The sequence below is a fragment of the Maricaulis sp. genome (assembly GCF_017643475.1).
GTDB lineage: Bacteria > Pseudomonadota > Alphaproteobacteria > Caulobacterales > Maricaulaceae > Maricaulis.
In genome coordinates this window covers 57,672-115,342 of sequence record NZ_JAEPNI010000005.1, presented here as the reverse complement: position 1 = coordinate 115,342, position 57,671 = coordinate 57,672, and the positions used below count along the sequence as shown (strand labels likewise).

Genomic DNA, 57,671 nt, shown 5'->3' with positions numbered 1-57,671 from the left:
GAAGGCCTCGGCGGCACGGCCCAGGTTGGCCAGCAGCCTGTCCAGAGTGCCGTCACGCTGATCCATACCGGAGGCGTGTTCCAGTCGCCCCGCGGCGTGTGACAAGGCGTCGGCGCCGACATTGCTGGCACCACCCTTGATGGCGTGGGCCTCATGTCTCAGCCTGCCCAGGTCTTGGGACTGCAGATGTTCGGTGATGGTTGCCTGCCGGTTGGCAAGCTCATCCAGGAAGATGCCGAGGACAAAGGCATACCCATCCAGGTCGTCTTCCCAGCGTTCGGTGATGCAGCCAGGATCGAGTACAGCGTGCGCGGCGATGTCGGCGGCAGGCAGCCATTTGCGTAATTCGCGTACAAGCTCGTTCAATCGGATGGGTTTGGTCAGGAATCCATTCATGCCGGCCGCCTGGGTCTGTTCCCGGTTTTCGGGCAGTGCGTGCGCTGTCAGGGCGATGATGGGAATATTGTTGCCGGACTGGCGGATCAGTCGAGACGCTTCCAGGCCGTCCATGACAGGCATTCCGACGTCCATGATAATCAGATCGAACACCTGGTCCTCAATGGCTTGAACCGCTGCCGCTCCGTCGGGAACGATTACAGGCTCGATTCCAATTCTGGCCAGCATATTGGCAACGACGACGGCGTTGGTATTGCTGTCTTCCGCCAACAGGACACGCCCCTGCAGATGTTCCGATTGGCGTTGTCTGTCAGGAGTTGACGGAGTTTCCGGGGCTGCGTCTATCGCCGGAATTCGCACACAAAAAGTGCTGCCTTCGCCCACCTTGCTGGTTGCGTCGATGTCCCCCCCCATCAGCTCCACAAGCTCCCGCGTGATGGCGAGCCCGAGGCCTACACCATCCGTCACCGAGCTGGCGCCACCGCCCTGTTGAAAGCGTGAGAACAGTTCCGGCAGACGGTCCTGGTCAAAACCTACGCCAGTATCGATGACCGAGAAGGAGAGTTGCGGTCCGTCCGGTGATGATGTCAGCCCTGCCTTGACTGTGACCGAGCCGGACGACGTGAACTTGATCGCATTGCCAACCAGATTGAACAGGACCTGGCGAACCCGGCCTGCGTCTCCGACCAGTCGCAGGGTCTCCGGAAGGTTATCGACGGCAAGGCTGATGCCCTTGTCCGCTGTTGAGTTGGAAAATATCTCGCGGACCTGGTCGAGGATGTCGTTGGGGGCGTAGGCTTCGTCGCTCAACTCGATGCGCCCGGATTCGATGTGGCTGATGTCGAGAACGTCGTCGATCAGGGTCAGCAGGCTTTCTGCGGAGCGCTCTGCCAATTTCACCATGCGTGCGGCCTCGGGGCTTAGCTCGGAGCGCTGGATCAGACCGAGCGGGCCGATGACACCATTCAGCGGCGTGCGCATTTCATGACTCATATTGGCCAGAAACTCGGTCTTGGCGGCATTCGCTTGTTCGGCCTCGGTTTTTGCCGCTCTTAGTTCGGCTTCGGTCCGCGCCCTTTCTGATACGTCTCGCACGACCGCATGCACCAGAACCTCTCCGTCTGCCTCAAATGTTCGTGCATTCACTTCGGTTGGAATTTCGACGCCTGACTTGTGCAGGAAGCGGATGTCCAGGCGGGTGTCTCCCGCTTCCCGGACCTTCGCGATTGCGGTCTTGGCCACTGCGTGGTCGTCGACCGGGTGGAGCGTTGGAAGACGCATGCCGATCAATTCATCCCGCTTCCAGCCGACCAGTTGTTCCGCACTCTCGTTTACATCGATGATCTTTCCATCCAGCGAATGGATGAAGATCGCGTCGCCGGAGCTCTCGAACAGGTCGCGATAGCGCTGGCGGGAATTCTTGAGTTCTGCTTCGGCGGCCAGGCGCTCTGTGATGTCACGCAGGTAGGCTGTAAAATACGTCTGATCGGTAAGGTGGACCGGCGTGATCGCCAGCTCGACCATTAGTTCGCGTCCATCCTTGTGCAGGGCGGGAACTTCGATGCGCTTTCCCAAGACGGCATGGGCTCCTGATTGCAGGTATTTCTCCATGCCTGAGAAATGTGCATTGCGCAGCTTCTCGGGCACCAGGATTTCGGCCATGCATTGCCCCAGCACGGCGCCGCGCTTGTGACCAAAGGTTCGTTCAGCTGCTTCGTTGAACTCCACGATCAACCCGGCGGAGTCGATAATGATGATGCAGTCGAGGGCCGCCTGGAAGAGCGCAGCTCGCAAAGCGGCATCCGCGTCCTCGGCGTGTTGGTCATGAGAGCCCACGGCTAACCTCCCGAGTGCCCCTGTTGTCGATGAGGTTGTTTTGGCGTGTGTCATCCCGGATCTCCTTCTCGCAGTGCTGGGCGCTGCAAGGGGAGGGCCGGGTCTTGTGGGGCGAGATGTGACCTTTGATCAAAGGTTTAGTGGGATCTCGCCCGACACGATTTGTTGCATATTGCAGTGTCATTGCAATATGCAACACCACATTTTTTCATTTTGCAACCACCATTATGGGGTGTTTGCGTCAGTAAGCGCCCCGTGCGGACACAACAGCGAGAGGCGTCCGGGCAAGAATGACAAGATCCGTGATCAGTGTCCGCGTCTTGAGATAGCGCACATCCATCTCGACCATTTTCTGGAACGGAATGTCAGCGCGACCGCTCACTTGCCAGATGCCGGTGATACCGGGCTTGCCACAAAGGCGCTCGCGATCCAATGCGGAATACCTCTCCACTTCGCGCTGTAGTGCCGGGCGAGGGCCGACAAGCGACATGTCCCCGCGCCAGACGTTGAAAAGCTGGGGTAACTCATCGATCGAATACTTTCGGATCCAGCGACCGATGCCGGTTACGCGGGGGTCGTGCTTGAGTTTGAAGGTGACGCCATCGTTACGATCATTAGCCTGTAGAAGCTGATCCAGCCGGGCCTCTGCGTCGGTGTACATGGATCTGAATTTGAACATCTCGAAAGTCGTTCCGTCTTCGCCGACCCGTTGTTGGCGGAACAATACCGGGCCACGGCTTTCCAGTCGGATCGAGAGCGCTGTGAGCAGAAGGACTGGCGAGAGTGCGGTGATGGCCAGGGCGCTGGCGCAGAGGTCGAGTGCGCGCTTGAGGGCCAGGCTGAGTGTTTTTCGGCGAGCCGCTGAGCGTCGTTTCCAGCCATGAGCCAGCGCTCGTGCGACAAAGGCGATGTTTCCGAGAAGGTATCGTTTCCACATCCGGCGTGGTTCCTGGATCAGCCGGTAGGCCCATTCGAGGCGGGTTTTGCGTACCCATGCCGGTGCGCGGGGCGTTGCGCCGGAGACGAAATCGAACAGGCCGCCGACACCTGCCAATAATGGAGCATTGATGCGGGCGCCTACCCTGGCCAGCCAGGTATCCTGAACAGGAACACCCATCGCGACCAGCACCACGTCCGGGCGTGCCACATTGATCTGGTCGATAATGGCGGTTTCGTCCTGTGGGCCGAAATACCCATGTTGGGTGCCTGCGATGCGCAAGCCTGGACAGGTTTTCACCGCCGCCTGCGCCGTAGCTTCCGCGATCCCTGGCCGCCCGCCGAGGAAGAATACCGATTTGTCGGCATCGCGCAGAGCGTCACAGAGTTTAGGAAACAAGTCCGTGCCATTGAGATCATGTTTGATCGGATCTCCACCGAGGCGGCTGGCCATCTCAATGCCGATGCCGTCCGGCAGAACCAAGGTGCACGACTCCAGGGCTTGGCGATACTGCCAGTCCGTTGATGCGACATTGGCGCAATGCGCATTCAGGAAGGCAATACGAGTCTTGGCCCTGTGGTTGAGGCGTTCAATCAGGAGATCGATGGTCTCTGACTGCGACAAGGTAAGAAGCTGGAGCCCCAGGACATCGGTTGTCGGGCCGACCTCCTCTCTTGTCGGTTGGCAAAAGGTCGTCGTCTGGGGCTTGAATGCAGCGATCGAAGCCAGGCTTTCATCCGATGCGGTCAGCGGCAAATCAACCATGTTATTACTCCTTAAACTTCACTCGGAGTGCTTCAAGCTGAGAACCAGTTTTGCAGAATAGTATCTAAGTGTATGTTTTAATGATTTTAATTCGAATATAGAAGTGAAGGTGGCGCGCAGTTGATTTTCAAAATGCAATGGTCAGAGGCGTGATTTGCCAGATCTGTCTCGCATATCGCGAATTCCGATCGTGCTGCCTGAAAGAAGGGAATTCATAAGCTTCTGAAATTATTCATATAAATAGATTTCCAGGTGTCTGGCGCCGGAATTGAAACCTCAGGATCAACGAAAGGACACTTTCATGATCCAGTTGGTGGTAGACAGACTCCGCTCGCACACCTTGCTCAGGAATGTTGGTTGGCTGGCGTCCGCTGAAATGGTCTCCCGCGTCACCCGGATCCTCGCAGCGATCTGTCTGGCGCGCATGCTCACACCGATTGAGTTTGGCACGGCTGCTGTGGCGATCACCGTGTTCGAGCTCGTACGGGTGTTCAACCAGAACGGTATCGGCGCAGCAGTTGTTGCCGCAGATGAAGACGATTTGCCGGCGCTGATGCGCACGGCTCATCTGGCTGGATGGGCGACATGCCTTGTTCTGACAGGCGTGCAGGTGCTCGTGGCCGGTATCGTCGCGCGCTCGACCGGGTCGGGCGAGGTCGCCTTGATGATCGTCTGTTTGGCCGGGGTCTATCTGGTCATGCCGGCGGGTGTTCCGCACGGGTGGATGCTGCAGCGTCAGCAGCGCATGTCGCGCCTCGCGACCGTCAATGCGGTCCAGGTCTCGACGGACAATATACTGACCGCGGGCCTTGCGCTTACCGGTTTCGGGCCGTGGGCGATTGTCCTGCCGAAACTCCTGACCGCTCCACTGTGGTTGATTGGAGTGATGTGGGGGCGGCCCTGGCGTCCGGACCGAAGCGCTGGTTTCTCATCTCCGCGCAAGCTGGTGGTTTTCGCAGCCCCGGTCCTGGGATCCGAATTGCTCAATGCAGCACGACTTCACGTTGACAAGCTGATTATCGGTGCGGTCTGCGGGCTTGAGTTGCTGGGGGTCTACTACTTCGCCTTCAACGCCGGATTAGGCCTCTCATCGGCCTTGTCGACAGCCTTCAATGGCGCGTTTTATCCCAATCTTTGCGCGGCCATTCGAGCCACCGGGTCGGCAGTCGCGGCATTCCGCGAGGGCCTGCGGACTGTTGCGGCGCCTCTGGCAGGTGTTTTCCTGCTGCAGGCCGCTGCGGTGCCCTTCTATGTCCCCTTGGTCTTTGGCGAGGAATGGTCTTTCGCCATCCCCCTGATCGCTGTTCTCTGCCTGAGCGGGCCTGCCAAGCTCCTGACCGATGCCTGTGCGCTGCTGCTGCGCGCATCCGGCCTGCCCCGGTTTGAGTTTCTCGCCGTGTTCGCCTCAACAGCCGTCTGCCTGGGGGCAATTCTGATGGGCGCCCAGATCGGTCTGTTCGCCGCCGCCATCGCGCTCGCGCTCGCAGCGACCCTGATCGCGCTGGCTCTTTATCCCACCGTCCTGACACTCAACGCCCGCAGCCCTCATTCACGTCTCGAAAGGAGCCAAATCCATGATTAGTCATCCGACAATCTCAGTGGTCATGCCCGTCTTCAACGCACGGGCGACGATCACCAAGGCCGTGCTCTCGGTTCAAGCACAGACATTCCGCAATTGGGAACTGATCCTGGTAGATGATGGCTCCTCTGATGACACGCTCGAAATCGCTTTGGGCCTGGAGGCGCTGGATGAGCGTATCAGGGTAACCGCGCAGGAGAACGCGGGTCCCGCTGCTGCTCGCAATGTGGGGATCAAGTTGTCGCGGGGTCGGTTGATCGCCTTCCTTGACGCAGACGACCACTGGCACAGGGATCGGTTGGGGGCGTGTCTGGCGCACTTCAGCCGCAACCCGCATGTCGGTGTGGTCTACACGCGTGTTGCGTTGCTGGACGGGGATGGTCAGGCCGCGCGGCGACCGACGCCACATTTTGATGTTCTCACGCCGGCACAATTATTGTCCGAGAACCCGGTCTGCACGACATCGAATATCGTTGTGCGAACGAGCGTGATCGAGCAGGTGGGCGACTTCGACCCGCGCATGGCGCATATCGAGGACCAGGATTTCCTGTTCCGGGTGGCCAGCAAAACCTCGTTCACGCTGGAAGGTATTGATCGGGTGTTGCTGGACTATCGTGTGTCGGACCAGTCGCGTTCCGCCGATCTCGCGCTGACCGCCAAGAGCTGGCGCCTTTTCATGGCCCGGGCCAGGGCCATTGCGCCGCAACTGGTGGACCCGATCTGGCGTGGGCTGGTCGCGGACTTCCATCGCAACCAGGCGAGACGGGCTTTGAGAAGCGGATTGCCGGCAACAGCGTTGGCGCTGATTGCCCGAGCCTGTTCTGCGGACCCTCTGATCTTTTGCCGAATGCCGTGGCGCGTTGGCCTGACCCTGCTGGCAGCGCTGGCCATGTTTCTGCCCATCCCCCGTATCAAGGAGTATGTACGATGACCTCCCCAATCGTTTCTGTTGCCATGCCTGTTTACAATGTCGAGAGATATGTCGAGGCGGCGGTCGAGAGTGTCTTGGCCCAGACCTATGAGAATCTTGAACTTCTCATCATTGATGATGGCGGTTCGGACAATTCAATCGAGCTTTGCCGGGCGTTCATTGACCCGCGGGTTCGTATCATCAGCCAGGAGAATCGGGGGCTCGCAGGGGCACGCAATAGCGGAATTCGCTATGCCCGTGGGGAGATCATCGCCTTCCTGGATTCGGATGACTTGTGGCACCCCCAGAAGCTGGAGCGGCATCTGGAGCATTTGCGCGAGAGGCCGGACGTGGGCGTTAGTTTTTCCGGGGCCAAGCTGATCGATGAGCGGGGCGTGCCCCTGGGCATGGAACAGCGCCCTCGGCTGACCAATATCTCGGCGCGCGACATTTTCCAGCGAAACCCGGTGAGTAATGGGTCCACGCCCGTTATCAGACGCGCGGTCTTTGATAGCATTGCGCAACCCTCTTCCCGGTTTGCAGGAGAAACGGAATGGTTCGATGAACGTCTGAAACAGTCTGAGGATATCGATTGCTGGTTGCGCATCGCCTTGCAGACTGATTGGCAGTTTGAGGGCATCCCGGGAGCTCTCACCGGTTATCGTGTCAATGCGGGCGGGCTTTCGGCCAATATCGAGGCGCAATTCGACAGCTGGCTGTACGTTCGCAACAAGGTGCGAGGGATTTCGCCGCATTTCGCACGTCGCTGGGAGGCGGCCGCTGAAGCGTTCCAGCTTCGTTATCTCGCGCGTCGAGCCGTACGGATGCGCGATCGGGGTCTAGCATTGAAATTGACAACCAGGGCTCTGATGAAGGCACCGGTCGCACTGCTTCGCGAACCGGTGAAAACGGCAACAACACTTCTGGCGGCGATCGCCCTCAGGATTATGCCGGAAGCTGTCTTCGCGCAGCTCGAGGCAATCGCCTTGCCGGGTGCAGCGCCTGCAAATTAGGCGCCAGCCGCCAGTGTCAGATCACAGATTGGTAGATTTTCAGATGGGCGTCCGCGATGGACGCCCAGTTATATTGGCGCTCAACCTTACGGGCGCCATTCTTGCCCAATTCGGCAGCCCAGCTCGGGCGGCCTAGCAACTCAGCGACCGCGTTGGCGACAGCCAGTGTGGAGGGCTCGATGAGCAGGCCGTCTTTGCCGGACTCGATTACGGATTGCAGGGCAGGAATATCGGCGGCGATCACCGGTTTCTCGAACGACCAGCCCTCCAGATATACGACGCCGAGGCTTTCTTCGGTCGACGGGACGCATACCAGGCTGCACGCTGCCAGCGCGGACTTCTTGTCGGCGTCTGTGAGCGGGCCAGTCACTAGGATGCGGGGATCCTGATGTTGGGAAAACAGCGCGCTTGCCTCGGATGTAACCGGGCCGGCGAATACAAATCGCGCGGTCGGGTGTTGTTCCCAGATCCGGGGCGTTGCTTCCAGAACGGTGCCATAGCCCTTGTATTGCGCGGTGCGGCCCAGAAAGAGAATGAAGGGGTCCTCGCCCAGGGCGTGATTTTCTCGGAACAGTTGAGGTTCGGGGACATCTTCGGCGAACAAGGGCGCCATGGGGCAGACATGGACGCGCGATGGCGACGCTCCCTGACCGATCAGCCATTCGCGCTCAAAATCAGTCATGGCGATGAGAGCATCCGCCTTGCGATACAGTGCGCGAAACTGAGGTGATGACCAGGCGGTCCCGGTCGGTTTGGTTGTATGGGCGAGGGGCGTCCAGACAAACGGCTTGCCGAGCGCCTGCAGTGCCTGGGCGCCGGGCGTGAAGCCATTGTAGATTGCATGCGCAACGGTCGCTCCGTCGGCGATGTTTTGAAAACTCGATCGGGCGAGGCGGCGTGCCAGGTGGCCATAAACACCCCTGGCAATGCGTGACCGCTTCGACGCTTCAGCGAGGAGCCGAATACCGCCCTTCCAGGAATTTGCGGGGGCGATGGTGTGAACCAGCATGTCATCGTCGCGCACGCATCGCGGTTCGGCGTAGGCAAAGGCAAGGTCAGTTGGGCGTGCCTCTTCATCGCAGCACCGGGCGACTTCGATCGGAACCTGGAGGGCGAGTTCCTGTGCCAGGCGGCGGGAGTGCAGTTCAGCTCCTCCCATGCCCGGCCAATAACGCGGAACGAACAGCAACGGACGGACTGGGTGGCTCATGTCGTGGGCCTCTCAAATGAATTCGACGTGCGTTTTTCCGAGGCTTCGCGCATTGCAAGCCCCATTACGACCATGCCCGGCCAGAACAGATAAGTGAGGATCTCCAGGTTCTCACCGATCGTAAACAGGGCGAGCAGGAGGGTGATTGCGAACGCAGCGCGTCCAATTCTGCTGGACAGGGCCAAAAGGGCAAACTCCAGCAGACTCCAGAGCAGGGGAAGGGCCAGTGCTGCAACGCCGACGGCCCCCTTCACAAACAGCAATCCGAACCAGGTGTGGTGGCTGCCGATGGGCATGTATTCGACCAGATGCGGTCCGCGCTCGACGACACCGTGTCCCCAGACAGGAGCTTCATTCCACCAGCGATCAATCGCGATCCGACCCAGTGCTTCCCGAACGCGGTTGGAGTTCGCGCGCATGCCACGCAGGCCTGCATAGGCGGCGCTGAGCTGGGTAAGGATGAAGGGCGAGAACAGACCGGCCAGGAATGCGGGAACTGCTGCGCCAAGCCACAGGATGCTTCTGCGCAATTGCGAGACGCCGAAAGCGGTCGGCCAGACGATGACCGCCGTCAACAGCCCTAGGCGGGATTTGGACAGGATGATAATGGCCAGGGCTGCCAGGACGCCCGTGACTTTCCAGAACGTTCGACGGTCTTCTAGGGCGAGGATGAGGTAGAGGTTGCCGATCAATCCAGCCGCCGGGGACCAGGGTGTGAAGAAGCGCCAGCGCGGCAATCCATCCATCGGGTCGATGGAATACAGCTGAACCGCAAAGAATTCGGGCCCTGGCCCGCCAACGAAACGGAAGGGGGAGACAAACAGGACTTCAGGAAGTCCAACCATCGGAGCGACATAGAGGACGGGCGTGAGGAGCAGGGTGATCAGCGAGGTCAAGCCTGCCGCCTTCAGGATGGTTTCGTAGCGAATGTCTAGGCACGCGCCGGCGAGGGTGAACATCGCGAACAGGGCCCAGCCTTTTGCCCATCCGATGGAGGACTTGATGGTCTGCCCTGTCGACAGCTCGAAGCTCCAGTGGCCGACCCAGAGTGCGATCAGCATGACCACCATGCCGGCCGTCCAGATCCATACACCGATTGGAATGTTGGGCGGTGCGGGACGCGGGGTTGTGGGTGTCCTGACATATTTGCGGACCAGGACAATCGCGGTCAGGCAAACACCGAGAACCGGGCCGAGGACATACAGTCCTCCGATCATGTAGACCGGCCAGGTCGCGGCGAGTGCAAGCGCGACTAGATAATCTTCCACAGCGCGCGGATGAGCGGCAGGCGAAGCCACAGCAGCAATACTCCCATGCAATAGAGGAAAAAGCCTCCGACTGCTGCGAGGGCAGCGATTTTCTTGGAGGGGGATGACGGGCGATCCGGGCGCGCTGGCGGTTCCAGCAACTGCGCCAGAGGATAGGATGCGAAGACATCGGCACGGGACGTGTCCAGACGCGCCAGGGCGGAGGCGAAAACCGTTTCGGCCACCTGGTGCTCGCGCAGCAGGGCGTCCAGGCGAGCTGCGACCGGAGCGAGTTGTTCGACACGCTGTTCGTTGCGGATCAGCCGGTCCTGCAGCGAACGGGCTTCCGTGCGCGCACCTTCTGCCTGCGCCGACAGGTCCACGACCTGGCGCAGCAGTTCCGCGCGTTCGTCATCGAGCTGGATTTCGGCCAGACGCAGAAGGCCGTACCCGGCTGCCCCGAGCAGGGCTTCGCCCCGCGCATTCAGGGCATCGAACAGTCCGGCATGACGTTCTGTCTCTGCCCGCATTTCAGGATGATTGCGGCCGTACATGTTTTCAAAGCCGGCCAGCAGAGTCGCGCTTTCGGACAATTGCGCAAGCAGGGCGTCGAAGATGGCATCGCCGCGCAATACCAGTACGCGCGCGGCAACGTCCTCGGGCAGGTCGATCAACTCGCCAAGGCGCGCGGAGCGGCGAGACAGTGCGCGTGCGTTGTTGATGGCGACATCAAGCGTGCGTTCAAGCTCGTCTGTTTCTGTCACCAGCGACTGGTATTGTTCAATCGAGATGAGGCCGCTTTCCGCCTGGAATTCCAGCACGGCCTGGCGCGTTGCAACGACATTGCGTTCATACCCGGCCAGGCTCTCACGATAGGCAAGATCGCGGGCATCCAGCTCCTCCTGGCGCAGTGCGTCGAGATTGCTCTGGAATGCCGTGAGCAGGGCATTGGCGGCGTGGAGCGCGCCTTCCGGATCATTTTCAGTCAGTCGGACATAGATCAGCGGAGTCCGGTCAACCAGCCTGACACGCGTGGTGGCAAAATCCTCAGCTGGCACATTGGCGAGCCGGGCCGCGGCTCCGCGGATCCGGTCGGATTGCAGCAGGCGCTTGTAGTTTTCGGTCGGGCTCAGTGACGTACTCGAGAACGCGGACGAGGTCGCGGTCGTCGCTTGCCCCAGCTCTGTCAGGTTTACGTTGGCGCCCGCGCCGGATCCGGGAAGGATCAGGGTGAAGCCGCTGACATAGGTCTTTGGAGTCGTCAGGTAGTAGAAGCTCGCAGTGCCGCCGAAAAACAGGGCGCCGATCAGGAGAACCATGACATAGCGCAACCACCGGCGGGGTCCGCCAGAGCCGACGACCAACCGCCCTAGGAGGGACGAACGGGCGGTGGCGAAGTCCGCGTCGCGCAGCAGGGTTCGAGGAGTGTCGCGCGGCGGTGGCTCTGGCGGGTTCGGGATCAGCGGTCGTTTCATCGGGACGCTCCGCTGAGAATGGTCAAGTTGATCGCGGGGTTCAGGACGCCACTGAAGGCGCTGATCACGTCGCGAACATTGGTGACATGAGAGTCGTAACAGGCGATGGCGTCCCCGGGCAGAAGAATGGGGTTGAACGCATCGCGATCTGCCCGGCGAACCAGGCCCTCGATCGAGCGGGCGATAACTTCGCTTTCGCCGGTTACCGGATTGCGGGAGATGAGGACGGCCCAGCGGTCTGCGTTGGTCGCCTGCGTGCCGCCGACACAGTTGGCGGTCACCAGGGCCTGCAGGAACCGGGTTCCGTAGGGCAGGCTGGTTGTGTCGCGGTTGATGGCGGACTGGGAGTTCGACGAGGCCGGGGTCGTCAGGTTTGACATGAACACGCGAATGCCCGGTATGGTAACCCGGCTCGGCCGAGCCAGCGCTTCCTGGAAACATCCTCGCGAGGGGACGTGGATCTGGTCACCGGCGGCCAGCAGCGGGTCCATGACCCGTTGGCCGCTGAATGCACCGGACATGTCGTAGATCTGGCGCTGACCATCGCGGACCAGAACAACGTGTCGAACGTCGGCATCCGGGCGCAAGCCCGAGGCCGCGGACAGGGCGGAGATGAGCGTACGACCCGACGAGATGTCGCCCTGGGCGTCAACACGCGTACCCTGTACGGCATCGGCCTGCCGGTCGTTGAGGAACTGGTCTCCAGGCTGGAAAACTGCGCCCGATACATAGACCTGGACGGGGGCCCACTGGGCCACATCCAGATCAATCTGCAGAAAACCGGCGCGATACAAGCCGGCCTCGATAAACATTTCCGCCAGCAAGGCTTCAACAACCTCCACCGAGAACCCGGCTGCGGGGACCGGCGGCAGGTGCGGCACGGACAAATGTCCATCAGCAGCAATGATGTAACTTCCGTTGAACATCTCGCCGGCCGGGACGCTCAGGCGAAGCATGTCACCGGGCGACAGGGGCGGAGTATCCAGAACCGAACTTGCTGCGTAGCTCAGCCCCTCCACGGTGGACATCGGTAGGTCTGCATCCGCGCAGCGTGCCAGGTCTCCATAGCGGCCCTGCCCGCGCAGCGGGACCTCCGCGACGTTGGTCATCGGGCGCCGCGCGGTGGTGTAAGCCTGGGTTGTCAGGTCGACAGTATTGCGCGGTTCCTCGAACGCGGTAGCGCAGGATGCCAGAGTCAGGGCCAGGGGGAGAGCGAGCAGCGCTTTCATCGATCAAGCCCTGCCAGCGGAGCGTTGGGCCAGGGCACTGGCGATGTGGTTGGCGAGTTCGATCGCCGTTTGCGGGCAATTGCAATCGATGGTCTTGACCGTCTCGCTGCCCTCATTGCGCGCTTCGACAAACACGCTGCGCGGGTTCGGGCGCTCGAAAACCACATTCAGATAATCAAACAGTGCCCGGTCGAATGCCCGGATCTGGTTGGGCGAGGATAGTTTGAAGTCTTTGCGCATCTTGGCCTCCTGCCCTTGGAGGTCGCAAGTCGCGGGCCAGCATTATGTGGGCAAATAAATCAATTAAAATAAATACTTAGATTTATCCCTCGTGGGGTGTGATGCGATATGCGTGTTGCAATTCGCAAATAGCGAGAAAGGCTTTTGCAAAATGCAAAAGAAATTGGATGTGCCATAGCCGGATTTCGACATAATTACACAATATCAGAGAGTTGTGGGAACGGTCTGGTGTTTGAAACGTCACAGGTAGATAGCGAGAGGACAGCCCATGCGTCACATCACCATCAGCCTTCCAGTCGTCCCGGTCATGAAGTGCGTGGTGCTTGTCTGGTGCGTTTTGCTGCTAGGAAACGCGGCCGCACTGGTGCTTGTTCACCGGCTCGACATTGGAGATGCGTGGGGCCTGGTCACCCTGTTTCACTTCGACCGCGAGCAGAATTTGCCCACCCTGTACTCGGTCTTGCTGCTTCTTGGCGGGTCGATGCTGGCATTCTTCCACGCCCGTAACGACGGATTGGTCGAGATTGACCGCTCCGGCTGGGTTTTGATAGCGGCGATACTTCTGTTTCTCGCGATTGATGAATTTGCATCAATTCATGAGCGGGTAGACGCGGCATTACACTATTACATCGAGTCTGGGTTTTTGCCGTACGCCGCGTGGCCGCTTCCCTATGCGGCTGCGGCTGCACTGGCTGGATGGAGGCTCCTACCTTGGCTTGTTCGTCAGAACAGGCGCTTGATTTTGGCACTGCTGGTCGCCGGTTCAGTGTATGTCTCCGGAGCAGCCGGCGTTGAACTCATCGCTGGTGAATATATCGCCACGATCGACCCTGATCGGTCCGGTGTGGTCGATCTCAAGCGGGATTTGCTCGCAACCGTGGAGGAATCACTCGAAATGATGGGTCTTATGCTCATGTTCTGGGCACTGGCCTGTTCGGCAAGCGACAATCGTGAGCATTGAGTCCTGTCAGTATTCGCCTGACACCCTCGCCACTCAGACCGGCAGGTCTGGTCTCTTTCCATGAACTGGCGGTTTCTTCCTCGCGTCTTCGGTGCTTGCGAAGTCGTGTCCGACGATTGAGCGGAACGAACACACTCCTGCACCCGCTCTCTGGGTTTCCAGTTTGGGGCCGGTGTTTCTTCGTTGATTTGAAGCTCGTAAAGCGCTCAAAATCCTGTCGGGTTGGATGGGGTAGTGAGTTGGATGGGGTAGTGAGAATGCAGACCAAGCTGCAGGGACGCGCGCGTCAGATTTATCGCCGCGATCACCAAAAAACCGACGGGCGCCAGCTCTGCCTTTACGGCTACACCCCCCACCAGGGCGAGCCCGGTCCCGAGTTCGAGGACGAGGTTTCCGCCCGGTCGGAGATGCGGTTTCATCCGTTGCGGCAGGAATGGACACTGTTCGCGCCACACCGCCAGGCCAGAACTTTCAAACCTTCAAAAGCCGCCAATCCGCTGGCGCCGGCAAGGCCCGGTGCGCCGATCACCGAGATCCCGTTCAGCGAATTTGAGCTCGCCGTATTCGGCAACCGATTTCCCAGCCTGCATCCTCTTGCGCCGCAACCCTCCGAGGCGAGCTGGTTGAGCCGGCCGGCCACGGGGCAGGCCGAGGTGATCGTGTTTTCGCCCGAGGATGAAGGCAGTCTTGCCACGCTTGGTCAGGATCGCCGCATCCTGTTGATCGAGGCCATCATCGACAGATACCGGCAACATTTCGACGCGGGTGCGGCCTATGTGTTGCCGTTCGAAAACCGCGGCGAGGCCGTGGGCGTGACGCTGCATCATCCGCATGGCCAGATCTATGCGTTCCCGGAGGTGCCGGGGCCGCAGGCACGCGCCGAGGCCGGGTTCGCTGGTGGGTATGATCTGGAGGCGGACCGGATGAGCTGGGGTGGGGCCTTCACCGTCGCGGACGCGGGCGGACTGACGGCGCATTGTCCGCCCTGGTCCCGCTTTCCCTATGAGGTCTGGATTTCCACGCGATCACGCGCGCCAGGTCCCTGGCTGTTCTCGGCGGAAGAGGTCGAGGGACTGGCCAGCCTGCTCGGAGATGTTGTGGCGCGTTACGACCGGCTCTTCGGTGAGCCGATGCCCTATATGATGAGTTTCCATGCCGCGCCTGCCGAGACCTGCGGCAGATACCAGTTCTCCGTCCAGTTCTACCCGCTGATGCGCTCGGCGGGGCGCCTGAAATACCTCGCGGGTGTCGAGCAATCGACGGGCGTCTTCACGGTCGACGTCGATCCCGAGGCCGCTGCCGCCGCCCTGAGAGAGGCCGTCTGATGGCGAAGAGCTGGACACCCGGGCGCGTCAATCTGATTGGCGAATGGGTCGATTTCAACGGTGGCTGGGTCCTGCCGGCCGCACTGCCCCTGGGTGTGGCGATTGAGGTCACGCAAATCGGCGGCACGCGCGATATTGTTGGATCCGCCCAGTTCGAGGGGCTGGCCGAAGCCGAGCTGGATGCCCGGGCGAGTGGTCACTGGGCCGATTATGTATTTGGCGCCTTGCAGTGCGCGCGCCGCAAAGGCTGGCTGAGGGGTGGGGCGCGGGCCGAGCTGTCCAGCGACATTCCTGCAGGCGCGGGCGTTTCATCCTCTGCTGCCGTGACCCTCGGCGTATTGCGTGCGCTGGCGCCGGCAGACACGGACGCCACTGAGCTGGCGGTCCTGGCCCGCGAGATCGAGAACCGCTTTATCGGCGTGCCGTGCGGCATCATGGACCAGATGGCCGTCGCCCATACCCGTCCGGGAGAAGCCCTGGCGCTGGATACCCGCACCCTGTCCCTCCAGACGATTGACCTGCCATCCGGGTGGCGGTTCGCAGTCCTGCACTCCGGTGTACAACGCAAACTGGCCGACGGGCGCTACAAGACGCGGCGAACGGCATGTCTGGAGGCCGCGGACCAGCTGGAGCAGGAATGGCTGTGTGATGCCACCGACCTGTCCGTGCTCGACCCGGAGCACCAGGCCATTGCCCGTCACGTCATCAGCGAGAACCGGCGTGCGCTTGAAGCGATCCGGGCCCTCGAGGCGGGAGAGGCCGAGACGTTCGGGCGTCTGATGACCGCTTCGCACATCTCGTTGCGCGATGATTTCGACGTCTCTAACCCCGAAATTGACCGGCTGGTGGCGGATTTTCTGGCGCATGGGGCACCGGGCGCACGCATCACCGGGGCCGGCTTTGGCGGCTGTATCGTGGTGCTCAAGCCGGCAGGCGTCGGGCAGGACTGGTTCCAGCCCGTGCTGGACAACCACCCGGCGGCCCGCCTGGTCTGCGAGATAGGGAGTTGAGCATGAAGATCCTGGTGCTGGGTGGGGCGGGCTATATCGGCTCCCATGTCTGCAAGGCGATTGCCGCCCGGGGCGATACCCCCGTCGTCTTCGACAACCTGTCCGCCGGGCATCGGGATTTCGTGCGCTGGGGACCGCTCGTCGAGGGCGATATCCGTGATGGTGATGCGCTGGACCACACCTTTGCCACCCATCAGCCGGATGCCGTGATGCATTTTGCCGCCTCCATCGAGGTCGGTATTGGCGAGCGCGAACCCCTGGCCTTCTGGGACAACAATCTTGCCGGCTCGCTCAGCGTCTTAGCCGCCATGCAGCGTCATGGTTGCGAGGTGATTGTCTTCTCATCAACCTGCGCCGTCTATGGCCAGCCGGAGATTGTCCCCATAACCGAGGCCGAGAGCCGCAAGCCCGGCAATGTGTACGGCCGTACCAAGCTCGCAGTGGAAACGGCGCTGGACGATCTCAGCCACACCGGGGTCCTGCGGTATGCGGCACTGCGCTATTTCAATGCTGCGGGAGCCAGCCCGAGCGCGGAAATCGGCGAGAAGCACGACCCTGAAACCCATCTCATCCCAAACGCCCTGAAGGCCGCAGCGGGTTTGTTGCCGGAATTTACCTTGTTTGGGGATGACTATGCGACCCCGGACGGTACGTGTGTGCGCGATTTCATCCATGTCGATGATCTGGCGACCGGTCACCTGGCGGCCGTCGACCGCCTCCTCTCCGGCGCGGAGAGCTTTGCCTGTAACCTGGGTACGGGCGAGGGCATTTCCGTCAAGCAGGTGATTGACGCCGTCGAGAAGGTGACGGGTCTTCCCGTTCCGCTGAATCTGCACCCCCGTCGTGAAGGGGATGCGGCCATCCTCTCGTCCAATACACAGCGCGCCCGCGACCTGCTGGCTTTCAATCCGGAACGTTCCGATATCGAAACGATCGTCGCCGATGCCTGGCGTTTCCATCGCAAGGACTGGTCCCTGTGAGCGCGCGCATCCTCGGCGACACGCTGTCCTTGATCATTGATCAGGGCGAGGACGGGCTTGCCCATCTGACCTGGTTCGGTCCGCAGGCGGAGGAGGAGATGGCAGCTGCACCGGGCTTCCAGTGCCTGCCTGCCAGTCCGGATATAGCGGTGGGGCCGGCGCTCCTGCCCGAACACGGGCGGGGTTTTCATGGCATCAGCCAGGTGGAAGGTCATTGCACAGCAACGCACCGCCGGATCCGCCTGGGCCAGCCCGAACTGATTGAACAGGACGGGCAGATCCTTCTGACGGCGGAGGACGCAGCCCTCGGCCTGACGGTCCGAACGCGGCTCCGTTTTGATGGCGATGTCCTGGTTCAGGAAGGCTCGGTCAGCAATACGGGGGCGCACACCCTGTCCCTGCAGCGCGCTGCGAGCCTGCTGCTTCCGGCGCCGGACTGGGCGAGCGAGGTGCGCACACATGCCGGAGCCTGGGGGCGTGAGGGTCATCCGGTCACGCATCGCTGGACGGCGGGGCGGATCGAGCAATCGGGGCGCAGCGGGCGTCCCGGATTTGATGGTGGGCCCACGCTCAGCCTGACCGAGACGAATGCCGGTGTTGCGCACGGGCGCTGGCTGACCGTGCATCTGGCCTGGAGCGGTCCGTTCCGGCTGGCCGCAGAACGGGCGACTGATGGCAGCGGGCAGGTTCTCGCCGAACGCCTGTTCCTGCCCGGAGAGGCGTGTTTGCGCAGCGGCGAGACGCTGGATCTGCCTGCCGCGCTGATGACCCGGTCCGGCGCCGGGTCTAACGGGATCAGTACGCGCCTGCACGCGCGCCAGAGACGACAGGGCCGATCGCTGCGGCGGCCGGTGCATTTCAACACCTGGGAAGCGCGCTATTTCAGTGTCGCAGAAGCCGATTGCATCGGCCTGGTCAAGGGCGCTGCGGCGCTTGGGGCCGAGCGCTTCGTGCTGGATGATGGCTGGTTCAAGGGGCGGCGCAATGACCAGACCAGCCTCGGTGACTGGACTGTCGATGCGGACCTCTTTCCCGACGGGCTGACCCCGCTGATCAAGGCCGTGCATGCCGGGGGCATGGAGTTTGGCCTGTGGCTGGAACCGGAAATGGTCAGCCCGGACAGTGATCTTTATCGCGCGCATCCTGATTGGGTGCTGGGATGGCCGGAGACGGATCTGGCAACCGGGCGCAACCAGCTGGTCCTGGACCTGGCGCTGGAACCGGTTCGCGAGCACCTGTTCACGGTCATCTCGGACCTTCTGGATCGTTATGCCATCTCCTATCTCAAATGGGACTGTAATCGTGATCTCTATCCGGCAACCCGGGACGGCGTCGTGCGCGCCGGGGCCCAGACCGAAGGGCTCTACAGGCTGCTGGACCGCTTGCGCGCGCGCTATCCGGTCGAGATCGAGAGTTGCGCAAGTGGTGGCGGGCGAATTGATGCCGGGATCGCGGCACGAACCGACCGGTTCTGGACCAGCGATGCGACGGATGCGATCGACCGGCTGAACATCCAGCGCGCCGCCGGCCTGGTCATGCCGCACGAACGCCTGGGCACCCATGTGGGACCCAGCCCGAACCCGATGACCGGGCGACAGGTATCCATGGCGTTTCGGGTGCTGGCCGCCCTGTTCGGACATTTCGGTATCGAAGCGGATCCCGAGAAGGTCTCGGAGGATGACAGGCGCGTGCTCATCCGCGGAATCGAGATCTACAAACAGCATCGCGACTGGATGCATGCGGGGGACTTGCTGAACCTGTCCGAACCGGACACGGACCCGGATGTCCAGCTGGTCCGCTCGGATGATGGTCGTCAGGCCCTGCTGCGGGTGATGCGGGTCGGGACGCCGATGCGCCCGTTGCAATCCCGATTACGTCTCGCCGGGCTGGACCCGGCGGCTCGATATAGCCTCAGCGAAATCGCGCTGGACGGCACACCGATCCACTGGCAGCTGGGGGCGTTCTCCGGCGCAGGTTTGATGAATGAGGGGCTCAATCTGGATCCGGGCCGAGCGCTGACCGGGCGTTTGATACACATTGAAAGGACAGGCTGATGCGTCTGGGTGTTTGTTATTATCCCGAACACTGGCCGGAAAGCCGGTGGGCCGAGGATGCGCAACAGATGGCCGGGCTGGGCCTCTCGCTTATCCGCATCGGCGAGTTTGCCTGGTCGCGTTTCGAGCCGGAACCGGGCCAATATGACTGGGCCTGGTTTGACCGCGCGATCGACATGCTGGCCGCGGCCGGTCTGAAGGTCATCCTGGGAACGCCCACGGCAACACCACCCAAATGGCTGGTGGATCGCGATCCGGACATGTTTGCGGTGGATGCGCAGGGCCAGGTTCGCGGTTTCGGCTCGCGTCGCCATTACTGTTTTTCCAGTGAGACCTATCGCGCCGAGTGCCGCCGTATCGTCACGGCCATGGGCGAACGCTATGGCGAGCACCCCGCCGTGGCGATGTGGCAGACGGATAATGAATACGGTTGTCACGACACGATCGAGAGCTATTCCGGAAATGCGCGCCGGGCGTTCCGGCGTTGGCTCGCGCGGCGTTATGGCGACGTTGCCGCTTTGAATGCGGCCTGGGGCACGGTCTTCTGGAGCCAGGAATACAGGTCCTTCGACGAGGTCGATCCACCGGTTGGGACGGTTACGGAGCCCAACCCGTCGCACGTCGTGGACTTCCAGCGCTTCAGTTCCGACCAGGTGCGCAGTTTCAATGACGAACAGGTCGAGATCCTGCGACGGCTGAGCCCTGGACGCGAGATCACCCACAACTTCATGGGCGGGTTTACGGCCTTTGACCACCATGCCGTGGGCTCGGACATCGATGTGGCGACCTGGGACAGCTATCCGCTGGGTTTCCTCGATATCTCGCCCTTCTCCGACGCCGAGAAACAGCGGTATCTGCGCCAGGGTCATCCCGACTTCCAGGCGTTTCACCACGATCTCTATCGCGGCTGTTCGCGCAAATGGGGCGTGATGGAGCAGCAACCGGGGCCTGTGAACTGGGCGCCCAATAATCCGGCACCGCTGGACGGCATGGTCCGCCTGTGGAGCCTCGAGGCGCTGGCTCATGGCGCGGACCTGGTCAGCTGGTTCCGCTGGCGACAATGTCCGTTTGCCCAGGAGCAGATGCATGCCGGGCTGTTGCGTGTCGATGCGGAACCGGCTCCCGCCTTTGCCGAGGCCGCCGAGGTCGCGCGGGATGTGACACTGATTTCCGACGAGACAACACGCCAGGCGCCGGTTGCGCTGGTCTGGTCCTATGACGGGCAGTGGATCCACCAGGCGCAGCCGCAGGGGCAGGGGCTCGACCTGCTACGCCAAGCGTTCGAGACCTATACGGTCCTGCGTCGCCTGGGGCTGGATGTGGATATCGTTTCTCCGCAGAGCGACCTGTCCGGCTACGCGCTCGTTGTGCTGCCGGGACTGCCGCATGTTGAACACGCTCTGCTGGATCAGCTTAAATCCTGTTCCGGGCAGGTCCTGATGCTGTGTCGCAGCGGGTCGAAGACTCAGAGCTTCCAGTTGCCTGCCAATCTGGCCCCGGGGCCATTGCAGGATCTGATGGCGTTGAAAATTACCCGGGTTGAAAGCCTGCGTGCGGGGATCAAAGAGCGTGTTGATCTCGACGGTCAGGCACATGGCGTGCAGCGCTGGCGCGAAGCCGTCGAGACGGCATTGCCGGTCCGGGCGTGTTATGCCGACGGCGCACCGTTCTGGATCCAGGAAAGCCGTTTCTCCTATCTGGCCGGATGGCCGGAGGACGAGCTCCTCGGATGGGTGCTGGCGGATCTTTGCCGGGAGGCGGGTATCACCATCATGCCGGTGCACGAGGATGTGCGCCTGCGATCGCTGGGCGGATTGCGTTTTGCCTTCAACTACGGCCCGGAGCCGGTCAGCCTGCAGGGCACGGCGCCCGAAGGCGCCGAATATGTGCTCGGCGCTAGCGAGCTTGCGCCTGCAGGCGTGGCGGCCTGGCGCATCTAGCGCGGCAGGCCGACAAACTCCTCGCGATTGCCCAGCACGACCCGGTTGAAGATCAGCGCGATACTGATCGAGCAGACCAGGGTGATCAGCATCAGGTGGATGTAGTGCAACGGTGTCCAGGCAAAGGTGAAGATCGCATAGAGTGCGGTCCCCGACAGGACGCCCGTCATCGCGGCACCGGCACCGACATTGCGGAAGACCAGTCCGACGATGAAGGCGGACAGGATAGGCATCGACAAAAGGCCGAACAATTGCTGGACCAGGTTGATGATGCTTTCCGCGCTTTGATAGATCGGGACGAGCGCGATGGAACTGCCGACAAAGACCAGCGTGATGATCATGTTCATCCGGCCGACATTGGGTGTGGAGTCGAAATAGGTCTCGTGGATATCCAGCACGTAGAGTGTGGTTGAGGAATTGAGCACCGAGTTGAAGCTCGTCAGCACCGCTGCCGCGATCATGGCGGCAAACGCGCCGGACAGCCAGGGCGGCAGGACGGCAGCAACGATCTGGCCGTAGGCGGCATCCCCGACATCACCGAACAGCTTGAAGGCGACGATACCGGGGATGACGACGATCGCCGGAACGATGAGCAGGCGGATGCCCGCCGCTGCGATGACGCCTTTCTGGGCTTCCTTCAGGCTCTTGGCTGCCATGGCCCGCTGGGTGATGGTCTGGTTGGTGCTCCAGTAGAAGATCTGGATGAAAATCATGCCCGTCAGCAGGGTGTGCCACGGGATCGGCGAGTCATTGTCACCGATCAGGGTGAGGCGCTCGGCGGGAATGCCGGACAGGTCGAAATCGATTGCCTTGAGGGCCAGCACCACGACCAGCACCGCAACGCCAAGCACACCAACACCGGAAATGGCATCGGAAACGGCGACGGCACGCAGACCGCCGAAAATGGCATAGGCCGAACCGATCAACGCGAGCGGAATGGCAAAGGCCAGGATCGGCCAGTCCACGCCGAACATGGATTTCAGGAACAGCGACCCCGTATAGAGCATGACCGGCAGGAAGACGATGACATTGCCTGCAAGGAACAGCAAGGCGATCAAGGCCCGGATGTTCTTGTCGTTATAGCGCTGTCCCAGCAGCTCGGTCGTCGTCCGGCAATTGTTCTTGTAGTAAATCGGCAGGAAGACAAAGGCGAGAATGACCAGGCCGGCGACGGCGGCAAGCTCCCACCAGGCCAGCAGCAGCATCTGGTTGCCATTCATCCCGACCAGCTGGTCGGTCGACAGGTTCGTCAGCGTGATCGAGCCGGCGACCAGGATCCAGCCGAGGCTGCGGCCGGCGAGAAAGTACTCGCTTTCATCGTCGGCGCCTGTAGTTTTTTTCATGGCGGACACGCGCCACCAGGTCAGCGCACCAATGGCCAAGGTCAGAACCAGGAAAATGCCGATCTGCAACGGATTCAGCGCAAGATTTTCTGTCATCATGATCTCCCCGGAGGACACGGTGGAGAATTTCGCCCGGTGATACAAGGGAGTGGTCGTAAGTGCCGTGCCCGGACGTTTGGTTTCCGCTGGCGCGGGTTGCTTTGTCTCTCTCGTTTGACAGCACCGGATTGGATGATCAGAGCAACTGTGAGGCGATTATGAGCGTTCCGATTACGCCGCCGAGATAGGCGACTGTGCGGACGATCGGGACCCCGAGCATGTACACAATGGCGTAGATGAAGCGGCAGGCGAGAAAGGTCAGCGCCCCTGCGGCCGTGATTTCATTTGAGACGTCGGCGAGGTGGGCGGCGATGACAACCGCACCAAAGAAAACGATATTGTCCACGGTATTGCCGTAGGCGCGCACGACACGTCCACCCCAGCCGGTGAGCGGCGTGAGGTCTTCTCGATTACCCAGCATGGCCTTGAAGCCCCATTGCTGGCGCATGGCCCGGAACAGCGGCACGCTCGACAGGAATAGCGCCAGAGCGCAGACCATCAGCAAAGTCCATAATTCAATTGTCATGTTCGGCCTTTCAACGGTGAATGTGGGCAGAATGATTGGCCAATCGGGACGCACTGGATATAGTCGGATTTGACATAAAATAGTTCATATCCGTCAATCTGGGGCTCGAATGTCGATCAAGATAGGGATTGTCGCGCTCGAAGGGTGTGTCGCACTTTCAGTGCATGGCCCGGCTGACCTTTTCAGCACGGCCAACAAGGTCATTCGGCAACTGGGTCTGGCGGCGGAGCAATATGAGACGCGGATCATTTCCCCGGCCAAAGGCAATGTTGTTTCCTCCAGCGGGCATGAACTGGTGGGAGAAACCCGACCTTTGACCCGCGGCGAGTTCGATGTCCTCCTGCTGCCTGGAATAGGCGCCGACAGTACGGAGGAGCTGGACGCTGCATTGAGCGCGCACAAGGGTATTGAGGGCCAACTGCAAGCATTTGCGCAGTCGGGGGGCACGATTGCCGCTGCGTGCACAGGTACGTTCATCCTGGCACAGGCTGGTCTCCTGGACGGAAGGAGCGCAACGACCACTTGGTGGATGGCAGATCATTTTCGATCAGAGTTTCCACGCGTTCAGCTTGCAGACGATGACCTTCTGGTTGACGAGGGCAAATTGATCACCTCGGCGGCCGGCGCGTCATCTCTCGACTTGGCGCTGCATCTTATCGGGCGCTACTCCGGACCGAATGTCGCCCGGCTTTGCGCCAAATACCTCGTCGTGGATGGCGGCCGGAAATCCCAACGTCTATATGCCGTGCCGACGCACTCCAGGACGCGAGACCCGATGATCGAGAAAGCGGATCGCTGGATCCGGTCGCGCAAGGGGGTTGATGTCAGCGTCGACGAACTGGCGGGGTATCTGGGCGTTGGTACGCGTACGATGCTACGCAAGTTCCGAGCGGTCACAGGCCTCACACCCCAGGCCTATATTCAGGGCGTCTGTATCGACCTGGCGAAGCCGTTATTGGAAGATGCGGATGCCTCCATTGCCCAAATCGCCGCTCTGGTTGGATTTTCCGACGAGAATGCCTTCCGCAAGGCATTTGCGCGCAGAACCGGACTCTCGCCGACCCAGTATCGAAAGCAGTTCAAATGGGGTTGAAACGGCGCTCCGCTCGCAAGTCACATATCCGCTACGAGTACCCCGGTGAGGCGCAAAATCAGGCCTGTCGACCTTCCAGTACCAGAATGTCCACGGCTCCGCCGGGATGGACGGCCGGACCGTTTATGGGACGGCGGATCAGACAGCTGGCCCGAACCAGCGCCGACAACGCCGAAGAGTCCTGGTTGCGCAGCGGTTCCACACTGCCGTCCTGATTTAATTGTCCGCGCAGATAGGTTTCCCGGTGATCGTTCTCCGGCAAGTCGACGGCACAGCGCGCTGGGATGAAAACCGGGCTTTTGTGTTCGCCATTCAGTCGGGCCAGGGCGGGCTGAAGCAGCAGGCGTGAGACGACGAGCGCGGAGACCGGATTGCCCGGGAGGCCAAGAACCGGCAGGCCCCTGATCTCGCCAAACCAGGTCGGCTTGCCCGGCTTCAGGGCGATTTTCTCGAAATCCAGCGCGCCCCCTTCTTCTGCGAAGACGCGCCGCAAATGGTCATGATCGCCCACGGATGCTCCGCCGATGGTGACGAGCAGGTCCAGGCCTTTCGCGTCTTCGAAATGATCATGAACACTCTGCGGGTTGTCGCGGGCGATGCCCAGATAGACAGGCTCGCATCCACTAGCGCTGACAAGGGCGGCGAGGCCCTTTGAGACCGAATTGACGATCTGGTCCGGCCCGGTGGTTTCGCCAGGTTCGACCAGCTCATCGCCGGTGGAAAGGATGCCGATTCTCGGCTGGCGATGGACGTCCAGCGAGACCCGTCCGGCACCGACGGCCAGCGCGATCATGTCGGCATTAACCTTCAGGCCCGCGGGAACCAATGTGTCGCCGTCAAAAAAATCAATCCCGGCCTTGCGGATATTGGCGTGCGGACGTGCGGCTTCGTGCAGGGTGAGCTGATCACCCTCACGCTCGGTTTTCTCCTGGATCACGACCTGGTCAGCCCCGGCCGGAACCGGCGCTCCGGTCGAGATGCGTGCGGCGGTGCCCGGAGCAATCGCGCGGCCGAGCGAATGACCGGCCGCGGACTCCCCTTGCAAGGTGAGTGTATTGGTCTCTCCGGTCATGTCCCGGGAGCGCACGGCATAACCATCCATCGCTGAGGCATCAAAGGGAGGTTGTGTTCGCGCGGCCACTACCGGTTTTGCGAGCACACGCCCGAGGCTTTCAGCATAGGGCAGGGAGATGATGGTGGTTGGCTTCAGCGCATCGAGAATACGTTCGCGAGCCTGGTCGACCGGGATCATTCAGCGACCTCGTCGCGTTTGAAATCCCCGGACTTGCCGCCGGTCTTCTCGACCAGCTGGACCTGGGAAATCGTCATCGACTTGTCCAGCGCCTTGGCCATGTCATAGAGGGTAAGCGCTGCAACGGATGCTGCCGTCAGCGCCTCCATCTCGACACCTGTCTTGCCGTCGGTGCGAACCTGGGCGCGGACCTCAAAAGCCGTTTCGCCCTCCACAGGCTCAATGCTTACACGGGCCTTCGTCAGCGGGAGGGGATGGCAGAGCGGGATCAGGTCGGATGTGCGCTTGGCGGCCATGATGCCGGCCAGTTCAGCTGTTTGCAGCGCGTCACCCTTGGGGCCCTGACCCTCGCGTATGGCCTGGAAGGCGCAGGGCGCCATGCTGATCCGCGCGCGGGCGATGGCCGTGCGCGTGGTCACTGCCTTGTCGCCGACATCGACCATGCGAATACGGCCATCACTGTCCTGGTGTGTCAGGCCGGAATTGGAAGACATGATCAGCGCTCCGTCAGGCGAGGGATGAGTTCGACCAGATTGCAGGGTCTGTGCGCCTCGTCAAACTCGGCCTTGAGCACATGGTTCCAGGCATCCTTGCAGCCGCCCATCGACCCTGGAATGGCAAAGAGATAGGTGCCGCCCGCAATGCCTGCGGTGGCGCGAGACTGGATGGTCGAGACGCCGACCGACTGGAAACTCACCTGGTGGAAGACGGCGCTGAAACCCTCCATCTCCTTGTCGTAGAGTGGTTTGAAGGCTTCCGGCGTGACATCACGACCGGTAAGGCCGGTGCCGCCCGTGGCGATGATGGCGTGGATGGTCTTGTCCGCAATCCAGGCCCGCAGCTGGGCCTGGATGAGTCCGATCTCGTCATGGACGATGGCGTGGTCAATGACGGCGTGGCCTTCCGCCATGATCTGCTCGCGCAGCCAGGGGCCGGTCCTGTCGGTCTTGGTGTCGCGCGTATCCGAGACGGTCATGACGGCGAAGCCGACCTGGTCGGGGATCTGGTTCATGCGGACATTTCCTCTTTCTCGTGGAGCCAGCGGGCAGCGGCCTGGTCGTCCTCGCCACGGGCCTCGACCCAGTGTTCGCCGTTGGCGTCATATTCCTTTTTCCAGAACGGAGCCTGGGTCTTCAGAACATCGATCATGAAACTCACCGCGTCCAACGCTGCGCGTCGATGTGGGGCGGTGGCGCCGACGAAGACGATTTCCTCGCCGATCTCCATGCGGCCAACACGGTGGATGATCGTCGCCTGGCGCAGATCCCATCGTTCTGCAGCGTGTTGGGCAATGCGCAGGAGCGCTTTCTCGGTCACGCCGGGATAGTGTTCCAGTTCAAGCGCGATCAGGCCTTTGCCGCCGCGCACCTGGCCGGAAAAACTGGCAACAGCGCCACAATCGCTCTCGGTGCCGCTCATCGCGTTGAGCAATTGCCCGGCGTCGAACCGCTCGCTCTGGACCTGAACCCGGATGCCCATTTCAACCTCCCGAGAAAGGCGGGCAGAAGGCGACGACATCGCCGGCCTTGAGTGCATGCTTGCGGGATACAATCTCGTCATTGACGATGATGCGGGTGGACGGGTGTTCCAGCACATTTGCCCGGCTGTCGCGTTCGATGAGCCAGGCGATCAATTCCGTCCCTGTTGTGGCCGGTGTGTCGACGGCTTCCTCAGCGGTGCCCATGCGTTCGCGCAGGGCGGCGAAATATCTGACGGTGAGCGACATGATCAGCCTCCTGTATGCGCCATGGTACGCGATATGGTCGCGTCCGGTCGTGCTGTTAAATCAAATGTATGTGCTTCGGACTTGAATGCCATGACCTGATCTGCGGCATCAATGCCGCGAAGTGTCTTGCCGTCACCGGTCGTTCAGCGCTGGTCGGACAAGGCAGCGAAATCTTCGGGTGTGTTCACATTGCGCAACCGGGCTTCGCGTCTTTCATCCAGCGGGAGCCACGACACTCCCATGCCGGCGATCAGTTTGCGAACTGACCAGACATCCTCGCGAACATCGGCATTCGCAGTCGCAGGGAGGAAAAGCGGCAGGGGGTGGTTCGCCCATGCACAGGGCTTGTTCATCGTTGCATTTGCCAGTGGGGCCAGATCCTCGGCCCTGACCAGGGGCATGTCGACCGGTATGGCCAGTAAGCCCCGGGCGTCATCGGGAAGTTGATCAAGCGCATCAAGCAGGGCGTGGGCCGGGCCGGCTTGTTGACGGCTGTCGGCAAAACCGTTGGCGCGATCCGGTCGGCCGCTGACCAGTACCGGATCGCATCCAGCCGCGCGCAGCGTGCTTTCGGCGTGTTCCAGCAGGGGGCGACCCTTCCAGACCAGACCGGCCTTGTCTTCGCCCATGCGGGCGGATTGACCTCCGGCCAGCACGACGCCGACCAGGCGGGACTTAAGGGCGCGGGTCATGCTTCATGTTTCCGTCTCGACCCGGTGCGAGCGCAGGAAGAGCAGTGCCATGGGAGCCAGCCAGGGCACAAAACGCTCGAAGGGGTCCCCCGGAATGCTCGCCAGGAACGCCAGAAAACCGGCCAGCCCCCTGCCGTCCGAGCCGACCTGGCCGAAAGCGTAGAACAGGACGGTTGTGCCAAAGCCCAGGATGATGGCGGTGAAAATGGCAAGACCATCCGGTTCCCGTCCCATGACTCGGATCAGAACGACCGGGCCGAAGGCGGCGCCCAGGGCTGACCAGGCGAACAGGACACGGTCGAAAATGGTTGCATCCAGGGTCAGGGTGAGGATGACGGCCAGCACACCGATCGAGACCATGACGATGCGCCCCACAAGAACTTCCCGCCCTGGCCAGCGCCTGGCCAGGCGCATGTCGTGCGCTGCTGCCGCAGACGCGGAGAGCAGGATGGAATCGACGGTCGACATCACCGCAGACAGGACAGAGGCGATGACGATGCCCGCGAGCGCGGGGGGCAGATAGTCCGTCGCAACGCGATAGAAAAGCGCTTCACCATTGCCGATGGTCTCGAACAGCGCTCGGCCGGACAGGGCGAGCGTGATCATGCCTGCATAGACCAGCACGGCCCAGCTCATGGCGACGATGAAGCCCTGGCGTCGCGCCTTGTCATCCTTCAGCGCCATCAGACGGGACATGAGATGCGGCTGACCGAATGTGCCCAGGCCAACGCTGGCGACCCCGATGATGAAGCCGAACACGACCAGCCCGGCGCGCCCTCCAGCCCAGTCCAGATACTCAGGCGGTGCAGACGCAGCGAGAGTTGACCAGACTTCGGCGGGACCACCGGCAGCTGTCAGCGCCACGATCGGCAGGATCACCGCGATCAGGGCCATGATGAACCCCTGCAGCGTATCGGTGATGGAGACGGCCCAGAAACCGCCCAGCAATCCGTAGAACAACACCACGGCAGCACCGATCAGAACGCTTTCCAGCCGCGGCAGGTCGAATTGCGACTCAAAGGCCACGGCGGCCGCACCGAACTGTGCGGCGATGTAGAAGACAAAACAGAACAGGATCAGCACTGCGGAGAGCACGGCAACTGGCAATTTCCAGCCCGTGCGCACGCGTGTGATCATGAAATCGGTCAGTGTGACATGACCTTCGCGCGCGGTTTCATCGCGCAGGCGGGGTCCGAAATAGAGCCACATCACGACATACCCCGCCCACACGCCAGGAACCATCCACAACGCGGAGAGGCCCACGGCATAGACAAAGCCGGAAAATCCCAGAAGCACCCAGGCCGACGAGGTCGAGGCTGCGTATGACAAGCCGGCGACCCAGGGCCCCAGCCCCTGGCCGGCCAGGAAAAAATCGCCCTCGGTCTTGTTCAGGCGCGAAGCCCAGACCCCGATTCCGATCAGGACAAACTTGTAGACGACCAGCGTGGTCAGAATGACGGCATTTTCGCCCATGGCTCGCTCAATCTTTTCGTCAACATTGGCCGGACGGTCGGTCATCGGCAGAGCGTTGAACATACGGGCTTCTCGCGCGGGCGCCAGCCTTGCGTCGCTCATTGAGGCGAGCGCTGCGGGCTCATCGCGCTGATGAATGGGTATGCCGATTGAATTGACGCGGGTATTCAGTGCCGGGTTGGCCTTTCGCAAACCTGACCGGGACGGACCCGAGCCATGACTGAAGAGATCTATGTGAACCGTAACGGCGTGATCGCCGAGCTGGTGCTGAACCGTCCGGCCAAGCGCAATGCCATTACCAGCGCCATGTGGACCGCCATTCCCGAATTGCTCGCACCGCTGGCCGATGATGTCGGGGTCAAGCTGGTGGTCGTGCGTGGCGAGGGCGGGAGTTTTGCGGCGGGCGCGGATATCGGCGAGTTCGAGGAGGTCTACGCGACCCGCGAGCGCGCCGAACAGTATTCCCGATCGATCGGCCTGGCGCTCGACAGTCTCGCCGCCTTTCCCAAGCCGACGATTGCCCGGATCGAGGGTGCTTGCGTGGGCGGCGGCTGTGGTGTGGCGCTGTCCTGTGATCTGCGTTTCGCGGCGGAAGGCAGTCGTTTTGCCATCACCCCGGCCAAGCTGGGCCTGACCTATACGCTCAATGACACCAAGCGGCTGATCGATGCGGTGGGGGTGTCGAATGCCAAGGATATTCTCTATTCCGGTCGTCTGCTGGACGCCGAGGAAGCTTACCGGATTGGCCTCATCAATCGCCGGGTGGCGGCGAAGGATCTCGATGCAACAATCGCGACCTATGCCGAGGGCCTGGCTGCCACGTCCTCACACTCCGCGCGCATGACCAAGAAAATCGTCTCGCTGATCCGCTCCGGCGTGGATGCCGACACAGATGAGACACGCCAGATCTTCCTGGATGCTTTCCAGGGCGAAGATTTCCAGGAGGGCTATCGCGCCTTCCTCGAGAAGCGCAAGCCAAATTTCCCCGGAGGTGAAGGATGAGCCATCCGGCCCCTCTCGATGGTATTCGTGTGGTTGAACTGGCGCGCATCCTGGCTGGTCCGTGGATTGGTCAGACGCTGGCCGATCTCGGCGCGGAGGTGATCAAGGTCGAAAGCCCTGCGGGCGACGATACGCGTCGCTGGGGGCCGCCCTGGATCGAAGAGGGGGACGGTTCCCGTTCCGCGGCTTATTTCCATGCCTGCAATCGTGGCAAGCGATCTGTGGCGATCGATTTCTCGACGGATGAGGGGCGGGCGGAGCTGCTCGAACTGATCGCGTCCGCCGATGTGCTGATCGAGAATTTCAAGGTCGGAGGACTGGAGAAATACGGGCTCGACTATGCCAGCCTGTCGGCACGGTTTCCCCGCCTGATCTATTGTTCCGTGACAGGGTTTGGTCAGACCGGCCCCTTTGCCCATCGCGCCGGTTATGACGTCATGATTCAGGCCATGAGCGGGATCATGGACCTGACCGGATCTCCCGACGGGCCACCGCAGAAAATGGGTGTGGCCTTTGCCGATATCTTCACCGGTCTTTACGGCGTGATCGGGATTCAGGCGGCGCTCGCCCAGCGTGAAAAGACCGGGCTGGGCCAACATATCGACATGGCCTTGTTCGACAGCATGGTCGGTGTGTTGGGCAACCAGGCGATGAACTATCTGGCGACGGGTGACGCGCCACGCCGGATGGGAAATGCCCATCCCAATATCGTGCCCTACCAGGATTTTCCGGCATCGGACGGTCATCTGATTATCGCCTGCGGGAATGACAGCCAGTTCGAGCGCCTGTGCACCTTGCTGCAGCTGGGAGACGACCTTCTGGGTCGGCATCGCACCAATGCCGAGCGCGTTGCCAACCGCGATGTCCTGGTGTCCAGGATCGCCGAGGCGACGTCGAAGCGAACGCGTGAAGATCTGCTTGCGGGCCTGGAGGCTGCGGGCATTCCGGCGGGGCCGATCAACACGCTTGCCGAAGCGCTGGCGACGGACCAAGCAAAGGCCCGCGGGCTGGTAAACACTGCGGGGGGGGTGCCGGGCCTGCGTTCTCCCATCCGTATGCAGCGCTGGGACACGGGGCAGACTGGCCGTGCGCCGAAAAAGGCTGACTGACCGCCAGCTCATTTGCCGCGTCACCGCCCCAACCGGAATGAACCGGCGGGGCGATTGAGTTTCAGACTGGCTATTGCCTCACGTTCCAGGATGCGTCCTGGGCGAACAGTTCGCTCCCGTCGGACGCATCGATCCACAGCTGGGCATTGCGATGCCGAATAAAATGGCCGGGGAAGTTGGCGGATTCGAAGGAAACCGTGCCATCGCCGGCCAAGCCAGGGCGGATGTAGAATGTTGCGTCGGCCGCGAACAGCTCAGTGCCGTCATTGGCGTTTATCCTGATGCGGTAACCGGCATGCCGCAGATAATGGTTGTCCTCACCGATGAACGCGATGCTGACGGCGTTTTCCGCGCCATTCAGGGCTGGAACGATCTGTAGTCTGGATTGCTCGTCAGCAAGCGGCGTTGAATTCTGGACCATGTCGGCGAGACCGGAAACGCGGCGCATGAACCAGCCAGGAAAGTTGACGGCCTCGAGGACCACCGGATCGACCGGGCTGGCCGGAGGTGTCGCTTCTCCTTGAGGGTTCCCCGAGCGATAGAGCTCGCGCCCATCGGGGGCTGTTATGGACACGCACAAAACAGGCGCGTCGAATTCTTCCTGCCCACCACAATTCCAGCCAGAGATGCTCAAGGCGGTGGCATTGTAATTGTAGATGTCGTCTTGCATCTCCCAGAAACCTAGAGCCTCACTCGCGCCGTCATGGGTATGAAGCGCGCAGATGATGAGGCCCTCTTCCTCGTAACTGGCCGCAAAAAAGTACTCACTCTGGGGTGTGTAGGGAAAGATGTGGAAGGGGCCGTACTTGCCGCAGTAGAAGGGGCGCGCATACCAGCCTCGATCTCCGCTTTCATCACGGGAGATGAGATACACCGCGTCCTCGAACGCGTTGCGAAGCCCGAGAACCTTGGTTGGGCCGGCGTCGTGAGCCCAGAACTCGGAAATCATGTTCGGATCATATTGTTCACAATCGGCCTCGCAATTTCTGCCGACGTCCAGCCCACTGACCGGGAAGGTGCGTCCGTCGGGATAGTGGATCCTCACCTGACCTTCGTCGACAGAGACCCCGCATTGCACGGTTCTGGCATTGATGGGTGCGATTGCCGCGAGGGCCGTTGCAGTGTCGTTACAGGCATCTTGCACCGTCGATGCAGGCTCGGCCCTGGGTTCTGCCTCCGCAGGGTTCAGCCAGCGTTCGACCGGAAGGTCTTCCAGGCTGGCGAACTCACCTTGAGGTTCAACCCAGTCCTGGGTCTGGGTCATGGTTTCGAAATCCAGCCGGCAGAAAAGGTACTGATCTGCGTGAGAATAGCCGATGCCGGCATAGCGGTCGTCGTCGGAGAAGCCGTAGACATGTTGCAGGCCATGTTCGCCGCAATTGATTGCGGATTGGCGCCAGCCTCCACTCATTGAGTTACGCCCGAACATAACGCCTGAAGTGCCGTCCAATGACGCTGTGACGATGATGTTGTCAGCGCGCCGACCCACCCAGAGCGTTCCGGCGTCGCGGGAGCCCGATGGTCGCCAAGGCTGAACCGCGGAGCCGATCACGGTTTCAGAGCCGTCATTCTGCACCAGATAGGTGGATTCACTGTCCATTCTGACACCACACACCGTGTATGGCGTGCCGGTGACCTCGATTTGCGCTGTGGCAGAGCAGTCGAATTGGGCGTTGCTCGTAACGCTCGGCTGGGCGATCAGCGCCAGACCGGCACCGACTAGAAGATCCAACATGATTTTCCCCCGGAAACATGAAACTTATTCCAGTATTGCAGTGAAGGAAATTCACGCAAGACCCTGACGGCAGTGTGTTTCCATGGGTCGCGCGGAAACAGTGGGATCGACGGAAAGGGCCGGTGAATGTGAGCGTTCGCCTGGCTTTTTCCTCGCCGGCCGCACGCTTTGGAAGCGGACCAGCATTCGCTGTGTGCCGCGTCGCCGTAGGCGCAGGCTGCGATTGACCGCCATCACGACAGGTGTGCAGAGTACGGCAGAGGGGCGAATATCATGAAATCACGTCGCGAAGTGCTCTGGGGGCTGGGGTCGGCCACGCTTGTCACAGTGTCGGGCTGCCAACAGACCCGCTTGCCAGATGTCATCGAAATTCATGACCCTGCGGCCCGGGCACTTTTTGATGTCACGCAGGGCCTGCAACAGCTTGCGGAGGGATTTGTCTGGAGTGAAGGGCCCAGCTGGGACCGTGAGCGCCATTGTCTCTACTTCACCGACGTGCCTTCCAATAAGGCGTTCCGGTGGTCCGCCGCCTCAGGTCTGGAAGTTTTTCTGGATCCGTCCGGAGTTGACCCGGAGCAGGCGCTGGGCATGCGCGAGGCAGGGGCGAATGGTTTATGGTTCGGCGACGACGGGTGGCTGTATCTCTGCAATCACGGCGTCCGTGCCGTGCAGCGCATGAGGCCTGATACGCAAGTTCGCGAGACCCTCGTTGAAAGCTTCGGCGGACAGCGTTTCAACAGTCCGAACGATCTGGTGCGTGCCAGTGATGGAAGTCTGTATTTCACGGACCCGCCCTACGGACTTGAGGGGCTGGATGCCTCGCCGTTGAAGGAAATGGACGTCAATGGTGTCTATCGTCTGGCGCCTGATGGGCAATGTGAGCGCCATTTCGACCAATTGAGTTTCCCCAACGGTATTGCTCTTTCACCGGATGAGCGGTGGCTGTACGTCGCGCAATCCGACCCGTCGGCACCTTACATCTTCCGCGCAGAATTGTTGGCGGATGGCACGACCGGCCCGCTGGAACTCTGGTATGACAGCAGCGAGTTTCTGGCGGCCGGCGACCCGGGACTTCCTGATGGCATGTGTGTGAGTACAGACGGCACGATCTTCGCTACCGGGCCGGGCGGTGTTCTTGTTCTTTCTCCTGCAGGTGTCCTTCTGGCACGGATACGCACAGGGCGTGCGACGGCCAATTGTGCCTTTGGCGGCGAGAACGGAGATGTGCTCTTCATGACGGCGCATGATCGTTTGCTGCAACTCCGCACGAATGCGGTCGGAGTGCAGTGTCAGGCGGGTGCCTTGCCTTAGTCGTCAGAACTTCTGACCCCATCTTGCAGCACTCGGAGGCGATCTTTCTTGAAAAATGTCCATCGTTGTCATAATGGCATGGCAGCGGCGAAAGCCACGGTTTCGAGATGGGGAAAGTGATGTCCAATCCGTATAATCGCAAACTTGCTCTGGCGGGCGTTGACCCCGCAGACATTGGTGAAGCCGGCATGGCTGCCCGCATCGAGGCGATGCTGGCCGAGGGGCTGCACGGTCTGGCTTTCAGCCCTTATGTGGATGGCCAGGACAATCTGTGTGATGTGTCGCCGGAACAGATCCGGGCGCGGATGTCGATGCTGGCTCCCCATACCAACTGGGTGCGCACCTTCTCCTGCACGCGCGGCAATGAGGCGGCTCCCGTCGTCGCCAGCGAGCTGGGTCTCAAATCCATGGTCGGTGTGTGGATTGATGATGATGTCGAGCACAATGAACTGGAACTGGCCAAGGGTATCGAGCTGGCACGCCAGGGACATGCGGGCATTCTGGCGATCGGCAACGAGGTTTTGCTTCGTGAAGAGCTGACTGAAGATCAGCTGATTGCCTATATCGAGCGCGCCAAGGCCGAGGTCGATGTTCCTGTTGGATATGTTGACGCCTATTTCCTGTTCGAAAATCACCCGCGCGTCGCCGCGGCTTGCGATGTGGTGCTGGTCAATTGCTATCCGTTCTGGGAGGGCTATCCGATCGAGCACGCCCACATCTACATGCACGAGATGTATCGACGGGCCCAGCGGGTTGCCGAGGGCAAGAAGGTCATTATCGCCGAGACCGGTTGGCCGAATATCGGTACGCGTGACCGCGGTGCCGTCCCGTCCCGCATCAATGCGATGAAATATTTCATCGATGCGGTGGAATGGACACGAGAGGAGAACATCGACCTGTTCTATTTCGCGGGATTTGATGAAGCCTGGAAGGTTGCCAAAGAGGGCGATGTCGGCGCCTACTGGGGGCTGTGGGACAAGGACGGCAAGCCGAAATACTGCAGTATGTGATGTTTGGGATTCTCTCTTCCGACCGGCGCCGGTTTGCGCCGCCGCATGCAAATGCGATCTGCTATTCCGGCTATCGGGAGGGGCAAAGTCCACCGTCCGGCGTTTTCCCGAGCTATGACCAGATCCGCGAGGATCTGCTGATCCTCGTGCAGCACTGGCGCTATCTGCGGGTTTATGACTGCACGCAGCACGCCGAGACGGTGCTCAAGGTCATCCGCGACGAAGGTCTGCCGCTCCAGGTCATGCTCGGCATGGGACTGGGGGCGGAAGTCAGCAACCCCGGCTGCCCGTGGGGCGGAGTCTATGATGACGCGGTGCTGGCGGCCAATCGGCGTGCCAATGACGAGGAACTCGCCCGCATGGCTGCGCTCTCACGCCGCTACCGCAGGGAAGTTATGGCTGTTTCGATCGGCAATGAGGCCAGTGTGGACTGGAATGACCATATGGTCCCCGTCGAGCGGCTGATCGAATTTGCCAAACAGCTGGGCCGCAAAGCCCGGCACCCGGTGACATTCTGCGAGAACTACGTGCCCTGGACGGACAAGCTGCGTCCTCTCGCAGCGCATCTGGACCTGCTCGGCGTGCACACTTATCCGGTCTGGGAATACAAGGATATCGAAGAGGCACTCGCCTACACCCAGGAGAATTACTATGCGGTGAAGGGGCGTTACCCGGACAAGCCGGTGGTGATTACCGAGGCCGGATGGACCACGCGCTCGAACGGTCGCGGAATCGACCCGGGCAATGCCAACGAGGATTTGCAGCGAATCTATTACGAGCAGCTGATGAACTGGACCAATTCCGAGGGCATCCTGACCTTTGTTTTCGAGGCATTTGATGAACCCTGGAAAGGGTCTTCTGATCCGGATGAGCCCGAGAAGCACTGGGGTTTATTCCGGCTGGACAGGCGCCCCAAGCCGGTGATGGCCCAATTGTTCCGCGACCGGCTGTAGGTGCGTCCGGCGGTCAGCTTGCCAAACGGCAACGGTTCTGGTCTGCAGGACTGTGATCGGATCGGGAGAACGGGCCGCATCGGCTCGTGGAGGGTTTCATGTCGAATATCTTCGATGTTGCGAAAAGGGCCGGCGTTTCGGTCAAGACCGTGTCCCGGGTCATGAATGATGCGGAGAAAGTCCGCAAAACGACGCGTGAGCGCGTCGAGCAGGCCATGCAGGAGCTGGACTACAATCCAAGCCATGCGGCGCGGGAATTGCGGTCGGCCCGGTCACGTTCCATCGGCATGTTGTTTGGTGATCCGAGCAGTGGATTCCAGAGCCGGTTTCATCATTCCGCGCTGAAAGCCTGTGACGAGGCTGGCTATTTTCTGGCCGGGGGGTTGTTCGACGAGGAGGCTGCGGACTGGGACCGGCAGCTCAGCGCATTTCTCTCGCGCACGCGCGTCCGCAACATGATTCTGGTCCCGCCCCTCAGCGGCGCTTCGGCCCTGCACGAACGCCTGGTTGAGCGCGGCGTTTCATTTGTCCTCGTGTCTCCGGCCAGGTCATCCAAAACGATCCCGGCGGTGCGCATGGATGACTACGCGGCCGCTCATGAGGTGACGCGGCATTTGCTGGACCTGGGCCACCGTCGCATCGGCCATATTGCAGGGGCTCCGGATCACGTGTCCTCGACACTTCGCGAGGAGGGCTTCGTCGCTGCCCTGCAGGAACACGGGCAGGCAGAGATCCGTTCCGACTGGATTCGATGTGGCATGTTCACCTTCGAACATGCACTGAAGGCGGCAGAAGACCTGCTCGATACCGCTGATCGGCCAACCGCCATATTCGCATCCAATGATGAGATGGCTGCAGCCGTCTACTTCACCGCCAGCCGCCTCGGCTTGCAAGTGCCCCAGGACTTGTCGGTGGTCGGGTTTGATGATGTCGCCATTGCCCGCACGATCTGGCCAACTCTGACGACCATTGCCCAGCCCTATGAAGCGATGAGCAAGGCCGCGGTCAACTACCTGGCCGCTCGCGATGCAGACAGTGATGCCGAGCCGGCCGCGAAGGTCATAACGCTCGACTACGAGTTCATCCTGCGCAAATCGACGGCGGCGCCGCGCTGAATTCCGGCACCTCTCGCCCTCTTCCTTTTTGCAGATGCAAAATGACAAGGTTGGACATTTTTGTTGACAGGCCTTGTCTGCGCAGGGATTACTGGGGGAAATTCGCACCGAAAACGGGCGGCGGAAATTTATGGGGAGGTGTGGCTGTGCGACGTATCGTGCTGGCCCTTGCGGCAAGTATTGTAATACCTTCAATGAGTTGGGCTCAGTGTGGTGGCATTGATCACCAGCGCGCGGGCGCGGGTGATTGGCGACTCGTCTGGTCGGATGAGTTTGACGGGGCGAACCTCGATCCTGATCGCTGGACCCGGGAAGTCGACTGTTGGGGTGGCGGCAATGAAGAGCGTCAGTGTTACACGGCCTCGGAACGCAATGCCCGCCTCGAGAACGGTTGCCTGGTCATTGAGGCGCATCTCGAAGAGACAACCGGGCCCGCCTGGCCTGCCCGCCTGATGGATGATCTGACCGCGGAACAGCGTGACGAGATCAAGACCCAACCCTTCAGTTCTGCCCGTTTGAATACGGCCGGAATGGGGGACTGGCGATATGGCCGTGTCGAGGTTCGCGCCCAACTGCCTGAAGGACAGGGGACCTGGCCGGCCATCTGGATGCTGCCCACGGATGAAGTTTACGGTGGCTGGGCGCTCTCGGGCGAAATCGATATTCTCGAAGCGGTCAATCTTGGTGCGCCGTGCGAGGATTGCGACGGGCCGGTTGAGAACCGCATGTTCGGCACGTTGCATTTCGGCGGAGCCTGGCCCCACAACCGTTATCAGAACCGCCGCACAACCCTGCCGACCGGCTCGGATGGTGAGCAAACATTTCACGTGTTCGCGATCGAGTGGACGGAAGGTCGTGTCGAGTGGTTTCTCAACGGGGAGAGTTACGGCAGCCTGACTCCAGACGAGTGGAGCACGGATTCTCCGCTCGCAGATGGCAATCCGAACGCGCCGTTCGACCAGCGTTTCCACTTGATCCTCAATCTCGCAATCGGCGGGCATCTGGCGGAAAGCCATACCGCCGGTGGTGTGGATTATGACGGGTATCCGCGGCAGTTCCTGGTGGACTGGGTACGTGTCTACGACTGCCCCGAAGACCTCGAAACCGCGCAGGCCTGCGCCCACTAAAGCGTCCCCGGCGGGCGGGAAGATAGGACGAAATCATGACTGAATCTGTTGCAAAAACGCGTCCGGAAGATCGTATTTCCTTCCTGCAGAGACTGGCCTACGGCTCCGGTGCCTTTGCCAATAATCTGCTTGCAGGCTCGATCGGTGCGATGATGGTCGTCCTGAACATCGGTCTGGGCATGGACCCGGTCCTGGTGGGGCTCCTTGGCGGCCTCCCACGTTTCTTTGACGCCTTGACCGACCCGATTGTTGGTTATGTGTCCGACCGCACCCGCTCTCGTTGGGGGCGCCGCCGGCCGTACATCTTCTTTGGTGCCATCGCCACCGCGATCGCCTTCGGCATGCTCTGGCAATTGCCCGAGGGACAGACGGAAATGTTCTATTTCTGGTACTTCCTCATAGGCTCATTCATCTTCTTCCTCGCCTATACGTTCTTTGCCACGCCCTGGGTGGCACTGGGCTACGAGCTGACGCCGGACTATGACCAGCGCAACCTGCTGATGGGCACTCAGAATTTCATTGCCCAGTTGGCGTATTTCATCCCGCCATGGCTGGTGTTCTGGGCTCAGAACGAGAACCTGTTCGACAATATGGTTCAGGGCACTTCGGTGATCGCCTGGGGTATCTCGGCGCTGGTTGTGCTTTTTGGCACCGTGCCTGCGGTCTTCCTGCGCGAACGCATGGCCGACGTGGCCGCGCGCGAGCTTGAGGAATCAAGTGAGGACCGTCGCGGCATCATCGGCAATATCTGGGACTTCATGAAAGGGTTCGGCTCCGCGCTTTCCTTTACCCCATTCCTGAAGCTGTGCGCAGCGACCTTCCTGGTTTTCAACGGCTTCATCATGATCGCCGCCTTCCAGTTCTATGTTGTCGCTTACTACGTGTTCTCGGGCGATATCGAGGCCGGTGCAGCACATAATGGTGCTGTCGATTCCGTCAGGATCGCCTTCTCCTTCGTGGCTGTCGCCGTGGTTGCCTGGATGGCGACGAAGGTCGGCAAGCGCAAGATGTTCGGGATCGCGATCGGTATCGCGGCTCTGGGGTATGGACTGAAATGGTTCCTCTATGACCCGACCGCGCCGTGGTTGCTGTATTTCGCGGCGCCGCTAATGGCCTTTGGCCTTGGTGGTCTGTTCACCCTGATGCCGTCCATGGTCGCTGATGTGGTGGATATGGACGAGTTGCGGACGCACCAGCGTCGTGAGGGCATGTTCGGATCGATTTTCTGGTGGGTGGTCAAGCTCGGCCAGAGTGTCGCCATTGCGCTGGGTGGATATCTGCTTGCCAGCACTGGATTCGACGAGGCGCTGGGCGGAAACCAGGCCGAGTCGACGCTGTTCTGGTTGCGGGTCTGGGATGTGGTCATCCCGGTGGGCTTCTATCTGATCGCGATCTGGTTGGTCACCACGCTGGATATCAGCCGCGAGTCGGCAGCCAAGGTGCGCGCCGAGCTTGAGGCCCGTCGAGGCAAGACCGGTGAAGGCGAAACCGCCGCGGAAACCAATAACTGACAACAGGTACGGGGTGGCGTTCTGCGCCCCTGAGTGAAGTACGGGATAGCCGTCATGAGTAGTGCACGGGATATGAATTCATTGGGTAAGGCACAGGATGTGGAGACGCGGATCGGTTCGCTTCTCGAGGTCATGTCGATCGAGGAAAAGGTGGGTCAGCTGAACCAGGTTCAGTGCACGGGCCCCAACGTGGTCGAGGACCTGGCGCACGGCATTCGGTCGGGTCGCGTTGGTTCGGTGATCAACGTCGTTGACCCCGATGCCATCAACGCCATGCAGCATATCGCCATACACGAGAGCCGACATGGCATTCCCCTGCTTATCGGGCGTGACGTGATCCATGGCTTCAAGACCGTGGCGCCCCTGCCGCTGGGACAGGCCGCCAGCTGGAATCCGGGTCTCGTGCGCGAATGCGCGCGTGTATCCGCTCAGGAAGCGACCGCATATGGCATCAACTGGACGTTCGCACCGATGATCGACATTGCCCGCGATCCACGCTGGGGCCGGGTAGCGGAGAGCCTGGGCGAGGATCCGTTCCTCGCCAGTGCTCTGGGCGCGGCCATGGTTGTGGGTTTCCAGGAAAGTGCCAACGGCGAGGCAGATACCCTGATCGCGTGTGCCAAGCATTTTGCCGGTTATGGCGCATCGGAAGCCGGTCGTGATTACAACACCACCAATCTTCCCCTGAACGAGATGCGCAATGTCTACCTGCCGCCGTTCAAGGCCGCACGTGAGGCCGGTGTCGCTACCTTCATGACGTCGTTCAGCGATATTGACGGCATTCCGGCGACCGCCAGCGATTTCCTGCTGGATGAGGTCCTGCGCCAGGAATGGGGCTTTGATGGTGCCGTGGTCAGTGACTGGGATGCCATCCACCAGCTGTGTGTTCACGGCCTGTGTGAAAACGATGTCGAAGCGACCTATCTCGCAGCCCGTGCCGGTGTTGATATCGACATGATCAGCGGTGTCTACGAGCGACATATTCCGGAGCTGGTGGCGTCCGAACGATTGCCGATGGAGCGTCTCGACACCCTGGTTGGCAATGTGCTGCGCGTGAAAATCCAGGCGGGGCTGATGGACCGTGATGTCACGGTGCTTCCCGAGGAGCCGGCGCGCATGTCAGGTCTTGCGCTTGTGCGCGAGGCCGCCGCCCAGAGCCTGGTTCTTTTGCGTAATGAAAACGCCGTCCTTCCGCTGGAAGCCACGCGCCTTGACCGCCTCGCAGTGATCGGTCCGCTTGCGGATGAGCCGGCTGAGCAGCTGGGAACCTGGGTCTTTGACGGTGATCCGGCCCGCAGCGTCACGCCGTTGGCCGCTCTGCATGCCATGCTCGAGGGCGAGGTCGAGATTGATCATGTGCGCGCGCTGGAAACGACGCGCAGCCGTGATCGATCACAGTTTGACGCGGCCTTCGCAGCCGCACAGTCCGCCGATATGGCGATTTTCTTTATCGGTGAAGAAGCGATCTTGTCCGGTGAGGCCCACAGTCGCGCAGACATTACGCTCCCGGGCGTCCAGGCAGACCTGGTGCGGCACGTGCGTGGCGCGGGCAAGCCGGTGATTGGTGTCATCCTGGCGGGACGTCCGCTGGCGATGGGTGATATTGCCGACCAATTCGACGCACTGATCTATGCCTGGCATCCAGGCAGCATGGGCGGTCCGGCGATCGCGGATACCCTGTTCGGGCGCTGCGTGCCAAGCGGCAAGCTGCCGGTCAGCTTCCCGACCATGTCGGGCCAGGTTCCGATCTATTATGCCCACAAGCAGACCGGGCGTCCGGCGACACCGGAAACGGTCATTCACATTGATGATATTCCCAGTGGGGCCGAGCAGACATCACTGGGCATGACGACTTTTCATCTCGATGCCGGATATTTGCCGTTGTATCCGTTCGGCTTCGGCCTGAGTTACACGACATTTGACTATGCCGACCTGTCGATTGATCGCCATCACGTGCCTCTCGGCGGGCGTGTTGTGGTCGAGGCTTCGATCACCAATACCGGTGATCGGGCCGGGACCGAGATCGTGCAGCTCTATGTCCGGGACCGTTTCGGCAGCCTGACGCGCCCTGTGCGCGAGCTCAAGGGATTTGAGCGTATTCACCTCGAGCCGGGTCAAAGCCATCGTGTCCGCTTCGAATTGCACACGGATGAGCTGGCGTTCTATGGCCGTGACGGTGCTTTCGCGGCGGAACCCGGTGACTTCGACGTCTGGGTCGCGCCCTCCAGTGTCGGCGGTTTGCACACGCATTTCGCTATCACGGCATAGGTTGCAGGGGCGGTCGGGCAAGGCCCGGCCGGCCTATCCGTCTCGCGGTTCTGTTGGGCCGGGCATCGGGATAATCCAGCTGAGGCCGTCATCACTCAAGCGGCCGCCAAGACGTGTCAGGACAACGCGTTCAGTAATGGCCTGTCCCTTCTCTGCCATCGCCGTGAATGTGTCTCGCCCCGAATTCGGGAAGCTCCGCCGTGTCCGATGAATGTCGAACTCTTCCGACAGCGGCATACCAAATGCGGCCTCAACGCCGTCTCTGCCCAGCATGAAGCCGAGCAGTCCGCCCCACGTCGCTGCCGGATTGTCGGAGTCCCATCCGGCAAGTGTGGCGATACGAATGGTCTCGCGGATATCGCCCTCGCCGTAAAAGAGGCTGATCAGGCTGGCGCCGAAATTGATGCCGGAGGCAAAACATCCATTGCAGTACAAGCCGCGTTCCGAGATGTCGTATCCATCCTCGCCACGAACCTGATAGCGCTCATACAGTGCGTCACGGGTGTCTTCCCAGGGCTGGCCGGAGGCATGGGCCGCGGCTACGAAATCGAACATCGCGGCGGGATAGTCATCGTCCCGGAGGGTTTCACGGGCTTGGAACGCCATAGCGCGGACCTGCTCGGCCATGGCTGTGCCTGGCTCTGATCGAGCCGCCAGAGCATGCAGGGTGATGTAGAACAGCGCGGCATCCTCGGCGGCCCCGCGCGCCGTGGTCTGCACGGGCAGGTGCCCAAGTTCCCGGGCGATGTCCGGCCGGCCCGGTGCATACAGCCCGAAGATCTCGGTCGTCAGCTGGGCGTCGATCATGTCGGTATGGGGATTGTACTGCGCGTTTCCGGTCGCCGGCGGGATGACCCCCTCCAGCATCAATTCATGGGCGCGCTGATTGGAGACCCAGAGATAGTTCTGCCAGACCTCACCGTCGCGGCCATAGGGCGTTTCCTCGCGCTCGTCATAGATATGCGTCAGCCAGGCGTCCCGGATCATCTCTCCGGTCAGCGCGGTCGCATCGGAGTGGTAGAGGGCCTCCTGGTAGAGATACTCGATATCGGTGTCGTCGTCGGCGCCCCAGGTCTCGCCGGGGCGACGCAGGACAAAGTCGATGACCGGTGAGATGTCACTCGGCTGGCCTTCGCCCCAGATCGCCGGCTGGTCCGGCTGTCCCCAGTCCGCGCGGGTATAAAAAACGCCGTGCGGGCCGTCGCCGCCGATTTTGTCCATCTCGGTGACCAGGCCGGTCCAGTTGCCGATCGACTGTCCCAGCCAGAAACCGTGCAGCCGGGACACATAGTCCGCGCGAGACAGGACCAGTATCGTCTCGTCCTGGTGTGATGCTGGTGTCGGGGTGCACGCTGAAAGGCCTACGGCCGCGATGCCGGTGACCAGCATCGCGGCGCGTTTCGGGAGCGCCAGCATCCTAGCGATCATCGCCACAGGTCTGCGCGGCGTCCGTGTCGGAGGCGAGCACGATATCGCCGAGACCGATCTCGCCCTCATCGCTGTCTGGGCTCAGTTCGAAGACCGAGGACACCCGGCTGAGATCCATCCCCGCCTCGCTGAAACAGCTCAGGCTGACACGGTACTCCCGCCAGGGGCCTTGGGTGATCTGGATGGGCACTGAATGGGTGCATGCATCGCCGCTATCGCAGGTCATGCCGACATTCACCCATACATCCGTGCTGCCAAACCCGCGCGCACGGAAAGAGAGTTCCATCTCGCCATTGGCCTCGCGGGAGAGGTCAAAGGCCTCTTCGGTCGTGAGGCGAACGCCGACGTCGGGCTGACGCCAGGTCATCTGCAGCGAGTCTTCCTGGGAGATGCGATCCGTGCGTCCCAGCGTCATCGCGTCAGAGGTCAGGCGGCCATCGGCCTGCGCCGTCCACTCGCCCGCCAGACCCGTTTCCACGCGCCAGGGGCTGATCGCCTGTCCACGCAGGAAGAAGGATCCGCTGGGGGTGAGATCTTCTTCTGAAAGCCCTGACACCTCGGAGAGGGTGCCCACGCTGGAGGTGTCGGAGAAACTCAGTCCGTAACCATAGGCGAATTGGGGCGCATAACTCGCGTCGCCACGATTGAGTTCAGCGGCGACTGCGCTCGCAGGCCAGGAGAAGGAGAGGCGTCCGGTGAAGTCGAAACCCGGATCCGTGCGGAACAGCATGTCAGCGATCCCGCCGCCCTCGGTGCCGGGTAGCCAGGCGGCAACGAAGGCATCGGAGGCATTGATCTCAGGATTGGTCCACAGCGGGCGACCCGAAAGGAAGACGCTGACCACCGGTGTGCCGGCTTCGGAAAAGGCGTTCAGGCGGGTGGTGTCGAACCCGTTCGGTACGAAATCGAGATGATCGCGATCACCCTGGAACTCCGCATAGGGTTCCTCGCCATAAACCGCGATGACCACATCGGCCTCGACATCACCGCTGCCCTCGACGTCAAACACGACCGATCCGCCGGCCGCCTCAACCACCTCACGGATGCCGTCCAGGATGGTCTGGCCAGCCGGGAATTCCGAATTGGGGTATCCACCGCCCTGCCAGGACAGGGTCCAGCCACCGGCCGTCTTGGTGATGCTGTCTGCGCCATCGCCGACTACCAGCACTGTGAGACCCGGATCCAGAGGCAACAGATTGTCCTCGTTCTTCAGAAGAACGAGGGATTCGCGGACTGCCTGGCGTGCGACAGCGCGGTGCTCCTCGGCGGCAAGAACGCTGGTGTCATTCGCCAGCGGGCGCTGGCTGGGCGCGACCTGTTCGAATACGCCGGACTGAATCTTGACGCGCAGGATGCGGCGCACGGCATCATCCAGGCGCTCCATCGAGATGCGGCCCGCCTGCACATGCTCCAGCGTGCTGTAATACAGCTCCTGCCAGCTATCCGGCGCCATGAACATGTCCACGCCGGCATTGAAACTCTCTGGGCAGTCGGTGGCCGTACAGCCATCGATCAGGCCGTGGCCATTCCAGTCACCGATCACGAAGCCATTGAAGCCCATACGATCCTTGAGAACATCCTCGAGCAGGCTGTGATTGCCGTGCATGCGGATGCCGTTCCAGCCGGAGAACGAAGCCATGACGGTCTGAACGCCAGCCGGAATCGCGGAGTAGTAGCCCTGGGCATGAATATCGCGCAGTTCCGCCTCGCTGATCACCGCATCGCCCTGGTCGCGTCCGTCAACTGTGCCGCCATCGGCCAGGAAGTGCTTGGCACTGGAGATGACCCGGCCCGTGGCCATGAACTCATCTGTTCCCGGACGTCCCTGCAGGCCCCAGACAATGCGTTCACCGTAGGCGCGGACGATTTCCGGGTCCTCGGAGAAGCCCTCATAGGTCCGTCCCCACCGGTCATCGCGTGGCACTGCGAGCGTGGGGGCGAAGGTCCAGTCATGCCCGGACACTGACAGTTCGCGCGCGGTCACGCGATAGATTTCCTCGATCAGCTCCGGGTTGTTGGCGGCGCCCAGGCCGATATTGTGCGGAAACACGACGGCGCCGCGCAAATTGGCGTGTCCATGCACCGCATCAATGCCCCAGATGATCGGAATGGCGATCTCGACACCCTCCGTGTCGATCGAGGCATTGAAATAGTCATCTGCTGCTGCCAGCCAGGTTTCGGCATCGGCATAGGGTTCCGGTCCAGGCGCCGAATTGCCGCCGCTGAGCACCGAGCCCAGGCGATACTGTCGCACTTCCTCCGCCGTGACTGACCCGCTGTCAGCCTGGATGACCTGCCCGACCTTTTGTTCCAGCGTCATCAAGGCGAGAACAGAATCGATGCGTGCCTCGACCTGCGGGTCCAGTGGCAGCGGTTCGATGGCGGGCCAGCTGTCCGGATTGGCGGTCGCGGAAGCCGGCAGGTCGACAAAGACAGGCTCGACAGCAGCTTGCGCTGCTGGTTCAGCGTTCGCGGTTGAAGATTCTTCCTCCGGCTCGGTCGCCGCGGGCTGGCAGGCAGCCAGACTGAGCGAGATAGATAATGCGAGACCGGACACGGTTGCCTTGCGCGATTGATTGAGTGACATTTCTTCCCCTTTTTCGGCAGCGCAGAAGCGGCCCGAAGGCGCTCTGGCTTCTTTCTCTATTGTTGTTGAGTGGCCTCCAGGAAGGCCGAGATGGCAAACAAGGGCGCGTTCCAGTTGATCGCGACCTCATTGAGGGCATAGGCGTCGACATGGTCGGCCCAGCAGGTTTGTGGTGCACAATTCCCGCGCATTTCACGGGCGATCGGATCTGTCATCACCCGGTGATTGGGGCCTCCTGAAAGAGCGCCCGGCGGCGCGATCGGGAATTCAGGGTCGGCGCCATTGGCCCAGAAGCGATGATGGGGGTGTTGCATGGCGCGTTCGCCGTGCCCCGCGATATAGCTCTGATCAAGCGGGTTGCGGCCGAGCAAATAGTCCATCGCATGCACCACGCCGTCGCGGTATCCCTGCGTCGGATCGATATCATGGGCTGCGGCCAGGATAAGGGCGCGGTTGAGCAGGTTGGCGTTTGAGCCCCATGTGATCTCATCCGGAGTGAGCGGATAGAGATACCCCGTGCCCTGCATGTCGCCGAGATACCGCATCGCGGTGTCGATGATGGTCTGGTTCGCGGCTGCCCGCAGGGCTGTGTCACCCGCAGTCAGCTGAGCTGAGAGTTCAGCCAGTAATTCCGTATTGGCCCAGAAAACCGGTCGCCATTGATCCATCTGGCTCCGGAAGGTGTTCGCGGCGTCCAGGTAGGCCATCTCGCGCGTCGCCAGATATAATTCCGTGGCCGCCCAGTAGAACTCGTCGCGCAGATCCAGGTCGCCATAGGCGCCTCCGCCATCGAAGGTGTCGCGGGCGAGAAGGTCCGGGTGTCGCGTGGCGGCATTGAAGGCGCGTCTCGCCGCTGTCAGGCATTGTCCCGCGAAATCCGGATCCAGCTCTCGCCAGACCCGGCTGCACTGCGCGGCGGTCGCCGCAAGATTGAGTGTGGCGGCCGTCGACGGCGGAATCAGGAAGCGCGGCTGGTCGGCATCGGCAGGGAGTAGCGGCAATGGCAGCCACTGGCGTTCGTGAAGTTTGTGGTGGACCAGACCGCCGCCATCGATCCCGATCGGATGCGATACCTCGGCCCCATTTGCTCGGGCATCCACCCAGACGTGTTCGCCATCAGGTATCTGGAGCCGCAGCATGAATTCCATCTGCCAGCGTGCCTCCAGCAAAATTTCGCTGACACCTGGCTGGCTCTCCGGGAGAGGCAGGCGGTCGCCGTCCCACCCCAGCCCGGCGAGTTCGCCGTATTGCTGGAAACGTTCGAAGACATATTGCAGTGTCCACACCGCGATGCCGCCATTGACAACATACTGACCATAGTCACCGGCATCAGCCCAGCCACCCTGCGTGTCCAGCTCATACCCGCAGCCTCGCCAGACTGTGCCGGTCTTGTCTTCGCCGCTGAAACAGGTCGCGCTGGCCTGCATGAAGCCGCCTGCGCGGGCCCATTGTGCTCCGCCGGTGAACTCCGGCGTCAGATCGATGCCGAGGCGATTGAGATGGAAATAGCGCAGACTGTCCTCGGCCAGTCTCCCCCATGGCATTGCGCCAATGGAAAAGGGACGAGAGCGGGCGCCGCAGGAGATCAGCTGGAACACCGCGCCGGTCTCGCCGGTAATATCCAGTTCAATCCGGTGCACGCTTTCGCCGGCGCTGGCATCATGGCCGAAGGGCTGCGACTGACCTTCAGCCCGGATATTGCCGTTTTCGTCGACAAGCTGCCAGGGTAAGGGCCGTGTTGTTGCGGAATGCAGGATCGCGGTCTTCGGGCCCTGTTGTTCGAAGCCGAGCTGGTTCAGGACGATGGCCACAGGCGCGCCGGTGGGCTCACAATCCGAGAGAGGCTGAAGCCCCAGGCTAAGTCCCACTACAGCGGCGAACATGGTGTTTCCGTGACTCGAGTTTGTGCATTCGATGCCGTTTGATAGCGCTAACAATACGGCTGGCGCGTTCAGCTTGGCAAGTTGATTCCGTCGGCTGCCGGCGCGGAGGTTCCCGCTTTGATTGAAGCTCGTGTTATCGCAATGACATTGCCGGTGAGGCGGCGTTCGCAGCGGATGTGTTTGTCGCGCGGATCGACAAATTGGCGGGATGGCACGCATTGCGCGGAAGAATTGGTTGCGTTAACAATTGTGCTGGGAAGCGGCAATGCGACCGGTTTTTTGCGTTCAAATGAACGCCCGGCGAAACAATTCAGACCGTCGCGCCCGGGGGAGATTAAATGACACTTTCAATGATCGATCTCGTGATTGTCTTTGGCTATGCCTTCGGACTGATCGCGATCGCGACACTGGTAAGCCGCGAGAAAGCTGGCCACACCAAGGACTCAACGGATTACTTTCTTGCGGGCAAGACACTTCCGTGGTGGGCGGTTGGAGCCTCTCTGATTGCTGCAAACATCTCGGCAGAACAGATCATCGGCCAGTCCGGACAGGGGTATGTCGTCGGTTTGGCCATTGCCGCCTATGAGTGGCAGGCCGCTATTGTGCTGTTGGTTGTCGCCAAGTATTTCCTGCCGATCTTCCTCGACCGCAACATCTATACGATGCCGCAATTTCTCGATCAGCGGTTTGGCGGTGGCGTCAAGTCGACCATGGCGGTGTTCTGGATTGCGCTCTACACAGCCGTCAATCTGACCAGTGTTCTATGGCTGGGCGGCCTCGCGATCAATGCGGTGACCGGACTGGCGGTCTTGCCGGGCATGGTGCTTCTGGCCCTGTTTGCAGTGGTCTACTCGCTTTATGGCGGGCTCAAGGCCGTAGCCTTCACCGATATTATCCAGGTCGTTGTGCTGATTGTTGGTGGAGTTCTCATCACCTGGATTGCGCTGGGGCTTGTTGGTGATGGCGCTGGTGCGCTTGCCGGCTTCAATACACTGCTCAGTGGTATTCCTGGTCACTTCAACATGATCCTGAGTCCGGAGCATCCCAACTATGGCGATCTGCCCGGCATCTGGACGCTGCTCGGTGGCCTGTGGGTACTGCACTTCTCCTATTGGGGTTTCAATCAGTACATCATCCAGCGGGCGCTGGGTTCGAAAAGCCTCGCGGAAGCTCGCAAGGGTCTGGCCTTTGCGGCCAGCCTCAAGCTTCTCATCCCGGTGATCGTGGTCGTGCCCGGCATCGCTGCCCTGCACCTGGCGCAGAATGGAATGCTTGACCAGGCTGCGCTTGATGCGCGCCCGGACAGCACCTATGGCGTCCTCATGACGCTAGTCCCGACAGGGCTTCGTGGGCTTGTCTTTGCAGCTCTGATTGCTGCCATTGTCTCTTCGCTGGCATCCATGATGAACTCCATCTCGACGATCTTCACCATGGATCTCTACCGCTCATTCCGTCCGAAGAAGTCGGAACAGCATTATGTGACGGTTGGCCGAGTTACGGCTTTCTCCGCAATGCTGATCGCGCTGGTTCTGGCGCAGCCATTCCTCGGTGGTATGGAGAGCGCTTTCCAGACCATCCAGGAATACACCGGATTTGTGGCGCCTGGCGTGGTGGCGGTCTTCATCCTGGGCTTCTTCTGGAAGCGGACCAACACGACGGGAGCGTTCGCACTGCTCATCAGCTCGGTGGTGCTGTCCTTCATGTTCTGGCTGATGGCCAACCCGGCCGCGCTTGGTGGCGCCGGACAGGGACTTCTGGGTCTTGTTGGACTTGAGGCGCTGGACCTGCCGTTCGTGGTGCGGATCTGGATCGTGTTCCTAGCGTGTCTGATGATTGGCATGCTCGTCTCCATCGTCACGGGTAAACCGGTAGATGCACGGGCGGTGGACGTGTCTGGTATCAAGTTCGCGACCGATCCGGTCTTCAACATGGCCAGCCTGGCGATAATCGCGACGCTGATCGGTATCTACGTCTGGTTCTGGTAACGCCGGAACAATGCGGGCCTGTCCCCGGCACGACCGGGGGCAGGCTGGCTCCGCATAAGTCCTTGAGCGTGTGTCCAGGGAGAACTAGAAGGGGAGTTCTTCTCATAAAAAGCAGGGTTTTTGATTGAGTTGATCGTGCTCAGGCGCTGACCAATCGCCTGTTACAGAAGTGGTTATGACGGCGGGAGTCGAATGAACAAGAAGCAGACTACAACCATCAAGGATGTCGCTGAGTTCGCAGCCGTTTCTCCCATGACGGTGTCACGCGTTCTGAACAATCATGACTTCGTGAAAGAAAGCACGCGTCGCCGCGTGCAGGACGCCATGCGAGCCCTGAATTACCGTCCCAATCTGATGGCGCGTAACCTCGCCGGCCGATCCGGCTTGTTCATCGGACTGATTTATCGAAATCCAAGTTATGGCTATCTCAGCGAGTTTCTGCTCGGGGCGCTGAGTACGTGCCGACGCCTTGGGCATAATCTGATTGTCGAAGAACCCTTCCTCGATCGCAACATGGTCGACCTGGAGCTGATCGAGCGACGTTTCCTGGATACCAGCATTCAGGCTCTGATCGTCGTTCCGCCACTATCTGACGATCCCCAATTGATCGACGTGCTTGAGCGGACAGGCATCTCCTATGTCTGCGTCAGCCCACGGCTGAACAGCTATGCGGGCGCCAGCGTTGGCATGAATGACACCGACGCTGCGCGTGAAATGACCGATTATTTGCTGGGGCTGGGGCATGAACGCGTGGCGCTGATCAAGGGCCCGCCGGACCACCGCGCCAGTGAGTTGCGTCTGATTGGGTACCAGCAGGCGCTCGAGGCGAGGGGGATGGCGCTGGACCCTGAGCTGATCGGGGAAGGTGATTTTACCTATGTTTCCGGCATGCACGCGGCGAAAAAGCTTGTGGATCGGGAGCGACGCCCGACAGCGATTTTCGCCAGCAACGACGATATGGCTGCCGGTGCAATCACCTGCATCCATCAGTCCGGTCTGCGTGTGCCGGAAGATCTCTCGGTCGTCGGTTTCGATGACACGGCGACTGCATCTGCAATCTGGCCGCCTCTGACGACAATCCGCCAGCCCATCCGGGAGATGGCGAATGCCGCCATCGAGACGCTCGAACGGGGCGTCCGTGGCCCGGAAGCGAAGAACGCCGCCCCGCCGGAAAAGCTCAGATTGCCTTACGATCTGGTGATCCGAGAGTCGGCGGCGCCTCCGGCCGGCAAGGGCTGACAGAGGTAGGGCCGGGTCAGGCCGACTGTCTTGCCCTATTCAGATAGACTTCGTGGTCATCGAATTGCTCGAGGCATTTGTGCATGGCGCGACGCACTTCTGCCATGCGTTTTTCCAGCATGTCGTCGGGTAGAGCGTTGATGACCGGGTGATAGCGTTTCGGACGCAGATTCTGGCCCTCGAAGACTGCAAACCAGCTGTGTTCGCCGAACAGTTCATTGTCGTGGCGATAGAGGCGGCCATTCTCCAGATAGATGTCGATGCGTTGGCGCAGCGTCTCCGGGATTTCCATTGTGCGCACGTAGTTCCAGAACGGGCTGTCCGTCCGCTGGGTGGCACAATAGTGAAGGATCAGGAAGTCTCGAACCTGTTCGAATTCGGCCAGCGTGCGCTGGTTGTAGTATTCGATGTCGCGCTCATTGAAATGCTTGTCCGGGAAATTGGTCAACAGGCGCGCGATGGCAGTCTGGACCAGGTGAATGGAAGTCGATTCGAGTGGTTCCAGGAAGCCGCTGGCCAGGCCGAGGGAGACGACATTCTTGTTCCAAGGTTTCTTGCGAATGCCTGTCTTGAAGCGCAGGAAGCGCGGGTCAGAGAGCGGCTTGCCATCCAGGCCCTCCTGTAGCTTGGCGCAGGCTTCATCATCGCTGATATACTCGCTGCAATAGACGTGTCCGTTGCCGAGCCGGTTTTGCAGCGGAATTCGCCACTGCCAGCCGGCCTCGTGCGCCGTGGCGCGGGTATAGGGTGTCAGCGGACCAGCGAGCTCGCAGGTCTGAGCGACAGCGCGGTCAACGGGCAGGTAGTTCGACCAGTCATCATATCCTGACTGGAGCGTTTGCTCGATCAACAGGCCGCGGAAGCCTGTACAGTCGATAAAGAGTTCGCCGGCGACTTCCGTTCCGGATTCCAGCTTCAGGCTCTCGACATGGCCGGTCTCACTGTTCTGGACGACGTCGACAACCTTGCCCTCGATACGTTCCACGCCGCGCGACTCGGCGACCTCCCGCATGTATTTGCCGTACAGACTGGCGTCGAACTGGTAGGCATAGTCAATGCTGGCGAGCGGTGAGCCCTTGATGTTCGGGTTGGGGTGGGAGAACTTGTTCAGCTTCGAGGCGAGGACCTGAAGGTTGTAGTCGTCGATGGGCTGAGCGCCTGGCTTCTGGATATGCCGCAGCCAGAAATGGTGAAAATGAATGCCATCCATATTCACCCCGTACGGGCTGAAAGGGTGGAAGTAACGATCGCCGACCTGCCCCCAGTTCACGAACTCGATACCCAGTTTGAAGGTCGCATTCGTGCGGTTCAGATAGTCCTTTTCCTTCAGGCCCACCAGCGTGTTGAAGTAGCGGATGTGCGGGATGGTCGCCTCACCGACGCCAACCGTTCCGATTTCCTCGGACTCGACGAGGCGGATCTTGACGCTGGGGTCCCGTAACAGGATCGAGAGTGCCGCCGCAGCCATCCATCCGGCAGTTCCGCCTCCGACGATGACGATCTGTTTGATGTTCATGTCTTGCATGTTTTTCCCCACTCCCTACACGGTCTCACCGGACCACGCATAATGTTCCAGAAATGCGCGGTGTGTCTGCATCTTGGCGACAGCGCCCTGCATTGCCGAGCGCATGGACTGCAGACTGCGCGTAATATCTGCTGCGCCTACAGCACCTATAATCGGATCAACTGATTTTGGAGCGATATTCTGACCCAAAAGTACCGCGATCCAGTTTGGTTTGGCAAAGAGCTCGTCTTCGTAGCGGAAGATCCGTCCCGCTTCCTGGAACAGCTCCATCCGCGCACTCAATGAATCCGGAATGTCCATCGTCCGTGTATAGTTCCAGAACTCGCTGTCATCCCGTTCAGTGGCCTTGTAGTGAAGGATGATGAAGTCGCGCACCTGTTCGAATTTTTTCACCAGCTGACGGTTGTATTCATCGCTCACGACCGCTGGCATAGCCGCTGTTGGATAGAGCGAAATAAACTTGCTGATGCCTTCCTGGATCAGGAAGAGCGATGTCGATTCCAGAGGTTCCAGAAAACCGCCGGACAGTCCGATAGCAACACAGTTCTTTTCCCAGAGCTTGGTCCGGTGACCCGTTTGAAAGCGGATCTTGCGCGGAGAGCCGAGTGCCGGACCATCGAGATCTTGCAGCAGGCTGTCGATCGCCTCGTCATCGCTCAGCAGCTTGCTGGAGTAGATATGGCCGTTGCCGGTTCGGTGCTGTGTGGGAATTCGCCATTGCCACCCAGCCTGCTTGGCGGTGGAGATGGTGTAGGGGAGAATTTCGCCCGTTCGTTCGCACGCGATGGCTTGGGCGGTATCGCAGGGGAGCCAGTGAGACCAGTCCTGGAAGGAAACGCCAAGCGTCTGGCTGATGAGCATTCCCCGGAAGCCGGTGCAATCGAAAAACAGGTCGCCGTCGAGGGATTCGCCGCTTTCAAGATCGATATGGGTGATGAAGCCTGTCTCGGGGTGTTGGCCGATATGGGTGACCTTGCCCTCAATGCGCCGAACTCCGCGCTGTTCCGCAAACCCGCGGAGATATCTGGCGTAGGCGGTCGCGTCGAAATGATACGCGTATCTGAGCTGTGAGAGCACTGAGCGCGGATTCGGGTCCGGCATTGCAAACTTGCCGCCTTGAGCGGCAATGGCGCTGAGGCTGAAATCCTCGATCGAGCTGTCAGGATGATCCTGTCGGTACTTCAGCCAGTACTGATGGAAGTCGATGCCGTTCATATCGACGCCATGTTGGCCAAATGGGTGCATGTAGCTTTCGCCTTGCCTGCCCCAATTCACAAACTGGATGCCCAGTTTGAACGTCCCGTTTGTCGCCTTCAGAAACTCCGCCTCGGGGATGCCCAGCATGGCATTGAAGTTGATGATGTCGGGTATTGTTGCTTCGCCGACTCCGATGGTTCCGATTTGTTCGGATTCGACCAGGCAGATCCGGGCTGCGTTCTCCGGCAATACACTGGAAAGGGCTGCCGCCGTCATCCAGCCCGCGGATCCACCGCCGACAATGATGATGCGCTTCGGAGATTGGCTATTCGTCTCAGACATGGCGCTTTTTCTCGAGGTATTGCTTCAGCTTAGCCACATAGATGTGGTGCGGAGGCATGCGCGGGATCAGATTGTCGATCGTCGCTTTCATCTGTCTCAACTGGTTTTGTGTCTCCGCTTCGGGCAGCCTGTCTGCCTGCCTGTCATAATCTTGAGGTGTCTTGCCCAGACCCTCGAGCAGGATGATCCAGTCTTCGTTATTGAAAGGTTCAAGGTCATATCGGGGCACGATGCCGCGATGACCGTACTGCCGCAGTTTTCGCGCCAGCTTTTCACTGGGCTCACCGCCTGCTGCAGATTTCCAGTATGCGCTGTTCATCGCGCCTTCCTGTCGGAGCAGCGCCTCGTGGAACAGGCCGGCGTGGTCGACATCGTCTCGAAAGCGCCGATTGTATTCACGCCGTTCGGTGTTGGCTTCCGCTGTGGTCGGGATCAGTTCGAGCAGCCGTTCGATATCGCGCTGCAGCAGCATCATCGGTGCCGGAGAGAGCGGTTCGATGGTCCAGGCGGCGTGGCCAATGGCGATACAGTTACCTTGCCATGCCTCGCTGACCCGGCCGAGTTCCACGTCAAATCCCTTCAAGGTTTCATTTGGCTCTGCGGGCGAGGTGATGGCCAGACTGAGTTCGGTTTCCTGCGGGAACACCTTCAGTGTCCAGCCTTCCTCGCTGGCTTCGATGACGCGACCGGGCTGACCTGTTTGCGTCGCGGCCTGGCGTGAGATGCGGGCATTGACCGTCCGGTCCGCGATGAAATGCGATCCGGTCTGAGAGATCACTGTGCGCGCCGGTCCGGTTGCATCAATGATCAGATCTGCCTCAAGGGCGATGTCGTCGTCCAGGGCCAGAACTGTGCGCCCGGCTACCTGGGACTGAACCGTGATTGTCTCGGCCTTGAGGCGTTCGACGCGGGTCGTTTCGATCCTGGCATCAAGAAGCCTGACCCAATCAAGTGGATCGAACTGATAGCCATACTCAGCCAGAGCGAGGGGGGTGGCCGGATCCGCAGGCGGGTGGGCAAAGCGCCCGGCCAGTGCCGCCTGAGCCGAGATCAGCACCTCGGAAAGCGGGGTCCTGCTTCGGGTTAGATGATGAATCAGGGGGGTGCCGTCAATCGTGGGAAAGGGGGCGTGGTGGCATTGATGCCAGGTTTGGCCGGGACGCCAGCGCCGGAAATGCGTTCCGAGCGAAAATGAGGCGCGCCCTTCGAGCATCAGCAACGGTTCGTCGAGGCCCAGACCGCGCAGGAAGTTATAGCTCTCCGGTGATGTCGCGCCCCCGTAAATATCGTCTGCGGGAGGTGTGGCAGAGGCATTGACCTGTGCGATGTGATGGTCACTGCCCAGCGCATTCACGAGGCTCAATGTTGCCATATGGCCGGCGAGGCCGCCGCCACAAACCACGATAGTTTTGACTGCAGGTGATGGAGAATTCACTGTGTCTTCCGGCTAGGTCTGGGTTGCGGTGGCGAGCGGCGTGCTGGACGCGCCGCCGTGTTGTTTTAGGAAATCGGCCTGCATCGGGGTCCGGGATGCCTGAAGCGCTGTTTCATCACGGATGGTATCAAGTTTCTGCCGGAGTTCGCGCATGTCAAATCGATCAATTCGCGGGTCATGCCCGCGGGGCTGCAAGTTTTGTCCGAGCATCACCGCTACCCAGCTGGGTGGCAGGAAAACCCCGAATTCATACTTGATCACGTAGCCGCGGTGCATCCACGCATCGATTTTCTCCTGCAGACTATCTGGCAGTTTCAGATCCCGGAAGTGGCGCCACATCGAGCTGTCCTCGCGTTGTGTCGCGACATAGTGGAGCAGAAGGAAATCTCTGACCCGTTCAAAGTTCAATCCCATTCTTTCATTGTATTCTTCCACATCGAGCGTGTTGATGCTGCGGTGAGGAAACAGTTCGATGAGCGTCGTGATGCCCTCCTGGATCAGATGAATGGACGTGGACTCCAGTGGTTCCAGGAAGCCTGCAGACAGGCCGATGCTGACGACATTGCGATTCCAGAATTTCTTTCGTCGCCCGGTCTTGAAGAAGAGCTGTTTGGGCTCGGCCAGCGCCGGCCCTTCAAGAGAGCTCATCAATTGATGGGTTGCCTCGTCATCCGAGATGTGGTCGCTCCAGTAGACGTGACCATTGCCGGTCCTGTGCTGCAGCGGAATTCGCCACTGCCATCCCGCGGTGCGCGCCGTGGCCCGGGTGTAGGGCAACAGGGGGCCGCGGGATTCGCAGGGAACAGCGACAGCACGGTTGCAGGGTAGCCATTCGCTCCAGTCATCATACCCGGTTTTGAGGGTTTTCTCGATCAGCAGGCCTCTGAACCCGGAGCAGTCGATGAACAGGTCTGCATCGACGGTCTGGCCATCATCGAGTTTAACGCACTCAATATCGCCTGTCTCGGCGTCCAGTGTGGTGTCGACGATCCGACCTTCGATCCGCTTTACACCGCGATGCTCGCTGTAGCGTCGCAGAAATTTCGCGTAGAGGCCGGCGTCGAACTGATAGGCATAGCCAAAGTTGGAGCCGATCTCGTTCGGGTTCTCACCCGGCAGTCTGAAGCGGCCCTGTTCGGCAGCGATAATGGGATAGGAGTAGTCGCTCAAGCGTCCTGCTCCACCGTTCTGGTGCTGTTTGAGCCAGAGCTGATGGAAGTCCAGATCGTCAGCGGGCAAACCATAGTCGCCGAAGGGGTGAATATAGTGGTCCCCGACCTTCCCCCAGTTACGGAATTCGATGCCGAGCTTGAAGGTGGCCTCGGTCAATTTCATGAATTCCGGCTCGTCAATTCCAAGCGCCTGATTGAAATATCGGATATGTGGCAAAGTTGCCTCACCTACACCGACAGTTCCGATCTGATCTGATTCAATCAAAGTGAGATCAAATCCTAAGGCCTTGAATTTGTTTGATAGTGCGGCCGCGGTCATCCAGCCGGCTGTACCTCCGCCCACAATGCAAATTCGGGAAAACGAGCCCACGACTGGTCCTTTTACGTAACAAAACTACCGTTTGAATATGGAGTGCGCCCCGAAAA

The 57,671-nt window shown here is 60.8% G+C and carries 45 protein-coding genes (1 of these 45 only partly in view); 21 read left to right on the top strand and 24 right to left on the bottom strand.

Features of this window, described 5'->3' with window-relative positions:
* Together JJ889_RS15455 and JJ889_RS15450 are read right to left on the bottom strand one after the other, a co-directional pair.
* A protein-coding gene (locus JJ889_RS15455) for a PAS domain-containing sensor histidine kinase (protein ID WP_291896685.1) crosses the window boundary here: on the bottom strand, positions 1-2,232 show its 5' portion. 51 nt of this gene lie to the left of the window's left edge; the window shows 2,232 of its 2,283 coding nt (coding positions 1-2,232); the start codon lies at positions 2,230-2,232; the stop codon falls past the left edge of the window.
* A gap of 241 nt (positions 2,233-2,473) precedes the next feature.
* A complete protein-coding gene (locus JJ889_RS15450) occupies positions 2,474-3,934 on the bottom strand; it encodes a WecB/TagA/CpsF family glycosyltransferase (RefSeq protein ID WP_291896682.1) in 1,461 nt (486 codons plus the stop codon).
* Between the two features lie 301 nt (positions 3,935-4,235).
* Here JJ889_RS15450 and JJ889_RS15445 point away from each other — a divergent pair, with 301 nt between their 5' ends.
* Genes JJ889_RS15445 through JJ889_RS15435 form a run of 3 tightly spaced genes read left to right on the top strand, consistent with a single transcriptional unit; the run spans position 4,236 to position 7,436 of the window.
* On the top strand, positions 4,236-5,516 hold the full coding sequence (locus JJ889_RS15445; RefSeq protein ID WP_291896680.1) for an oligosaccharide flippase family protein: 1,281 nt from the start codon (positions 4,236-4,238) through the stop codon (positions 5,514-5,516).
* On the top strand, positions 5,509-6,444 hold the full coding sequence (locus tag JJ889_RS15440; RefSeq protein ID WP_291896677.1) for a glycosyltransferase: 936 nt from the start codon (positions 5,509-5,511) through the stop codon (positions 6,442-6,444). The genes JJ889_RS15445 and JJ889_RS15440 overlap by 8 nt, the downstream gene beginning before the upstream one ends.
* Entirely contained in the window at positions 6,441-7,436 is a 996-nt protein-coding gene (locus tag JJ889_RS15435; protein WP_291896675.1) for a glycosyltransferase family A protein, read from the top strand. Before JJ889_RS15440 ends, JJ889_RS15435 begins: the two co-directional genes overlap by 4 nt.
* 16 nt (positions 7,437-7,452) lie before the next feature.
* Here JJ889_RS15435 and JJ889_RS15430 read toward each other — a convergent pair whose 3' ends face one another.
* The 5 genes from JJ889_RS15430 to JJ889_RS15410 are packed head-to-tail and all read right to left on the bottom strand — an operon-like array spanning position 7,453 to position 12,837.
* A complete protein-coding gene (locus JJ889_RS15430) occupies positions 7,453-8,646 on the bottom strand; it encodes a glycosyltransferase family 4 protein (protein ID WP_291896672.1) in 1,194 nt (397 codons plus the stop codon).
* Positions 8,643-9,944, bottom strand: coding sequence for a hypothetical protein (locus tag JJ889_RS15425; protein WP_291896669.1), 1,302 nt, complete (start codon positions 9,942-9,944; stop codon positions 8,643-8,645). Before JJ889_RS15425 ends, JJ889_RS15430 begins: the two co-directional genes overlap by 4 nt.
* Positions 9,899-11,368 carry a hypothetical protein gene (locus tag JJ889_RS15420; protein WP_291896666.1) on the bottom strand — a complete coding sequence of 490 codons (1,470 nt, stop codon included), beginning with the start codon at positions 11,366-11,368 and terminating at the stop codon, positions 9,899-9,901. The genes JJ889_RS15425 and JJ889_RS15420 overlap by 46 nt, the downstream gene beginning before the upstream one ends.
* Positions 11,365-12,597: a hypothetical protein gene (locus tag JJ889_RS15415; RefSeq protein WP_291896664.1), complete on the bottom strand. Its 1,233-nt coding sequence runs from the start codon at positions 12,595-12,597 to the stop codon at positions 11,365-11,367. Before JJ889_RS15415 ends, JJ889_RS15420 begins: the two co-directional genes overlap by 4 nt.
* 3 nt (positions 12,598-12,600) lie before the next feature.
* A complete protein-coding gene (locus JJ889_RS15410; RefSeq protein WP_291896662.1) occupies positions 12,601-12,837 on the bottom strand; it encodes a hypothetical protein in 237 nt (78 codons plus the stop codon).
* A gap of 268 nt (positions 12,838-13,105) precedes the next feature.
* Here JJ889_RS15410 and JJ889_RS15405 point away from each other — a divergent pair, with 268 nt between their 5' ends.
* From JJ889_RS15405 to JJ889_RS15380, 6 genes are all read left to right on the top strand, one after another.
* Positions 13,106-13,798, top strand: coding sequence for a hypothetical protein (locus JJ889_RS15405; protein WP_291896660.1), 693 nt, complete (start codon positions 13,106-13,108; stop codon positions 13,796-13,798).
* 257 nt (positions 13,799-14,055) lie between these two features.
* Positions 14,056-15,123 carry a hypothetical protein gene (locus JJ889_RS15400; protein ID WP_291896659.1) on the top strand — a complete coding sequence of 356 codons (1,068 nt, stop codon included), beginning with the start codon at positions 14,056-14,058 and terminating at the stop codon, positions 15,121-15,123.
* Positions 15,123-16,133, top strand: a complete 1,011-nt coding sequence (galK, locus tag JJ889_RS15395; RefSeq protein ID WP_291896657.1) for a galactokinase — start codon at positions 15,123-15,125, stop codon at positions 16,131-16,133. The genes JJ889_RS15400 and galK overlap by 1 nt, the downstream gene beginning before the upstream one ends.
* Positions 16,134-16,135: 2 nt before the next feature.
* Entirely contained in the window at positions 16,136-17,113 is a 978-nt protein-coding gene (gene galE / locus JJ889_RS15390) for a UDP-glucose 4-epimerase GalE (RefSeq protein ID WP_291896655.1), read from the top strand.
* The gene (locus tag JJ889_RS15385) at positions 17,110-19,167 is read left to right on the top strand and encodes an alpha-galactosidase (protein WP_291896653.1); all 2,058 of its coding nucleotides are present in this window, start codon (positions 17,110-17,112) and stop codon (positions 19,165-19,167) included. Before galE ends, JJ889_RS15385 begins: the two co-directional genes overlap by 4 nt.
* Positions 19,167-21,107 carry a beta-galactosidase gene (locus tag JJ889_RS15380; RefSeq protein ID WP_291896651.1) on the top strand — a complete coding sequence of 647 codons (1,941 nt, stop codon included), beginning with the start codon at positions 19,167-19,169 and terminating at the stop codon, positions 21,105-21,107. Before JJ889_RS15385 ends, JJ889_RS15380 begins: the two co-directional genes overlap by 1 nt.
* On the opposite strand, the gene JJ889_RS15375 is transcribed toward JJ889_RS15380, so the two are convergent.
* Positions 21,104-22,546 carry an SLC5 family protein gene (locus tag JJ889_RS15375; RefSeq protein ID WP_291896649.1) on the bottom strand — a complete coding sequence of 481 codons (1,443 nt, stop codon included), beginning with the start codon at positions 22,544-22,546 and terminating at the stop codon, positions 21,104-21,106. The genes JJ889_RS15380 and JJ889_RS15375 overlap by 4 nt on opposite strands.
* A gap of 139 nt (positions 22,547-22,685) precedes the next feature.
* The gene (locus JJ889_RS15370; protein WP_291896647.1) at positions 22,686-23,075 is read right to left on the bottom strand and encodes an MAPEG family protein; all 390 of its coding nucleotides are present in this window, start codon (positions 23,073-23,075) and stop codon (positions 22,686-22,688) included.
* Positions 23,076-23,184: 109 nt separating this feature from the next.
* Here JJ889_RS15370 and JJ889_RS15365 point away from each other — a divergent pair, with 109 nt between their 5' ends.
* The gene (locus JJ889_RS15365) at positions 23,185-24,168 is read left to right on the top strand and encodes a helix-turn-helix domain-containing protein (protein WP_291896644.1); all 984 of its coding nucleotides are present in this window, start codon (positions 23,185-23,187) and stop codon (positions 24,166-24,168) included.
* A gap of 58 nt (positions 24,169-24,226) precedes the next feature.
* On the opposite strand, the gene glp is transcribed toward JJ889_RS15365, so the two are convergent.
* The 7 genes from glp to JJ889_RS15330 all read right to left on the bottom strand — a co-directional run bounded on the left by glp (position 24,227) and on the right by JJ889_RS15330 (position 29,374).
* Positions 24,227-25,420 (bottom strand): gephyrin-like molybdotransferase Glp, encoded by a 1,194-nt coding sequence (gene glp, locus JJ889_RS15360; RefSeq protein WP_291896643.1) that lies wholly within the window; start codon positions 25,418-25,420, stop codon positions 24,227-24,229.
* Positions 25,417-25,914, bottom strand: a complete 498-nt coding sequence (gene moaC / locus JJ889_RS15355; protein ID WP_291896640.1) for a cyclic pyranopterin monophosphate synthase MoaC — start codon at positions 25,912-25,914, stop codon at positions 25,417-25,419. Before moaC ends, glp begins: the two co-directional genes overlap by 4 nt.
* 2 nt (positions 25,915-25,916) lie before the next feature.
* Positions 25,917-26,432 carry a molybdenum cofactor synthesis domain-containing protein gene (locus tag JJ889_RS15350; RefSeq protein WP_291896638.1) on the bottom strand — a complete coding sequence of 172 codons (516 nt, stop codon included), beginning with the start codon at positions 26,430-26,432 and terminating at the stop codon, positions 25,917-25,919.
* The gene (locus JJ889_RS15345; protein ID WP_366940138.1) at positions 26,429-26,893 is read right to left on the bottom strand and encodes a molybdenum cofactor biosynthesis protein MoaE; all 465 of its coding nucleotides are present in this window, start codon (positions 26,891-26,893) and stop codon (positions 26,429-26,431) included. Before JJ889_RS15345 ends, JJ889_RS15350 begins: the two co-directional genes overlap by 4 nt.
* Before the next feature lie 7 nt (positions 26,894-26,900).
* On the bottom strand, positions 26,901-27,146 hold the full coding sequence (locus JJ889_RS15340; protein WP_291896634.1) for a MoaD/ThiS family protein: 246 nt from the start codon (positions 27,144-27,146) through the stop codon (positions 26,901-26,903).
* 143 nt (positions 27,147-27,289) lie between these two features.
* Positions 27,290-27,838: a molybdenum cofactor guanylyltransferase gene (locus JJ889_RS15335; protein ID WP_291896631.1), complete on the bottom strand. Its 549-nt coding sequence runs from the start codon at positions 27,836-27,838 to the stop codon at positions 27,290-27,292.
* Positions 27,839-27,841: 3 nt separating this feature from the next.
* Positions 27,842-29,374: a sodium/proline symporter gene (locus JJ889_RS15330; protein ID WP_291896628.1), complete on the bottom strand. Its 1,533-nt coding sequence runs from the start codon at positions 29,372-29,374 to the stop codon at positions 27,842-27,844.
* 153 nt (positions 29,375-29,527) lie between these two features.
* Here JJ889_RS15330 and JJ889_RS15325 point away from each other — a divergent pair, with 153 nt between their 5' ends.
* Positions 29,528-30,313, top strand: coding sequence for an enoyl-CoA hydratase-related protein (locus JJ889_RS15325; protein WP_291896625.1), 786 nt, complete (start codon positions 29,528-29,530; stop codon positions 30,311-30,313).
* Positions 30,310-31,422, top strand: a complete 1,113-nt coding sequence (locus JJ889_RS15320) for a CaiB/BaiF CoA-transferase family protein (protein ID WP_291896622.1) — start codon at positions 30,310-30,312, stop codon at positions 31,420-31,422. The genes JJ889_RS15325 and JJ889_RS15320 overlap by 4 nt, the downstream gene beginning before the upstream one ends.
* Positions 31,423-31,492: 70 nt before the next feature.
* On the opposite strand, the gene JJ889_RS15315 is transcribed toward JJ889_RS15320, so the two are convergent.
* Positions 31,493-33,157, bottom strand: a complete 1,665-nt coding sequence (locus JJ889_RS15315) for an AbfB domain-containing protein (protein ID WP_291896620.1) — start codon at positions 33,155-33,157, stop codon at positions 31,493-31,495.
* Between the two features lie 273 nt (positions 33,158-33,430).
* Here JJ889_RS15315 and JJ889_RS15310 point away from each other — a divergent pair, with 273 nt between their 5' ends.
* From JJ889_RS15310 to JJ889_RS15280, 7 genes are all read left to right on the top strand, one after another.
* Complete coding sequence (locus JJ889_RS15310) at positions 33,431-34,468, top strand: SMP-30/gluconolactonase/LRE family protein (protein WP_291896617.1); 1,038 nt, start codon at positions 33,431-33,433, stop codon at positions 34,466-34,468.
* A 119-nt stretch (positions 34,469-34,587) separates the two neighbouring features.
* Positions 34,588-35,478, top strand: a complete 891-nt coding sequence (locus JJ889_RS15305; RefSeq protein WP_291896614.1) for a glycosyl hydrolase family 17 protein — start codon at positions 34,588-34,590, stop codon at positions 35,476-35,478.
* Positions 35,478-36,431: a glycosyl hydrolase family 17 protein gene (locus JJ889_RS15300; protein ID WP_291896611.1), complete on the top strand. Its 954-nt coding sequence runs from the start codon at positions 35,478-35,480 to the stop codon at positions 36,429-36,431. Before JJ889_RS15305 ends, JJ889_RS15300 begins: the two co-directional genes overlap by 1 nt.
* 98 nt (positions 36,432-36,529) lie before the next feature.
* Positions 36,530-37,546, top strand: coding sequence for a LacI family DNA-binding transcriptional regulator (locus JJ889_RS15295; RefSeq protein WP_291896607.1), 1,017 nt, complete (start codon positions 36,530-36,532; stop codon positions 37,544-37,546).
* Positions 37,547-37,740: 194 nt separating this feature from the next.
* Positions 37,741-38,673 carry a glycoside hydrolase family 16 protein gene (locus JJ889_RS15290; RefSeq protein WP_291896604.1) on the top strand — a complete coding sequence of 311 codons (933 nt, stop codon included), beginning with the start codon at positions 37,741-37,743 and terminating at the stop codon, positions 38,671-38,673.
* 35 nt (positions 38,674-38,708) lie between these two features.
* Positions 38,709-40,184 carry an MFS transporter gene (locus JJ889_RS15285; RefSeq protein ID WP_291896602.1) on the top strand — a complete coding sequence of 492 codons (1,476 nt, stop codon included), beginning with the start codon at positions 38,709-38,711 and terminating at the stop codon, positions 40,182-40,184.
* Between the two features lie 54 nt (positions 40,185-40,238).
* Positions 40,239-42,452 carry a glycoside hydrolase family 3 N-terminal domain-containing protein gene (locus JJ889_RS15280; RefSeq protein WP_291896599.1) on the top strand — a complete coding sequence of 738 codons (2,214 nt, stop codon included), beginning with the start codon at positions 40,239-40,241 and terminating at the stop codon, positions 42,450-42,452.
* A 33-nt stretch (positions 42,453-42,485) separates the two neighbouring features.
* On the opposite strand, the gene JJ889_RS15275 is transcribed toward JJ889_RS15280, so the two are convergent.
* The 3 genes from JJ889_RS15275 to JJ889_RS15265 are packed head-to-tail and all read right to left on the bottom strand — an operon-like array spanning position 42,486 to position 48,350.
* The gene (locus JJ889_RS15275) at positions 42,486-43,868 is read right to left on the bottom strand and encodes an ADP-ribosylglycohydrolase family protein (RefSeq protein WP_291896597.1); all 1,383 of its coding nucleotides are present in this window, start codon (positions 43,866-43,868) and stop codon (positions 42,486-42,488) included.
* A gap of 1 nt (position 43,869) precedes the next feature.
* Positions 43,870-46,467: a glycoside hydrolase family 3 protein gene (locus JJ889_RS15270; RefSeq protein WP_291896595.1), complete on the bottom strand. Its 2,598-nt coding sequence runs from the start codon at positions 46,465-46,467 to the stop codon at positions 43,870-43,872.
* 56 nt (positions 46,468-46,523) lie between these two features.
* Entirely contained in the window at positions 46,524-48,350 is a 1,827-nt protein-coding gene (locus JJ889_RS15265) for a glycoside hydrolase family 9 protein (protein ID WP_291896592.1), read from the bottom strand.
* Between the two features lie 338 nt (positions 48,351-48,688).
* On the opposite strand from JJ889_RS15265, the gene JJ889_RS15260 reads away from it, so the two are divergent.
* Positions 48,689-50,335, top strand: a complete 1,647-nt coding sequence (locus JJ889_RS15260) for a sodium/sugar symporter (RefSeq protein ID WP_291896589.1) — start codon at positions 48,689-48,691, stop codon at positions 50,333-50,335.
* Positions 50,336-50,527: 192 nt separating this feature from the next.
* A complete protein-coding gene (locus tag JJ889_RS15255) occupies positions 50,528-51,574 on the top strand; it encodes a LacI family DNA-binding transcriptional regulator (RefSeq protein ID WP_291896588.1) in 1,047 nt (348 codons plus the stop codon).
* A 16-nt stretch (positions 51,575-51,590) separates the two neighbouring features.
* On the opposite strand, the gene JJ889_RS15250 is transcribed toward JJ889_RS15255, so the two are convergent.
* From JJ889_RS15250 to JJ889_RS15235, 4 genes are read right to left on the bottom strand one after another with little or no spacing between them, the layout of a single operon-like run.
* Positions 51,591-53,099, bottom strand: a complete 1,509-nt coding sequence (locus JJ889_RS15250) for a tryptophan halogenase family protein (RefSeq protein WP_291896586.1) — start codon at positions 53,097-53,099, stop codon at positions 51,591-51,593.
* 15 nt (positions 53,100-53,114) lie between these two features.
* Positions 53,115-54,638 (bottom strand): tryptophan halogenase family protein, encoded by a 1,524-nt coding sequence (locus JJ889_RS15245; protein ID WP_291896584.1) that lies wholly within the window; start codon positions 54,636-54,638, stop codon positions 53,115-53,117.
* A complete protein-coding gene (locus JJ889_RS15240) occupies positions 54,631-56,040 on the bottom strand; it encodes a tryptophan 7-halogenase (protein ID WP_291896729.1) in 1,410 nt (469 codons plus the stop codon). The genes JJ889_RS15245 and JJ889_RS15240 overlap by 8 nt, the downstream gene beginning before the upstream one ends.
* Positions 56,041-56,085: 45 nt before the next feature.
* On the bottom strand, positions 56,086-57,588 hold the full coding sequence (locus tag JJ889_RS15235; RefSeq protein ID WP_291896726.1) for a tryptophan halogenase family protein: 1,503 nt from the start codon (positions 57,586-57,588) through the stop codon (positions 56,086-56,088).
* Positions 57,589-57,671: the final 83 nt, after the last annotated feature.

What these genes read in the sequence shown, in the direction of transcription:
- JJ889_RS15305 (WP_291896614.1), top strand. Translation starts at nt 34,588, where the DNA reads ATGTCCAATCCGTATAATCGCAAACTTGCTCTGGCGGGCGTTGACCCC.
- glp (WP_291896643.1), bottom strand. Translation starts at nt 25,420, where the DNA reads ATGATCCCGGTCGACCAGGCTCGCGAACGTATTCTCGATGCGCTGAAG.
- JJ889_RS15340 (WP_291896634.1), bottom strand. Translation starts at nt 27,146, where the DNA reads ATGTCGCTCACCGTCAGATATTTCGCCGCCCTGCGCGAACGCATGGGC.
- JJ889_RS15420 (WP_291896666.1), bottom strand. Translation starts at nt 11,368, where the DNA reads ATGAAACGACCGCTGATCCCGAACCCGCCAGAGCCACCGCCGCGCGAC.
- JJ889_RS15405 (WP_291896660.1), top strand. Translation starts at nt 13,106, where the DNA reads ATGCGTCACATCACCATCAGCCTTCCAGTCGTCCCGGTCATGAAGTGC.
- JJ889_RS15255 (WP_291896588.1), top strand. Translation starts at nt 50,528, where the DNA reads ATGAACAAGAAGCAGACTACAACCATCAAGGATGTCGCTGAGTTCGCA.
- JJ889_RS15375 (WP_291896649.1), bottom strand. Translation starts at nt 22,546, where the DNA reads ATGACAGAAAATCTTGCGCTGAATCCGTTGCAGATCGGCATTTTCCTG.
- JJ889_RS15285 (WP_291896602.1), top strand. Translation starts at nt 38,709, where the DNA reads ATGACTGAATCTGTTGCAAAAACGCGTCCGGAAGATCGTATTTCCTTC.
- JJ889_RS15270 (WP_291896595.1), bottom strand. Translation starts at nt 46,467, where the DNA reads ATGTCACTCAATCAATCGCGCAAGGCAACCGTGTCCGGTCTCGCATTA.
- JJ889_RS15400 (WP_291896659.1), top strand. Translation starts at nt 14,056, where the DNA reads ATGCAGACCAAGCTGCAGGGACGCGCGCGTCAGATTTATCGCCGCGAT.
- JJ889_RS15310 (WP_291896617.1), top strand. Translation starts at nt 33,431, where the DNA reads ATGAAATCACGTCGCGAAGTGCTCTGGGGGCTGGGGTCGGCCACGCTT.
- JJ889_RS15350 (WP_291896638.1), bottom strand. Translation starts at nt 26,432, where the DNA reads ATGAACCAGATCCCCGACCAGGTCGGCTTCGCCGTCATGACCGTCTCG.
- JJ889_RS15365 (WP_291896644.1), top strand. Translation starts at nt 23,185, where the DNA reads ATGTCGATCAAGATAGGGATTGTCGCGCTCGAAGGGTGTGTCGCACTT.
- JJ889_RS15280 (WP_291896599.1), top strand. Translation starts at nt 40,239, where the DNA reads ATGAGTAGTGCACGGGATATGAATTCATTGGGTAAGGCACAGGATGTG.
- JJ889_RS15445 (WP_291896680.1), top strand. Translation starts at nt 4,236, where the DNA reads ATGATCCAGTTGGTGGTAGACAGACTCCGCTCGCACACCTTGCTCAGG.
- JJ889_RS15300 (WP_291896611.1), top strand. Translation starts at nt 35,478, where the DNA reads ATGTTTGGGATTCTCTCTTCCGACCGGCGCCGGTTTGCGCCGCCGCAT.
- JJ889_RS15250 (WP_291896586.1), bottom strand. Translation starts at nt 53,099, where the DNA reads ATGCAAGACATGAACATCAAACAGATCGTCATCGTCGGAGGCGGAACT.
- JJ889_RS15295 (WP_291896607.1), top strand. Translation starts at nt 36,530, where the DNA reads ATGTCGAATATCTTCGATGTTGCGAAAAGGGCCGGCGTTTCGGTCAAG.
- JJ889_RS15415 (WP_291896664.1), bottom strand. Translation starts at nt 12,597, where the DNA reads ATGAAAGCGCTGCTCGCTCTCCCCCTGGCCCTGACTCTGGCATCCTGC.
- JJ889_RS15315 (WP_291896620.1), bottom strand. Translation starts at nt 33,157, where the DNA reads ATGTTGGATCTTCTAGTCGGTGCCGGTCTGGCGCTGATCGCCCAGCCG.
- galK (WP_291896657.1), top strand. Translation starts at nt 15,123, where the DNA reads ATGGCGAAGAGCTGGACACCCGGGCGCGTCAATCTGATTGGCGAATGG.
- JJ889_RS15320 (WP_291896622.1), top strand. Translation starts at nt 30,310, where the DNA reads ATGAGCCATCCGGCCCCTCTCGATGGTATTCGTGTGGTTGAACTGGCG.
- JJ889_RS15330 (WP_291896628.1), bottom strand. Translation starts at nt 29,374, where the DNA reads ATGTTCAACGCTCTGCCGATGACCGACCGTCCGGCCAATGTTGACGAA.
- JJ889_RS15290 (WP_291896604.1), top strand. Translation starts at nt 37,741, where the DNA reads ATGAGTTGGGCTCAGTGTGGTGGCATTGATCACCAGCGCGCGGGCGCG.
- JJ889_RS15450 (WP_291896682.1), bottom strand. Translation starts at nt 3,934, where the DNA reads ATGGTTGATTTGCCGCTGACCGCATCGGATGAAAGCCTGGCTTCGATC.
- JJ889_RS15435 (WP_291896675.1), top strand. Translation starts at nt 6,441, where the DNA reads ATGACCTCCCCAATCGTTTCTGTTGCCATGCCTGTTTACAATGTCGAG.
- moaC (WP_291896640.1), bottom strand. Translation starts at nt 25,914, where the DNA reads ATGTCTTCCAATTCCGGCCTGACACACCAGGACAGTGATGGCCGTATT.
- JJ889_RS15380 (WP_291896651.1), top strand. Translation starts at nt 19,167, where the DNA reads ATGCGTCTGGGTGTTTGTTATTATCCCGAACACTGGCCGGAAAGCCGG.
- galE (WP_291896655.1), top strand. Translation starts at nt 16,136, where the DNA reads ATGAAGATCCTGGTGCTGGGTGGGGCGGGCTATATCGGCTCCCATGTC.
- JJ889_RS15440 (WP_291896677.1), top strand. Translation starts at nt 5,509, where the DNA reads ATGATTAGTCATCCGACAATCTCAGTGGTCATGCCCGTCTTCAACGCA.
- JJ889_RS15245 (WP_291896584.1), bottom strand. Translation starts at nt 54,638, where the DNA reads ATGTCTGAGACGAATAGCCAATCTCCGAAGCGCATCATCATTGTCGGC.
- JJ889_RS15265 (WP_291896592.1), bottom strand. Translation starts at nt 48,350, where the DNA reads ATGTTCGCCGCTGTAGTGGGACTTAGCCTGGGGCTTCAGCCTCTCTCG.
- JJ889_RS15335 (WP_291896631.1), bottom strand. Translation starts at nt 27,838, where the DNA reads ATGACCCGCGCCCTTAAGTCCCGCCTGGTCGGCGTCGTGCTGGCCGGA.
- JJ889_RS15260 (WP_291896589.1), top strand. Translation starts at nt 48,689, where the DNA reads ATGACACTTTCAATGATCGATCTCGTGATTGTCTTTGGCTATGCCTTC.
- JJ889_RS15325 (WP_291896625.1), top strand. Translation starts at nt 29,528, where the DNA reads ATGACTGAAGAGATCTATGTGAACCGTAACGGCGTGATCGCCGAGCTG.
- JJ889_RS15275 (WP_291896597.1), bottom strand. Translation starts at nt 43,868, where the DNA reads ATGCTGGCGCTCCCGAAACGCGCCGCGATGCTGGTCACCGGCATCGCG.
- JJ889_RS15430 (WP_291896672.1), bottom strand. Translation starts at nt 8,646, where the DNA reads ATGAGCCACCCAGTCCGTCCGTTGCTGTTCGTTCCGCGTTATTGGCCG.
- JJ889_RS15410 (WP_291896662.1), bottom strand. Translation starts at nt 12,837, where the DNA reads ATGCGCAAAGACTTCAAACTATCCTCGCCCAACCAGATCCGGGCATTC.
- JJ889_RS15370 (WP_291896647.1), bottom strand. Translation starts at nt 23,075, where the DNA reads ATGACAATTGAATTATGGACTTTGCTGATGGTCTGCGCTCTGGCGCTA.